At 43.2% G+C, this 57671-nt stretch carries 53 protein-coding genes and 4 tRNA genes (1 of these 57 running past the window's edge); 46 read left to right on the top strand and 11 right to left on the bottom strand.

The features are described 5' to 3' along the window. On the bottom strand, nucleotides 1–442 hold the beginning of the coding sequence (gene ygfZ, locus GQR89_RS15370) for a tRNA-modifying protein YgfZ (RefSeq protein ID WP_158770850.1). Its footprint begins 518 nt before the window's first position; 442 of the gene's 960 nt are visible here — the first part of the coding sequence; it begins with the start codon at nucleotides 440–442; its stop codon lies beyond the left edge, outside the window. 168 nt (nucleotides 443–610) lie between these two features. On the opposite strand from ygfZ, the gene GQR89_RS15365 reads away from it, so the two are divergent. Genes GQR89_RS15365 through GQR89_RS15355 form a run of 3 tightly spaced genes read left to right on the top strand, consistent with a single transcriptional unit; the run spans nucleotide 611 to nucleotide 2351 of the window. After that, entirely contained in the window at nucleotides 611–862 is a 252-nt protein-coding gene (locus tag GQR89_RS15365) for a succinate dehydrogenase assembly factor 2 (protein WP_158770849.1), read from the top strand. Beyond that, the gene (locus GQR89_RS21570; RefSeq protein WP_370460951.1) at nucleotides 849–1325 is read left to right on the top strand and encodes a protein YgfX; all 477 of its coding nucleotides are present in this window, start codon (nucleotides 849–851) and stop codon (nucleotides 1323–1325) included. Before GQR89_RS15365 ends, GQR89_RS21570 begins: the two co-directional genes overlap by 14 nt. Before the next feature lie 60 nt (nucleotides 1326–1385). After that, nucleotides 1386–2351: a MaoC/PaaZ C-terminal domain-containing protein gene (locus GQR89_RS15355; RefSeq protein ID WP_158770848.1), complete on the top strand. Its 966-nt coding sequence runs from the start codon at nucleotides 1386–1388 to the stop codon at nucleotides 2349–2351. Here the strand turns inward: GQR89_RS15355 and nadB are convergent. Beyond that, nucleotides 2344–3948 carry an L-aspartate oxidase gene (gene nadB, locus GQR89_RS15350; RefSeq protein ID WP_158770847.1) on the bottom strand — a complete coding sequence of 535 codons (1605 nt, stop codon included), beginning with the start codon at nucleotides 3946–3948 and terminating at the stop codon, nucleotides 2344–2346. The two genes, GQR89_RS15355 and nadB, sit on opposite strands and share 8 nt — an antisense overlap. 227 nt (nucleotides 3949–4175) lie before the next feature. On the opposite strand from nadB, the gene rpoE reads away from it, so the two are divergent. The 10 genes from rpoE (at nucleotide 4176) to GQR89_RS15300 (ending at nucleotide 13032) form a co-directional block, all read left to right on the top strand. Next, the gene (gene rpoE / locus GQR89_RS15345; protein WP_158770846.1) at nucleotides 4176–4754 is read left to right on the top strand and encodes an RNA polymerase sigma factor RpoE; all 579 of its coding nucleotides are present in this window, start codon (nucleotides 4176–4178) and stop codon (nucleotides 4752–4754) included. 126 nt (nucleotides 4755–4880) lie between these two features. Next, on the top strand, nucleotides 4881–5483 hold the full coding sequence (locus tag GQR89_RS15340; protein WP_158770845.1) for a sigma-E factor negative regulatory protein: 603 nt from the start codon (nucleotides 4881–4883) through the stop codon (nucleotides 5481–5483). Next, on the top strand, nucleotides 5437–6561 hold the full coding sequence (locus GQR89_RS15335) for a MucB/RseB C-terminal domain-containing protein (RefSeq protein WP_233268982.1): 1125 nt from the start codon (nucleotides 5437–5439) through the stop codon (nucleotides 6559–6561). Before GQR89_RS15340 ends, GQR89_RS15335 begins: the two co-directional genes overlap by 47 nt. 1 nt (nucleotide 6562) lies before the next feature. Then, complete coding sequence (locus tag GQR89_RS15330; RefSeq protein ID WP_158770844.1) at nucleotides 6563–7060, top strand: SoxR reducing system RseC family protein; 498 nt, start codon at nucleotides 6563–6565, stop codon at nucleotides 7058–7060. A 189-nt stretch (nucleotides 7061–7249) separates the two neighbouring features. Continuing rightward, nucleotides 7250–9046 (top strand): translation elongation factor 4, encoded by a 1797-nt coding sequence (gene lepA, locus GQR89_RS15325; RefSeq protein WP_158770843.1) that lies wholly within the window; start codon nucleotides 7250–7252, stop codon nucleotides 9044–9046. Continuing rightward, the gene (gene lepB / locus GQR89_RS15320) at nucleotides 9047–9952 is read left to right on the top strand and encodes a signal peptidase I (RefSeq protein WP_158770842.1); all 906 of its coding nucleotides are present in this window, start codon (nucleotides 9047–9049) and stop codon (nucleotides 9950–9952) included. Beyond that, a complete protein-coding gene (rnc, locus tag GQR89_RS15315) occupies nucleotides 9953–10636 on the top strand; it encodes a ribonuclease III (protein ID WP_158770841.1) in 684 nt (227 codons plus the stop codon). Further along, on the top strand, nucleotides 10629–11531 hold the full coding sequence (gene era, locus GQR89_RS15310; protein WP_158770840.1) for a GTPase Era: 903 nt from the start codon (nucleotides 10629–10631) through the stop codon (nucleotides 11529–11531). Before rnc ends, era begins: the two co-directional genes overlap by 8 nt. Nucleotides 11532–11595: 64 nt before the next feature. Next, on the top strand, nucleotides 11596–12237 hold the full coding sequence (gene pdxH, locus GQR89_RS15305) for a pyridoxamine 5'-phosphate oxidase (RefSeq protein ID WP_158770839.1): 642 nt from the start codon (nucleotides 11596–11598) through the stop codon (nucleotides 12235–12237). Between the two features lie 12 nt (nucleotides 12238–12249). After that, complete coding sequence (locus tag GQR89_RS15300) at nucleotides 12250–13032, top strand: TatD family hydrolase (RefSeq protein ID WP_158770838.1); 783 nt, start codon at nucleotides 12250–12252, stop codon at nucleotides 13030–13032. Here GQR89_RS15300 and GQR89_RS15295 read toward each other — a convergent pair. Next, complete coding sequence (locus GQR89_RS15295; RefSeq protein ID WP_233268981.1) at nucleotides 13029–13673, bottom strand: AhpA/YtjB family protein; 645 nt, start codon at nucleotides 13671–13673, stop codon at nucleotides 13029–13031. The genes GQR89_RS15300 and GQR89_RS15295 overlap by 4 nt on opposite strands. Before the next feature lie 231 nt (nucleotides 13674–13904). Here GQR89_RS15295 and GQR89_RS15290 point away from each other — a divergent pair, with 231 nt between their 5' ends. The 4 genes from GQR89_RS15290 to GQR89_RS15275 are packed head-to-tail and all read left to right on the top strand — an operon-like array spanning nucleotide 13905 to nucleotide 18482. Further along, the gene (locus tag GQR89_RS15290; protein WP_158770836.1) at nucleotides 13905–14825 is read left to right on the top strand and encodes an ABC transporter ATP-binding protein; all 921 of its coding nucleotides are present in this window, start codon (nucleotides 13905–13907) and stop codon (nucleotides 14823–14825) included. 2 nt (nucleotides 14826–14827) lie between these two features. Next, the gene (locus GQR89_RS15285; protein WP_158770835.1) at nucleotides 14828–15562 is read left to right on the top strand and encodes an ABC transporter permease; all 735 of its coding nucleotides are present in this window, start codon (nucleotides 14828–14830) and stop codon (nucleotides 15560–15562) included. A gap of 2 nt (nucleotides 15563–15564) precedes the next feature. Continuing rightward, entirely contained in the window at nucleotides 15565–17445 is a 1881-nt protein-coding gene (locus GQR89_RS15280; RefSeq protein ID WP_158770834.1) for a Gldg family protein, read from the top strand. Continuing rightward, a complete protein-coding gene (locus tag GQR89_RS15275; RefSeq protein WP_158770833.1) occupies nucleotides 17442–18482 on the top strand; it encodes a DUF4340 domain-containing protein in 1041 nt (346 codons plus the stop codon). The genes GQR89_RS15280 and GQR89_RS15275 overlap by 4 nt, the downstream gene beginning before the upstream one ends. A 6-nt stretch (nucleotides 18483–18488) precedes the next feature. Here the strand turns inward: GQR89_RS15275 and GQR89_RS15270 are convergent, their stop codons facing one another. Together GQR89_RS15270 and folD are read right to left on the bottom strand one after the other, a co-directional pair. Next, a complete protein-coding gene (locus tag GQR89_RS15270; RefSeq protein ID WP_199271334.1) occupies nucleotides 18489–19058 on the bottom strand; it encodes a DUF1415 domain-containing protein in 570 nt (189 codons plus the stop codon). Nucleotides 19059–19074: 16 nt separating this feature from the next. Then, nucleotides 19075–19932, bottom strand: a complete 858-nt coding sequence (gene folD / locus GQR89_RS15265) for a bifunctional methylenetetrahydrofolate dehydrogenase/methenyltetrahydrofolate cyclohydrolase FolD (RefSeq protein WP_158770832.1) — start codon at nucleotides 19930–19932, stop codon at nucleotides 19075–19077. Nucleotides 19933–20099: 167 nt separating this feature from the next. Here folD and GQR89_RS15260 point away from each other — a divergent pair, with 167 nt between their 5' ends. The 20 genes from GQR89_RS15260 (at nucleotide 20100) to der (ending at nucleotide 40459) form a co-directional block, all read left to right on the top strand. Further along, a complete protein-coding gene (locus GQR89_RS15260; RefSeq protein ID WP_158770831.1) occupies nucleotides 20100–20729 on the top strand; it encodes a hypothetical protein in 630 nt (209 codons plus the stop codon). A 246-nt stretch (nucleotides 20730–20975) separates the two neighbouring features. Beyond that, nucleotides 20976–21052 (top strand) — tRNA-Pro (locus GQR89_RS15255). A gap of 28 nt (nucleotides 21053–21080) precedes the next feature. Then, nucleotides 21081–21157: transfer RNA gene (locus GQR89_RS15250), tRNA-Arg, on the top strand. Between the two features lie 28 nt (nucleotides 21158–21185). Then, nucleotides 21186–21261, top strand: a tRNA-His gene (locus GQR89_RS15245). Between the two features lie 3 nt (nucleotides 21262–21264). Next, nucleotides 21265–21349: transfer RNA gene (locus GQR89_RS15240), tRNA-Leu, on the top strand. 290 nt (nucleotides 21350–21639) lie between these two features. Beyond that, nucleotides 21640–22950, top strand: a complete 1311-nt coding sequence (gene tig, locus GQR89_RS15235) for a trigger factor (protein WP_158770830.1) — start codon at nucleotides 21640–21642, stop codon at nucleotides 22948–22950. A gap of 86 nt (nucleotides 22951–23036) precedes the next feature. Next, nucleotides 23037–23675 carry an ATP-dependent Clp endopeptidase proteolytic subunit ClpP gene (gene clpP / locus GQR89_RS15230; RefSeq protein ID WP_158770829.1) on the top strand — a complete coding sequence of 213 codons (639 nt, stop codon included), beginning with the start codon at nucleotides 23037–23039 and terminating at the stop codon, nucleotides 23673–23675. An 87-nt stretch (nucleotides 23676–23762) separates the two neighbouring features. Continuing rightward, nucleotides 23763–25040: an ATP-dependent protease ATP-binding subunit ClpX gene (gene clpX, locus GQR89_RS15225; protein WP_158770828.1), complete on the top strand. Its 1278-nt coding sequence runs from the start codon at nucleotides 23763–23765 to the stop codon at nucleotides 25038–25040. Nucleotides 25041–25281: 241 nt separating this feature from the next. Beyond that, nucleotides 25282–27648 carry an endopeptidase La gene (gene lon, locus GQR89_RS15220; RefSeq protein WP_158770827.1) on the top strand — a complete coding sequence of 789 codons (2367 nt, stop codon included), beginning with the start codon at nucleotides 25282–25284 and terminating at the stop codon, nucleotides 27646–27648. Between the two features lie 238 nt (nucleotides 27649–27886). After that, nucleotides 27887–28159, top strand: a complete 273-nt coding sequence (gene hupB / locus GQR89_RS15215; protein ID WP_006993116.1) for a nucleoid-associated protein HU-beta — start codon at nucleotides 27887–27889, stop codon at nucleotides 28157–28159. Between the two features lie 153 nt (nucleotides 28160–28312). After that, nucleotides 28313–30196, top strand: a complete 1884-nt coding sequence (locus GQR89_RS15210; protein ID WP_158770826.1) for a SurA N-terminal domain-containing protein — start codon at nucleotides 28313–28315, stop codon at nucleotides 30194–30196. Nucleotides 30197–30638: 442 nt separating this feature from the next. Next, nucleotides 30639–31070, top strand: a complete 432-nt coding sequence (ndk, locus tag GQR89_RS15205) for a nucleoside-diphosphate kinase (protein ID WP_158770825.1) — start codon at nucleotides 30639–30641, stop codon at nucleotides 31068–31070. Between the two features lie 131 nt (nucleotides 31071–31201). Continuing rightward, nucleotides 31202–32344 carry a bifunctional tRNA (adenosine(37)-C2)-methyltransferase TrmG/ribosomal RNA large subunit methyltransferase RlmN gene (locus GQR89_RS15200; protein WP_158770824.1) on the top strand — a complete coding sequence of 381 codons (1143 nt, stop codon included), beginning with the start codon at nucleotides 31202–31204 and terminating at the stop codon, nucleotides 32342–32344. A 20-nt stretch (nucleotides 32345–32364) separates the two neighbouring features. Beyond that, nucleotides 32365–33357: a type IV pilus biogenesis/stability protein PilW gene (pilW, locus tag GQR89_RS15195; RefSeq protein ID WP_158772282.1), complete on the top strand. Its 993-nt coding sequence runs from the start codon at nucleotides 32365–32367 to the stop codon at nucleotides 33355–33357. Between the two features lie 33 nt (nucleotides 33358–33390). Further along, complete coding sequence (locus tag GQR89_RS15190) at nucleotides 33391–34401, top strand: RodZ domain-containing protein (protein ID WP_158770823.1); 1011 nt, start codon at nucleotides 33391–33393, stop codon at nucleotides 34399–34401. A 78-nt stretch (nucleotides 34402–34479) separates the two neighbouring features. Further along, nucleotides 34480–35598: a flavodoxin-dependent (E)-4-hydroxy-3-methylbut-2-enyl-diphosphate synthase gene (gene ispG / locus GQR89_RS15185; RefSeq protein ID WP_158770822.1), complete on the top strand. Its 1119-nt coding sequence runs from the start codon at nucleotides 34480–34482 to the stop codon at nucleotides 35596–35598. A 113-nt stretch (nucleotides 35599–35711) separates the two neighbouring features. Then, nucleotides 35712–36992 carry a histidine--tRNA ligase gene (gene hisS / locus GQR89_RS15180; RefSeq protein ID WP_158770821.1) on the top strand — a complete coding sequence of 427 codons (1281 nt, stop codon included), beginning with the start codon at nucleotides 35712–35714 and terminating at the stop codon, nucleotides 36990–36992. A 68-nt stretch (nucleotides 36993–37060) separates the two neighbouring features. Continuing rightward, the gene (locus GQR89_RS15175; protein ID WP_158770820.1) at nucleotides 37061–37684 is read left to right on the top strand and encodes a tetratricopeptide repeat protein; all 624 of its coding nucleotides are present in this window, start codon (nucleotides 37061–37063) and stop codon (nucleotides 37682–37684) included. A 10-nt stretch (nucleotides 37685–37694) separates the two neighbouring features. After that, entirely contained in the window at nucleotides 37695–38924 is a 1230-nt protein-coding gene (bamB, locus tag GQR89_RS15170; RefSeq protein WP_158770819.1) for an outer membrane protein assembly factor BamB, read from the top strand. 86 nt (nucleotides 38925–39010) lie between these two features. Continuing rightward, nucleotides 39011–40459: a ribosome biogenesis GTPase Der gene (der, locus tag GQR89_RS15165; protein ID WP_158770818.1), complete on the top strand. Its 1449-nt coding sequence runs from the start codon at nucleotides 39011–39013 to the stop codon at nucleotides 40457–40459. Between the two features lie 114 nt (nucleotides 40460–40573). Here der and xseA read toward each other — a convergent pair whose 3' ends face one another. After that, the gene (xseA, locus tag GQR89_RS15160; protein WP_158770817.1) at nucleotides 40574–41908 is read right to left on the bottom strand and encodes an exodeoxyribonuclease VII large subunit; all 1335 of its coding nucleotides are present in this window, start codon (nucleotides 41906–41908) and stop codon (nucleotides 40574–40576) included. A gap of 103 nt (nucleotides 41909–42011) precedes the next feature. On the opposite strand from xseA, the gene guaB reads away from it, so the two are divergent. Further along, entirely contained in the window at nucleotides 42012–43481 is a 1470-nt protein-coding gene (guaB, locus tag GQR89_RS15155) for an IMP dehydrogenase (RefSeq protein WP_158770816.1), read from the top strand. Between the two features lie 78 nt (nucleotides 43482–43559). Further along, on the top strand, nucleotides 43560–45137 hold the full coding sequence (gene guaA / locus GQR89_RS15150; RefSeq protein WP_158770815.1) for a glutamine-hydrolyzing GMP synthase: 1578 nt from the start codon (nucleotides 43560–43562) through the stop codon (nucleotides 45135–45137). A gap of 367 nt (nucleotides 45138–45504) precedes the next feature. Here the strand turns inward: guaA and GQR89_RS15145 are convergent, their stop codons facing one another. The 3 genes from GQR89_RS15145 to GQR89_RS15135 are packed head-to-tail and all read right to left on the bottom strand — an operon-like array spanning nucleotide 45505 to nucleotide 48440. After that, nucleotides 45505–46695 carry an MFS transporter gene (locus GQR89_RS15145; RefSeq protein ID WP_158770814.1) on the bottom strand — a complete coding sequence of 397 codons (1191 nt, stop codon included), beginning with the start codon at nucleotides 46693–46695 and terminating at the stop codon, nucleotides 45505–45507. Continuing rightward, the gene (locus tag GQR89_RS15140) at nucleotides 46692–47936 is read right to left on the bottom strand and encodes an FAD-dependent oxidoreductase (RefSeq protein WP_158770813.1); all 1245 of its coding nucleotides are present in this window, start codon (nucleotides 47934–47936) and stop codon (nucleotides 46692–46694) included. The genes GQR89_RS15145 and GQR89_RS15140 overlap by 4 nt, the downstream gene beginning before the upstream one ends. A 57-nt stretch (nucleotides 47937–47993) precedes the next feature. Next, nucleotides 47994–48440 carry a MarR family winged helix-turn-helix transcriptional regulator gene (locus tag GQR89_RS15135; protein WP_158770812.1) on the bottom strand — a complete coding sequence of 149 codons (447 nt, stop codon included), beginning with the start codon at nucleotides 48438–48440 and terminating at the stop codon, nucleotides 47994–47996. 556 nt (nucleotides 48441–48996) lie between these two features. Here GQR89_RS15135 and GQR89_RS15130 point away from each other — a divergent pair. The 6 genes from GQR89_RS15130 (at nucleotide 48997) to GQR89_RS15105 (ending at nucleotide 56146) form a co-directional block, all read left to right on the top strand. Then, nucleotides 48997–50034, top strand: a complete 1038-nt coding sequence (locus GQR89_RS15130; RefSeq protein WP_158770811.1) for an efflux RND transporter periplasmic adaptor subunit — start codon at nucleotides 48997–48999, stop codon at nucleotides 50032–50034. Further along, a complete protein-coding gene (locus tag GQR89_RS15125; protein ID WP_158770810.1) occupies nucleotides 50031–51779 on the top strand; it encodes an ATP-binding cassette domain-containing protein in 1749 nt (582 codons plus the stop codon). The genes GQR89_RS15130 and GQR89_RS15125 overlap by 4 nt, the downstream gene beginning before the upstream one ends. Further along, nucleotides 51776–52900 carry an ABC transporter permease gene (locus GQR89_RS15120; protein WP_199271333.1) on the top strand — a complete coding sequence of 375 codons (1125 nt, stop codon included), beginning with the start codon at nucleotides 51776–51778 and terminating at the stop codon, nucleotides 52898–52900. Before GQR89_RS15125 ends, GQR89_RS15120 begins: the two co-directional genes overlap by 4 nt. 3 nt (nucleotides 52901–52903) lie before the next feature. Next, entirely contained in the window at nucleotides 52904–54016 is a 1113-nt protein-coding gene (locus GQR89_RS15115) for an ABC transporter permease (RefSeq protein WP_158770809.1), read from the top strand. Between the two features lie 328 nt (nucleotides 54017–54344). Beyond that, on the top strand, nucleotides 54345–54878 hold the full coding sequence (locus GQR89_RS15110) for a YaeQ family protein (protein WP_158772280.1): 534 nt from the start codon (nucleotides 54345–54347) through the stop codon (nucleotides 54876–54878). Between the two features lie 137 nt (nucleotides 54879–55015). Then, nucleotides 55016–56146 (top strand): 1-acyl-sn-glycerol-3-phosphate acyltransferase, encoded by a 1131-nt coding sequence (locus tag GQR89_RS15105; protein ID WP_158770808.1) that lies wholly within the window; start codon nucleotides 55016–55018, stop codon nucleotides 56144–56146. 116 nt (nucleotides 56147–56262) lie between these two features. Here GQR89_RS15105 and GQR89_RS15100 read toward each other — a convergent pair whose 3' ends face one another. Then, nucleotides 56263–56496, bottom strand: coding sequence for a hypothetical protein (locus GQR89_RS15100; protein ID WP_158770807.1), 234 nt, complete (start codon nucleotides 56494–56496; stop codon nucleotides 56263–56265). Between the two features lie 208 nt (nucleotides 56497–56704). Between GQR89_RS15100 and tadA the strand changes: the two genes are divergently transcribed. Beyond that, entirely contained in the window at nucleotides 56705–57193 is a 489-nt protein-coding gene (gene tadA, locus GQR89_RS15095; RefSeq protein WP_158770806.1) for a tRNA adenosine(34) deaminase TadA, read from the top strand. On the opposite strand, the gene GQR89_RS21370 is transcribed toward tadA, so the two are convergent. Then, nucleotides 57190–57342 (bottom strand): hypothetical protein, encoded by a 153-nt coding sequence (locus GQR89_RS21370; protein WP_199271332.1) that lies wholly within the window; start codon nucleotides 57340–57342, stop codon nucleotides 57190–57192. The genes tadA and GQR89_RS21370 overlap by 4 nt on opposite strands. Between the last annotated feature and the right edge of the window lie 329 nt (nucleotides 57343–57671).

The following is a 57671-nucleotide window of genomic DNA, read 5'->3' as shown; positions in this document are numbered from 1 at the left end:
TGACCACGCCGTTCTCATTACTAAAAGTTTGCTGCTGTTCAAATGGAACATCAGCAAACAACTCACTGATAATGGTTTCTAACTGAGGTCCTCTACCACCAAAACATGCCCATTGCTGGGTGTCTTGTGAAAAATCCACCTTGGCAAACACTCCGTACTTTTTAAGCTCAGGTAGTGATGTAGCAGCACTTTCTTTATGACTGATTAACAATACTGAATCATTGTGCTCTAAGGCGTAAAATATATTCCACGCTTTACCCTTAAAATCACAGTGGCAGCCTAGAAGAGCTTCATGAGCTGTGAGCTTGGACATATCAGCAGTCACTTGGCCTTGTAAGTACTTAATGCGTTCTTCACCGCTTACGTTCAAGACATTTAAGTCATCTAATCGGCAAATAAAGTCAGCGGGGATATCATCCGCAAAATCGATAGGATCTATCACAGGTTATCATCTCTTTTACAAAGCTTAATTGTTCAATAATATGTGGCTTAACTATTAATAAGCAAGGGTAATTATTGATAAAACAATCGTACGATGTCCACTATGGATAAGGTGTCTAGTGATAAATTTATGGTAAACTGATAAAGAATTTTCATAATAGGATAATCCATGTTTACCAAACAAAGATATGCGCGCTTGAAATGGGCTTGTCGGCGCGGAATGTTAGAATTAGATGTTATCTTTATGCCGTTCGTTGACGAAGGCTTTAATGACTTATCTGAAGCAGATAAAGTAATTTTTGAGAGTCTGTTAACATCTGATGATCCAGACTTATATGCTTGGTTAATGGGGCATCAGCCTTGTCATAATGCTGATTACAAGCGCTTAATCGATCATATTCTTAGTCGTGTCAAAGTATAGAATTGAAATAAAACCTTCGCGATTACAGACCAAATTGTTCTGCGTCGTATATGGCTTCATGGTTGCCAGCGTTTTTGTGTGGCAGCCAAACGTTTTAACCTATCAAAAACTCTGGCAAGGTATTACGGTCTTCTTAATCACGATTTACTTTCTCAGACGATGGCGAGACCGAGAAAGTAGAGATATTATTGTGCAGGTTAGTTATTTAGGTGAATGGAATTATCTTGATCAGAGACTCGACGCTAATTGGTGGATCGGTGAACAATCCAAAATGCTAGGTGGCTTGTTATTGATCCAGCTTATCCCTTTTTTACAGCGCCATCAGCAAAAAGCTGACTTATCGGCGCATTGGTGCTGGGTATTTCGAGATCGAGTGAGCGAACAAGATTATCGTCGTTTATGCCGTTGTATTTTGGCGAGTCAGCAACGACAAGAAAAATTAGAAACGCATGCTAAATTATAAATATCGGGTCAGAAAGTACATATTGCTCATTACACTAAATTGGCACTGCGATAGCTTTTTATGACGTTATTGACCAAGCTGCCAAGCGCAGGACGTTTACTGATGCAAGCAGCGTTTAAACGAGAAAATCGGCCTCTTATTGACGCTAACATCGCAACTCTTCCAGCAACGATATTAAAATACGCTGCGCCTAGTATTGAAAAAAAGCAATTCAATAAATTTCATCAAGTAACGAATTGGCAAGGGCACGCTTTACATCCCTGTTACTTGCATGTAATGAGTTTTCCTTTACATCTAATGTTAATGCTGCAAAAAAAATTCCCTTTTTCCCTATTAGGACTCGTACACATTGCCAACGAAATTACGCAATATAGACCTATATATGCTGATGAAGCGTGTGTTTTCAGTTGTTACTTTAGGGATATAACGCCTCACTCTAAAGGGATTGTGTTTTCAATCATTACCGAGATCAGGATCAACGGTGAGCTGTGTTGGTCGTCTGAGAGTGCTAATTTATATCGCAGCGCTGCATATTCGCCTGCTCAAGACAGCACGGGTGACACACAAAAGCGAAGCGTAACGAATAATCAAGAGCATAAAGGGCTCGATTCACAACATGATCCATTGCAGCAGCGGGGGCGTGACAACAGACAGACTTGGAAATTAGGCAGAGATTTAGGACGACGGTATGCCCGGGCATCTGGAGATTACAATCCAATCCATTTAGCAAAATTGAGTGCACAATTATTTGGTTTTAAACAAGCTATTGCCCATGGTATGTGGTCAAAATCCCGTTGCATTTCTGCGCTTGAGCAACTGACACCAGAGCCATTTAAAAAAGGCTTCACAACAAACGTACAATTTATTAAACCGATATTACTACCCAATAAACTGTGTTTTTCCGCATCGTGGAATGAAAATCTGGCGATTGAAAAGATAAAGGTAGATGCACATCACGTTAAATTCTCTCTTGATAGCGAAAAGGGTAACACTCCCCATCTAAATGGGGAGTTGATGGCTATTTAGTGATTTTTCCAGGAATAACTGATGGACTAGGGTTCTCGAGCAAGTCGGGATAATCCAAATTATAATGCAGGCCTCTACTCTCTTTACGTTGCTGGGCGCACTTAACGATTAGTTCTGCTACGGTTAGCAAGTTACGCAGTTCCAAAAGATTGTTACTGACTTTAAAATACGAATAGTACTCATCAACTTCTTGCTTTAATAATTCAATACGGTGCTGAGCCCGGGCCAAGCGCTTGTTGGTACGCACAATACCGACGTAATCCCACATGAAAAGACGTAACTCATGCCAGTTATGTTGAATTATGACTTCTTCATCTGAATCGCCAACTTGAGATTCATCCCAAGGCTGAATATCTTCAATTGAATCTTTTTCAGTAATACGCTGAATAATATTTTCAGCTGCTGAATGAGCGAAAACTATACATTCAAGCAGCGAGTTGCTGGCCATCCTATTTGCGCCATGTAGACCGGTGTAAGCTACTTCGCCTAAGGCATATAGGTTGTCTAGGTCGGTCTTTGCGTTAAGATCAGTGACTACACCACCACAGCTGTAGTGCGCTGCGGGTACAACTGGGATGGGTTGACGAGTAATGTCTATTCCTAAAGCACGACATTTACGATAGATATTGGGAAAATGCTTTTTAATGAAGTCAGCTGGTTTGTGGCTGATGTCTAAATACATACAGTCGGCACCTAGGCGTTTCATCTCGAAGTCGATGGCGCGAGCGACAATGTCTCTGGGGGCTAAATCACCACGCTCATCAAATTTTTGCATAAAAGGGGTGCCATCGGCATGGCACAAAAATGCTCCTTCACCTCGTAGCGCTTCGCTTATAAGGAAATTACGTGCTTCAGGGTGAAACAAACATGTTGGATGAAATTGGTTAAATTCCATATTTGCCACGCTGCAACCTGCTCGCCACGCCATTGCGATACCATCGCCACTGGATACATCGGGATTTGAAGTGTATTGATAGACCTTACTCGCGCCACCGGTCGCTAAAGCCGTAAATTTGCTACGTATAACTTCAACATGTTCGTGTTTACGATTCCAAACATAGGCACCTAGTAATTGATTAGGGGAATCTTTACTTTTAATCAGGTCGACGGCGTTATAGCGCTCGAAAATGTGAATATTTGGATGCTGCTTTACCGCTTCAATAAGTGTTACCTGAACGGCTTCGCCAGTCGCATCGGCTGCGTGCAGTATGCGCCTGTGACTATGACCACCTTCTCTGGTTAAGTGATAGCGCTGCTCACCGCCAGCACTATCGGCCATTTGATCGAACGGCATACCGAAGTCTATAAGCCATTGCATGCAGGCTTTAGCGCGAGAAGCTGTAAAGTGTACAACTTGCTCATCACATAAACCTGCGCCGGCCATAAGCGTATCTTTAACGTGTGATTCGATAGAGTCGTCTTCATCAAAAACGGCCGCTATACCACCTTGCGCGTAACGGGTTGACCCTTCGGCTAAACTACTTTTACTTAGTACGATAATCTGGCAGTGCTCGGCGAGTTTCAATGCTAGGCTAAGGCCCGCAGCGCCGCTGCCTATAATTAGTACGTCACAACGATGTTCAACAGTGGAGTGCATAGGGTAAACTACACCAATAATGCTAATAGAGTGCAGCAATACTAATTAATGTTGTAAGAAATACAATGATATTAATGGCAAGATGCACCGCTTAGCGATATTTAGGGAAAATATTTCGAATTTATTTTGAAAATAATTCTTACAAAACGAACTTATTGCAAATGGCATGGTCAATTATAGTGCTTGCATGAGCCAGAATAGTATTTGTATCAGGAGTATTGGCTCGAATGAGCGAGCAGTTAACAGATCAGCAAATTGTTGAAAAAGTGCAACGCGGAGATAAAGACGCATTTGGATTGTTGGTAGTTAAGTACCAACACAAAGTGGCTTATTTAGTATCACGATATGTGAAGAACTCCGGTGACGTTGCTGACGTAGCACAAGAAGCATTTATTAAAGCTTACCGTGCATTACCTAATTTTAGGGGCGATAGTGCGTTTTATACATGGTTATACCGTATAGCCGTAAATAGCGCTAAAAATTATTTAGTCTCGCAAGGCAGAAAGCCCCCAGCGAGCGATGTAGATGCAGAAGATGCGGATTTTTATGATGGCAGTGATGCCCTTAAAGAAAATAATTCGCCAGAAAAGAATTTAATGTCGGTTCAAATGGAAAAACTACTGTTTGATACGATGGATAAGTTACCCGAAGATTTACGTATGGCAATCAGCCTACGAGAGTTAGAAGGGTTAAGTTACGAAGAAATTGCCAACGTGATGGATTGTCCAGTTGGGACTGTTCGTTCACGTATATTCAGAGCTCGAGAAGCATTGGATAAGGTCATTCAGCCTTTGTTGCAACGCTAGCGAAGGTTATAGCGGTGACGCATCGTCAAAATTTGAACGATGACGTTGCAGTTACCACAGTAATTTGAGATAGATTTTTATTTCAAGTGACAGTTTATTTAAGCGTATATTCAGGAAGCTTGTTATATGACGCAAAAAATTGAAAATTTATCTGCTCTAGTTGATGGTGAGTTGCATGATGAACAACTACTAGATGCTATAAAGAGTGATGCTGAGCTAGCTGACAAGTGGCAGAGTTATCACTTAATTCGTGATGGTCTTCGCAAAGAGATGGCACCGCAAATCAATTTCGATATTGCTGCAAACGTCGCAGCTGCATTGGAGTCTGAGCCCGCTATTCTCGCTCCGAAAAAATCATGGCGTGATCTACCATTGATTGGTTCTGTGGTACCCTTTGCTAAGCAAGGCGGACAAATGGCTGTTGCTGCTTCGGTAGCAGTAGCGATGATTATTGGTGTGCAGCAATTTAATCAACCTGAAGTTGAGCAACCGTTTAATTCAGCTCCAGCGTTGTTAGGTATACAAGGTGGGTTATCACCCGTTAGCTTAGAGCAAACGCGTACATTACCAAGAGCTGATGCATCTGAACAACGTAGAGTCATTAACGCTTACTTAAACGACCATAAGCAGCAGTTACGTTTTAAAGCCGCACCGGATAAAGATGAATCTGAAGTAGAGTTATATGAGACTGAACAGTCAAGCAACGTTGAAAACATTCCGCAAAGATAGATCCTCAAAATTCATTAGGCAGATTTCGCTTGTCTGCCTAACGTTTTTATCCTTCAGTAGTATTGGGCAATCTGATGATAGTGCCCAAGCTAATATTAATGTCCAAGCTGATATTAATATCCAAAAGAATATTTCTGTTAATACACCGCCGGATTCATATACCCAGCAGATTAAAGCATTTCCCTCCGATAGTGCTCACGGTTGGCTTGAAAAAATGGCTTATGCACACCGTAATTTAAATTACAGTATTTCATTTGTGTTACTCAAACCTGGCGTGGACTCTCAGCCATACCTATGGCGTCATGGTGTCAGTGTGCAGGGTGTTAAAATGGAGCAGCTTAATTTGCTTAATGGGCCAGGTAGAGAAGTGGTGCGTATTGGCAATAAAGTCAGCTACTTTGAACCGAACGTTCCTCCCTATAGTTTGCAATCGAACGTTATTAATGGCCCTTTCCCCAGCGAGTTTTTTCAACAGCCTGATGAAATCAAGGCCAGTTATGATTTTGTCATGGTAGGCCGCAGCCGCGTATCAGGTAGAGCGGCACAACAAATTCGCATTGTTAGTAAAGACAAATCACGGTTTGGCATGAATGTTTGGCTTGATCAAGAAACAGGTTTAATGCTCAAAATGAATCTTGTGGATTTGAATGGGCAATTACTCGAACAAATACAAGTTACTGCGTGTCATGTGACAGAACAACCTGACGATTTTTTTGAAAAAATAGAACCTGCTATGCTTCCTGAAGTACTAGAGCTCAGGCCTCAAGTAGACACTAAACCCATATGGGATATCGCATATATGCCAGTGGGCATGATTGAGGTTAAACGTGATATCCATCGTCTGCCGATTACAGGTTTATCGGTTGAATATGTGATGCTAAGTGATGGTTTAGTTGATGTATCTATCTATATGCGAGAAAGCCAAAACGACGGTATTAATCAAGATATCCTTTTACGTCATGAGTCAGACACATTGTTAACCCTAAATCAGGGTAAACTTAACGTTACTGTGGTGGGTAAGCTTCCTCCAGAAACAGCTAATCATATTGCAAATTCAATTCACTTAGCGACACCTTAGTATGATTGAAGAAGTAGGAACGGTTGTTGAAGTTCGAAATAACCAAGGCCAGCAGTATATAAAAATTGCGACGCAAGTGAAGTCTACTTGTGGCAGTTGTCACGCTAAAGATAATTGCGGTACGGGTGTTATCGCTCGCGCGCTGGCAAATAAACGAGATGCGTTATGGTTACCTTGCCACGAAAGTGTATCGATTGGTCAGGACGTAAAGTTAGGCATTCCTGAAGCCATGCTATTGAGCGCGTCATTACTTGTTTATATGTTGCCTCTTTTATCCATGATAACAGCGGCCGTGGTGAGTTCCTTATTACTCGCTAATTTTTCGATCCATAGCGAAGGTTGGGTCATATTGTGTTCACTCTTGGCGGCGGTAGCTAGCTTTTTAGGCGTAAAACGTTATATCGCTCAGCATAGTAAAAGTCGATTCGAGCCCCACCTATTAGCCGTTTTACCTACCTTGAAAACCCAAGTAGATTGTATTGATGTGACGAACATCTAGGCTTAAATCATATTTCGTGCATTAATTATGCATATCTTCGGAGTTCTTTATCGCAAATTGGCTGATAAAATTGTAAAATCCGCGTCTAATTAATTTAATTTGTTCCCCTAATTTCCTTGAGCACATATCTGCTGCTTGCAAAATTACGCTTAGGGCAGGCAAAACGTACTAGGTACATTTCAAAAGTCTATGCAACACAAGCACATACGTAACTTCTCAATTATCGCCCACATTGACCACGGTAAATCGACACTTTCAGATCGATTAATCCAACACTGTGGTGGTTTAACAGAGCGAGAAATGTCAGCTCAGGTTCTTGATTCAATGGATATTGAACGCGAGCGAGGCATTACTATTAAAGCGCAGAGCGTAACGCTCAATTATAAAGCGAAAGATGGTGAAACCTATCAACTTAACTTTATCGATACGCCTGGGCATGTCGACTTTTCTTACGAAGTATCTCGCTCATTAGCCGCTTGCGAAGGCGCACTTTTGGTAGTTGATGCGGGTCAAGGCGTTGAAGCTCAAACCTTAGCAAATTGCTACACCGCCATCGATTTAAATATGGAAGTGGTGCCGATTTTGAATAAAATCGATTTACCTCAAGCTGAACCCGATCGTGTGGCTGAAGAAATCGAAGATATAGTTGGCATTGACGCCCTAGACGCAGTGCGCTGTTCGGCGAAAACCGGTGTGGGTATCGAAGATGTACTTGAAGTGATTGTACGTCAAATTCCGCCACCTGAAGGGGATATTGATGCGCCACTAAAAGCCCTGATTGTTGATTCTTGGTTTGATAACTATCAAGGTGTTGTGTCGTTGGTTCGTATTGTTCAAGGTGAATTGCGTAAAAACGACAAAATTAAAATCATGTCGACAGGTGTAATTCATCAAGCTGACAAAGTGGGTATATTTACCCCTAAAGCAACAGACACGGGTCGTTTACGTGCTGGTGAAGTAGGTTTTATTGTTGCCGGTATTAAGGAAATTCATGGTGCCCCAGTAGGTGATACTATTACGCTTGCACGCAACCCTGCAGACGTTGCTCTGCCAGGCTTTAAGAAAGTTAAACCGCAGGTTTACGCGGGGCTTTTCCCTATTAGTTCTGATGACTACGAAGATTTTCGCGATGCGCTAGCTAAACTTAGTTTAAATGATGCGTCGTTGTTTTATGAACCTGAAAGTTCTTCAGCACTCGGTTTTGGTTTCCGAATCGGATTCTTAGGCATGTTGCATATGGAAATCATTCAAGAACGTTTAGAGCGCGAATACGACTTAGATCTGATTACTACAGCGCCTACCGTGGTATACGAAGTTATCACCACTGACGGAGAAACCTTGTATGTAGATAACCCATCTAAATTACCTGCGGTAAATGCAATTGAAGAAATTCATGAACCTATCGTAGAAGCGCATATTCTTGTGCCGCAAGAATATTTAGGCAGTGTTATTACCTTATGTGTCGACAAACGCGGTGTGCAGACCAGTATGACTTACCACGGTAAGCAAGTTGCGGTGACCTATGAATTGCCTATGGCTGAAGTGGTTATGGACTTTTTCGATAGATTGAAGTCAACAAGCCGTGGTTTCGCATCACTTGATTACAATTTCAAACACTTCCAAACAGCAGAAATGTCTAGACTAGATATTCTGATCAACGGTGAACGTGTGGATGCACTGGCGATGATTACCCACAAGGATAACGCACAATCTCGTGGTCGAGAGTTAGTAGAAAAGTTACGGGAGTTAATTCCTCGGCAAATGTTTGATATCGCTATACAAGCTGCTATCGGTAACCAAATAGTGGCCCGAAGCACGATTAAACAATTGCGTAAAAACGTTATTGCAAAATGTTATGGCGGTGATGTAAGCCGTAAGAAGAAGCTTCTTCAGAAGCAAAAAGATGGTAAGAAGCGCATGAAGTCAGTCGGTAACGTTGAGCTTCCTCAAGAGGCGTTCCTTGCATTACTCAAGGTAGGTAAGTAAATGGCAAACTATTTTTCATTGTTCTTAGTTGTTCTGACAGTAGCATCAGGGCTTATTTGGTTAGCTGACTCGTTAATGTTTGCTCCAAAACGAAAAGAGCGCACTGTGATTGCCGAAGATGGCTCTAATGTAACAGGCGACCCTCAAGAGCAAACATTGCCATGGTTAGTGGATACTGCACAGCAAATATTTCCGGTTATCGCGTTTGTTTTGGTATTGCGCTCATTCTTGTACGAACCTTTTCAAATTCCTTCAGGCTCAATGATGCCTACTCTTTTGGTTGGGGATTTTATCTTAGTTGAAAAGTATGCGTATGGTGTGAAAGACCCTGTTTTTAGAAGCAAATTTTGGGATACCGGTGTGCCTGAACGTGGCGATGTCGCTGTTTTTAAATATCCTAAAAATCCTAGCCAAGATTATATTAAACGCGTTATTGGTTTACCGGGTGACACCGTTATATATCGTAATAAGCAGTTATTTATTAAGCCTGCGTGTGATACCAGTCAAAACTGTCCATCTATTGAGCCGGTAGAACTTAACTTTGTTGATCGCGGCGAAGCGTACCAAAACTTCGTTCCTCTTGAAAAGTATCAAGAGAAACTAGGGGAGGTCACCCATAACATATTCCGCCTACCGAATAATTTAAATCGTACGCAAGATTACTATCAACAGCCGGGTACCCAAGCTGACGAGTGGATCGTGCCTGAAGGTCAATATTTTATGATGGGCGATAACCGAGATAATAGTTTAGACGGTCGTTTTTGGGGCTTTGTACCTGATGATAACCTAGTCGGTAAGGCTGTCGCTATTTGGATCAGCTTTGAATTTGACCGTGTTCCCAGTAGCTGGATACCAGGCTGGATCCCAACTGATGTCAGGTTTAATCGAGTCGGTAGCATAATTTAGATGCAGTTGATTGATCCATACAAACCTTTATATACCAAACTTGGTTACACCTTTGCCGATCCGCAGAACTTAACGGTTGCGCTTACGCACAGAAGTGTCGGTTCGAACCATAATGAGCGTCTCGAATTTTTGGGGGATGCTGTACTCGGTTTAGTTATTGCAAAAGCACTTTTTGAACGATTCCCAAAACAGCCGGAAGGCAATTTAACGCGTATGCGTTCAAGCTTGGTTAAAGGCGATACCCTTGCTGAAGTGGCAAGAGAGTTTGCATTAGGCGATTTATTGTTACTCGGACCCGGTGAGCTCAAAAGTGGTGGTCATCGACGGGATTCGATTCTTGCTGATGCCGTTGAAGCTATTATCGGCGCAATTTATCAGGAAGTCGGAATGCAGGGCTGTGAACCACTTATTTTAGCTTGGTTTGCGAAACGTATTAATGCGCTTAATCCTGATGAGACACCCAAAGACCATAAAACGCGTCTTCAAGAATATTTACAAGGTCGACAACTTCCCTTACCGGATTATGAAGTGACCGACATTAGCGGCAAGTCCCACGATCAGACATTCACTGTGCAATGCACAGTTGCAGGGCTTAATAAGCCTGTTGTCGGCCGTGGAAAAAGTAGACGCCGGGCTGAACAGCTCACGGCAAAGCAAGCACTCGAGAATTTAAAAAATGTCTGATATCACTTATTGTGGAATGATTGCCATAGTTGGCCGTCCAAATGTAGGGAAATCCACCCTACTCAATGCTCTACTTGGGCAAAAAGTGAGTATCACCTCGCGTAAACCACAAACCACCCGTCATCGCATTATGGGTATCGACACCCACGAAAATCGTCAAGCCGTATACGTTGATACTCCAGGTTTACACATTGAAGAAAAGCGCGCGATTAACCGTTTTATGAACCGTGCCGCTTCTAGCTCGATTGCCGATGTGGGCTTGGTTCTATTTGTTGTTGAAGGGACCCGTTGGACCGATGATGACCAAATGGTATTAACGAAAATTAAGCAGAGTAATGTGGACTGCTGGTTGATTGTGAATAAGTCAGACAATGTAAAAGATAAAGAAATCTTGTTGCCACATTTAAAGTGGCTAGGTGAGCAACATGCATTTAATAAAATAATGCCTATCTCAGCAAAAAATGGCAAGAACGTTACCCAGTTACGCGATATGGTGAATGAAGTCTTACCTGAAAGTGAGTTCTACTTCCCAGAAGATTATATTACCGATCGTTCTAGCCGTTTTATGGCAGCTGAAATTATTCGCGAAAAGCTAATGCGTTTCACCGGTGATGAGTTGCCGTATTCAGTGACCGTCGAAATTGAACAGTTTATGTTGGCTGACAACGGTGTATATCGGATTAATGGCTTAATTTTAGTGGAACGCGATAGCCAAAAAAGTATGGTGATAGGCAAAGGTGGACAACGCCTGAAGACTATTGGTGCTGAAGCGCGAAAAGATATGGAACATTTGTTTGATACAAAAGTTTTTTTAGAGTTGTGGGTTAAAGTCAAATCGGGCTGGGCTGACGATGAACGTGCATTACGCAGTTTAGGATACGGCCAAGACAGCTAATTTTAGCCGTACTTGCTCGCGTCGTCATATTGATTAATCGTTATCTGTTTTGAAGGAGTAAATTATGCAGCCTTTGAGTCAAATCCGGCGCGAGTACAGCCAAGGTCATCTTACTGAAGATTCCTTATTGAAAGACCCTTTTGCACAGTTTTCTATTTGGATGAACGACGCTGTTGAAGCGGGCTTACCTGATCCTACCGCTATGGTTGTCGCGACAGTTGATAGCCGCGGACATCCATCTCAGCGTATCGTACTTTTAAAAGGGGTAGTTGATAATTGCTTCGTTTTTTATACCAACTTTGGTAGTCGTAAGGGACGTGAATTAGCTGAAAATCCAAATATATCGTTGCATTTCCCTTGGCATCCTCTTGAACGACAAGTTCTGGTGCGAGGATGTGCATCATTAGTGAGCAGAGAGGACGTGCAGCGCTATTTTTCATCTAGGCCATTGTCAAGCCAATTAGCGGCTTGGACGTCTAAGCAGAGCAAACCTATAGAAAGTCGTGATGCCTTATTGGCGCGATTTGAAGCAACAAAAATGAAATTTACGGATAATGAAATCCCCGCGCCAGAGTTTTGGGGAGGCTTTAAAGTCGAACCGCAAAATATTGAGTTTTGGCAAGGAGGCGAGCATCGCTTACATGATCGTTTTGCTTTTAGTCGTAATGAAAGCGAAGGTTGGTCCATTCAACGTTTAATGCCTTAGCTGCTCTACACCGTGATTGATAGCCATTGTCACTTAGATTTTAGCGTTTTTGATGATGATCGAGCGCAGGTGCTAGCTAAGTGTGATGAGCTTGGGGTAAAGCATATTGTACTCCCCGGTACCCAAGCCCATACTTGGAAAAATTTAATTGCATTATGTGGCCAATATAACCAGCTAAAATTTGCCTTAGGTATTCACCCTTATTTTCTTCTAGACTTCGATAACGCCGATCTTCGTTTACTCGATGACAACCTAAGTGACCAAAAAGGTGTCGCTGTCGCGGTAGGAGAAATTGGCTTGGATTACAGCCTATCGACCAGTGCTGATCTTCAAGAGCATGTTTTTCGCGAGCAACTACGAATTGCTCAAAAGCATCAACTCCCAGTGATTGTTCATCATCGACGCTCTCACAATGCGTTAATCCGCATCTTAAAACAGCTCAAATTTAGCAACGCAGGTATTGTTCATGCTTTCTCCGGCAGTTTATATGAAGCCCAGACCTATATTGGATTAGGTTTTAAGTTAGGGGTTGGCGGTACGATTACTTATCCTCGCGCACAAAAAACACGCAAAGTGCTAAGCCAAGTGCCACTTTCTAGTCTAGTGCTGGAAACTGATGCCCCAGACATGCCAATTAACAATAAGCAAGATGAGCGTAATAGCCCAAGTTATTTGCCGTTAATTTTGCATGAGCTGCAGTCGCTACGCCCTGAATGTGCCAGTGAAATACAACAGGCCTGTTGGCGCAACACGTTAGATATTTTACCGAATATATTAAATACTAGGGCGCGTTAACGTGTGGTCGGTTCAGTTTTTTGAGCGTTTATTGGTTTATCACGGGAGTGTACGTAGTGGCGATAACGCACTTTATAGAAAATTCTAGTCAACAGTAATGCGGCTAAAGCAGCCAATAATCCCAATACTTGGGTTTGTTTACGTAGTTGAGCTTGATAAGCGCTGTGCAGCGCCATCACACTTTTCTCATTGAGTAATAGGCGCACATAGCCGTATATTTGTTTATCAACTCGAATATCTTGCACAAACACCAGCGGAACTGAATACTGATCGTTATGATATTGTTCGACAATAGTATCCAAACTGCCTTGTTGATCTAATTGTTGACCGTACTGATCATAAACGGCTGCTCCTTCAACATGGGGATCGTTAAGCATTATATCGAGTACTTGGGTAATACGTTGTTCATCTTTATCTATTATGGGTTGCGCAAGGATTTTACTGGCAATTAAGCTAAGACTATTGCCCAATTGGGTACTTTGCTTGTTTCGCCAATTCTGTGCTGTATCGTTATCCACAAACCAAAGGTTCACAAATAACAACACCATCACAATAACGATAATGAGGTTTAAAATGCGTTTAAATATTGAGTAGCGACTATGTATATGTAAGTCGACTGTATGTAATAGGGATTTTGCCATGCTCATAGCGCAAGACAATAAGGTAACAGGGCAGTTTTGCCAAGAAATTTCGCTCAGCTATAAGCAAAAAGCGCATGTTCTGGCAAAATAGTCTCATACCTTAATTGATGTAAGTAAGGTTATGCTCATATATACATCACTGATTGCTATTTCACTTGCGCGAAGGCGTTGAAACCGACCCTATAACGCTATATCTTTAGCACGCGATCTTTTCGTCATAATAGGAACACTATGATATCTGTTAAAAACCTGTCGAAATTGTTTGGCCATTTCACAGCTGTCGAAGATTTAAGCTTCGATATCAAGCCGGGCGACATTGTCGGTTTTTTAGGCCCAAATGGTGCTGGTAAATCTACCACGATGAAAATGCTAACCGGGTTTTTACAGCCCACGAGTGGCACGATTGATATTTTCGATTTATCAATGGCACGTCATGCTAAAACTATTCAGCAACGCATAGGTTATTTACCTGAAGGCGCTCCAGCTTATGGTGATATGACGACCTATCAATTTCTTAAATTCATCGCTGAAGTTAGAGGGTTCAAAGGTAAAGAAAAAGAGCGCCGCATAACCGAAGTAGTAGAGAAAATCGAACTTCAGGAAGTGATGAATCGACCTATCGAGAACTTATCGAAGGGATTTAAACGACGTGTTGGTCTTGCGCAAGCTTTGCTCCATGATCCTGATATCTTGATCCTAGATGAGCCAACCGATGGCTTAGATCCTAATCAAAAACATCAAGTACGTGAGTTGATAACACAGTTAGCAAAAGACAAAATAGTTATCATTTCTACGCATATATTGGAAGAAGTCACTGCTGTATGTAATCGAGTTATGATTATAGCTAAAGGTAAATTATTATTTAATGATACCCCTTTAAGCTTGCAGAAGCGCTCTCGATACTATCAGGCTGTTACCATTCATCTTAGCTATCTTGCTGATATTTCAGGTTTAGCCGAGTTAGAAGGCGTTGCTGAAATGGAAGTGGAGCAAAAAACAGGGCACGTTACCTTATTTCCAGAGCCCGGAAGACACATATTGCATGAAGTGACTGCCCATGTGCAGCGTGCAAAATTACCAGTAGATACTTTGTTTATTGAACAAGGGCGTCTAGACCAAGTCTTCAGAGAATTAACAACAGAGGTAGCATAGCTGTGGCACACATTTTTATCTTGTTTAAGCGTGAGTTTGCAGGTTATTTCGCCTCACCTGTGGCATACGTATTTATCGGTATTTTTCTTGTTCTTTCCGCGGTATTCGCATTTTTTATCGGAGGATTTTTCGAACGAGGGCAGGCAGACCTGCTGGCATTTTTCAATTTTCATCCGTGGCTGTATTTATTCTTGGTCCCTGCGATTGCAATGCGCAGCTGGGCTGAGGAACGAAAAAGCGGCAACATTGAATTATTAATGACACTTCCCGTTAGTACATGGCAAGCGACGTTAGGAAAATTTTTTGCTGCATGGGGCGTATTAGGTTTAGCGCTGTTGTTGACGTTTCCCATTTGGCTGACAGTGAATTATCTGGGCAAGCCAGATAATGGAATTATTGTTGCTGCGTATTTAGGTAGTTGGTTGATGGCCGGTGCGTTTCTCGCAATTGGGATGTGTATGTCGGCGTTATCAAAGAATCAAATTATCGCGTTCATTCTTGCGATTGTAGTGTGCTTTCTGTTCGTGGTCAGTGGCAGCTCAATCGTTCTTGATTCATTCAAAGGGTGGGCTCCGTCATTATTACTCGATACCGTGGCATCGTTTAGTTTTCTAACGCATTTTGAAGCTATGGCCAAAGGCGTAATAGCGTTAAATGACGTCGGTTATTTCGTTTTAGTTACTATGGCTTGGTTATATGCGGGATTACTTATTATTGAACAAAAGAAGGCTGATTAACCATGAGTAATAGATTAACGACCTGGTTAAGTATGCTATTCATTGGCATATTATTTTGTGCATTAGTCCTACTTAATAATCAACTGCTTAGCAATTATCGTGTCGATTTAACGGAGGATAATGTGTATTCGCTGTCCGAGGGTAGCCAGCAGATATTGACTGAAATTGATGAACCACTGAATTTGTACTTTTTCTTTTCTGATAAAGCATCGAAGAATATGATCACCTTGCGTAATTACGCAATGCGCGTTCAAAGTCTGCTTGAAGAGTACGCTAGCCGTTCTAACGGCAAAATTAAATTGCATATTTTAGACCCCGAAGCCTTTTCAGAAAAAGAAGACAGGGCGGACCAATTTGGTTTAACAGCAGCTAACATTGGCGCCGCTGGTGAAGCAGTTTACTTAGGGCTCGGCGCGACTAATGCGTTAGATGATCAGCAAGTTATTGCTTTTTTCGATCCACAACAAGAGCGCTTTTTAGAGTATGAAATCAGTAAACTGATTTACCAACTAGTTAACCCTAAACAAGTAAAAGTAACTTTGCTCACTGATTTACCGGTAGCGGGTGGACAGAACCCAATGACTGGAGGCTTTGATCAACCTTGGACTTTCTATACGCAATTACAGCAACTTTATGTGGTTGAGAAAATTGGTAGCGATGCCTCTGAATTACCTAAAGGTACGGACGTATTAATTGTTGCGCATCCTAAAAACCTAAGTGATGAATTATTATACGCAATTGACCAATACACTATGGATGGCGGTCGGGCACTTATTTTTATTGACCCTCACAATGAGTCAGATCAAATGAGTATGTTAACGGGGGCATCAACGGGCGCTAATAGCTCAAATTTAATGCGCTTGTTTGACACTTGGGGTGTGAATTTTAACGAGCAACAAGTGTTGTTAGATGCGTTTGCTGGATTAGACGTACGAACACAAACGGGCGATGTTACGCGGCATTTTGGTTTTGTTGGTTTCGGTGCTAATGAATTAAATGATAAAGATGTGACGACCTCCAGTTTGGACTTGATTAATGGCGCCTCTTTTGGTGTATTTAATAAGGAAGGCAATTCTTCATTAAGCTGGTCTACTTTATTGCACTCCACGAAAAACTCTGACCTTATCGATAGCGCACTGTATGCACAAACACGTGACCCACAAGTATTGAGTCAGGAATATAAAAGCGACAACAAAGAATATATTTTAGCCACTAGATTGACCGGCAGCGTCAAGTCAGCTTTTGAGTATGCGCCAGAAGGAATTGACGAGCAGGGGCACTTAAGACAGACACGAGATTTTAATGTGATCCTAGTGGGTGACACCGATTTACTATCAGATCGATTCTGGGTACAACAATCATCGTTTTTTGGCGAGACAATTACGACACCATTTGCGAATAATGGCGATTTTGTAACGAATGTTGTTGAAAACCTTGCTGGTAGCAATGCACTAATCAGCATCCGCAGTAGAGGAACCTTTGCTCGTCCATTTGACAAGGTCGACCAGTTAAAGCTCGTTGCAGAGCAAAAATTTCGAGAGCAAGAAAAAATATTACAACAACAACTTGATGAAACTGAATCGCAGTTGGCACAACTACAAGAGCAACAAGGCGAAGGCGGCGCGCTGGTTATCTCTGCTCAACAACAAGAAGCAATTGATGATTTTATGGAGCAAAAAATTCAAATCCGTAAATCCTTACGAGATGTTCGCCATCAACTTGATAAAGATATAGAGAAACTGGGTAACCTTGTTAAATTTGGCAATATTGTTGTAGCGCCTTTGATTTTGGTTTTATTCCTAATGTTAGGCCGACGCTTACTACGTAGCCGCTATAAGCCGAATAGGCATACACCCGTTAACGCCAAGGAGGGACAATCATGAGTCGTGCACTACTAATACTGGTGTTAGCAGCAATACTGGCCTGTGGAGCAGGATATTGGCTATTGCAGGAAGGGGGGCCTTCACAAGAGGAATCACAACTTGCGTTACCCTTGTTGGCTGAGCATGCGACAGATGTTGACCGAATAACGTTAAGTAATGCTAACGGCGTTCTGCTTAACGCTCAGCGAGAGAATGATCGTTGGCAAACAGATGTCTACTCAGACAGTGGCGAACTGGTAGGGCGTTTTCCTGTGGACCACGAAAAATTAGCTTCTTTGCTTCAAGCTCTCGCGCAAGCCGAATTGGTAGAGCCTAAAACGAGAAAAGACAGCAACTACCATCACTTAGGTTTGCAGGATATCTCAGCTAACGATAGTTTGGCGACGTTAGTAACATTAGCGAGCAAAGGCCAATCTTGGCAAGTTTTGGTAGGGAATAACTCTACAATTGGCAATGATCGGTATCTGCGGGTTCCTAGTCAAGCACAAGCATGGTTAAGCGATCGTGCGATTAACCTGCCACTGACGAATAGCGAGTGGTTACAACAACCCATTTTACCGTTTGATGAATCTGATTTCTCCAGTATTACCCGAGTAGATGGTACGTCTTGGCAAATATTTAGAGCGAGCGCGGGCGAATCCTTTGTTCTCAAAGACCAGCTTCAAACACAAGCGCTTAAATACGGTGGCGTGTTGGATGCGATTGCACTGAATTTGGCGGGGATCCATTTTGAACAGTTATTACCAATGACGTTTCTCGACTGGGAAAATTTGACCCCTATGGTGACACTTGACGTCAATACCGCTTATGGCCATACATTTCGCGTCGAAATTGCGCAGCAGCAAGATAGCGCCTTTTTACGTATCGCCAATGCAACACCCACTGATTATTGGGCCGATTGGATTTATCAAATCCCAAAATTTAATGGTGAGCAGCTTAATAAAAATATTGAAGATTTCTTAGCAATTGAAGCACAAAAAGAAGCAAAAAAACCAATTCCATCATACCCAATTGACGAAGGTGAATCTCCTCAATAGCGAGGATTAAATATCGGTTTTTTGGGCACTTAATTTGCGCATGGTACGTAGCCAATAAGCTTGGCCTAATTGCTGGGCCTTGGCGATATTGCGCTGTGGAATATTTTCAGGGTCGGGATAGGTACGAAGCACTCTGTCTAGGCTGCTTTCCCGTAATATATGCAAAATTGGCAATGGCGATCTGTTTGTGTAATTAGACAGATCGTCATGTGATTCGCCTTCAAAGCAATAATCAGGATGAAAACTAGCTAACTGAAATTTGCCACCGTAACCGCCTCTATCGATCAACGCTTGTGCCATTGCAACTAAATCAAGATATTCATCAAAATCACTAAAGCCAAGGCTAAATATAAGTAAGCTGGTTTCAATTTTATTATTTTGCTCCAAATTCTGTAATTCAATTAAAAACTGATTGGTCGCTTCATCTAAGGTTATGCTCTCGCAAATACGATAGGCGATACTGTCTCGCTCGAATTCGCGTTTTGCAAAAGGGCAAAAGTTATGTCCGATGATAATGTCACTCAACCAAGTGCGTATGGATTGAATGACATCATTATGGCTAGGAGGGGTTTTCACAATAAATTAGCAAGCCTTAACTGGAGTGGTACTTGACGTAAGCTTCTAAGGTGTTCTCAATAAGGCTTGCTACCGTCATAGGGCCTACGCCTCCTGGAACAGGTGTTATCCAGCCGGCGCGCTGCTCTGCCGTTACATAATCTACATCACCTACTAATTTACCGTCTGTTTGACGGTTAATGCCTACATCGATCACAATCGCACCAGGTTTGATCCATTCTCCTGGGATAAACGCCGATATTCCAACCGCCACAACAAGCAGGTCTGCTCGTCTTACATGAGACTCTAAATCTTTGGTGAACTTATGGCAGCTAGTAACGGTACAACCGGCCAGTAGTAATTCCATAAACATTGGACGGCCAACAATATTCGAAGCACCGACTATAACCGCATCTAAGCCTTTAATAGGTCGTTTGGTCGATTCTATTAATGTCATGATGCCTTTCGGTGTACAAGGGCGTAGTGCAGGGATCCGTTGTGCTAAACGACCGATATTATATGGATGGAAACCATCAACATCTTTATGAGGCAAAATACGCTCTAATACCTGTTCACTGTCTAAACCTGCGGGCAAAGGTAATTGCACCAGAATACCGTCAATTGTTTGATCGGCATTAAGCTTATCAATTAGTTCCAGTAAGCTTCGCTCTGAAGTTGTGGAGGGCAAGTCATAAGATTTTGATACAAACCCTACTTCTTCACACGCTTTGCGTTTGTTGGCCACATAAACGTGCGAAGCTGCGTCACTACCTACCAAAATTACCGCTAAGCCAGGGGGGCGTTTGCCCGAGGAAACAATAGATTCAACGTGTGACGCAACGTGCTGACGCACCTGTTGGGCGATTAATTTACCATCGATTTTTTGAGCAGGCATATAAAAAATTAACTGAAAGAATAGGGAAGGGTATTGTCACATATCGCGCTAGATTCAACAATCCACCCCAGGCTTATTTGTAAATAGTATCGAATGTACTTGCCCTGACGATGCAACTAAACAAATATACGCCTATATAGTTTGTATCAATTGTTAAGGTGTATCGTTTGGAATTATCTCCTGTTGAAATATTTGGCTATTGTGCGTCAGCAGTAATCGCCTATTCGTTAACGCGTAGCTCGATCGTTAGATTACGTTGGTTTAATTTAGCTGGGGCTTCGTCTTTTTGTTTGTACGGCATTATTATACAAGCCTATCCCGTAGCCATATTAAATGGTTTTATTACCCTGACGAATTTGTTTTTCCTACGTAGATTGCTTTTTGATGTGGAGCGACAGTTTTCTGTCTTGGCAGTGAGTCGTCCATCAAATTACGTGGATTTCTTTTTGGAGTACCATCAACAAGAGATTAAACATTTGTTTCCCCGTTTTATGAAAGTGTCGGCAGATATCAAGCGCGAATATTTCTTTTTAACCGAGCGCACGGAAGTCGTCGGCATGTTATCTGGTTATCCGCAGACAAACGGTGACTTTTTGGTTGATTTTGATTTTGTTATTCCTGCCTACCGTGATTGTCATCTTGGTCAATATATAATTGGCAAGGGGCAACAACTATCTAAACAGTTTGGTTTTCAAAATATAATTGCGCTTGCGGACAGTTATGAGCACGAACATTATCTTCACACTATCGGATTTAGCCCCAAAAAGAATGGTCGCTGGACTTTCGATGGCGAATAATCACCTCATTCAGTTATTTTTCGGTCATGATTCGTAAAACGATTACAGTATGCGCGAAGGTATTTGTTTGAGGATTATTAAATTAAATGTATGTTTTGTGCACATTTTGTTGTTTTCCTATTCAAATTGCTAAAAAAAACAGCAGTCAGTCATTTTCTTTTAAAAAAGTGTTTGACGGCAGAAATACATCTGTTTACTATGCGCTCCCCGTTGAGAGACAGAGAATAACTCTTCGGGTTGTTAAGTCGGTGAGTAGCGCAGCTTGGTAGCGCACTTGGTTTGGGTCCAAGGGGTCGCAGGTTCGAATCCTGTCTCACCGACCATTTCTCTAGATTGTAAAAGATTCGTAGGGCGCCCGTAGCTCAGCTGGATAGAGCACCCGCCTTCTAAGCGGGTGGTCGCAGGTTCGAGTCCTGCCGGGCGCACCATGTGAACCTGGCAACAATTATCGCTTTGGTGGGCGTAGCTCAGTTGGTAGAGTCCCGGATTGTGATTCCGGTTGTCGTGGGTTCGAGCCCCATCGTCCACCCCACTTGCGGAAGTGGTGAAATTGGTATACACGCTGGATTTAGGTTCCAGTGCCTCACGGCGTGAGAGTTCAAGTCTCTCCTTCCGCACCATCTCTTTGTTCCATCCCCTAGTAATATCTTATTTTATACCCTTTCATTAGTAATGCCCCGAGTTCGTTTAAACCAAACTATTTCGTATTTCAGCTCGACTTAAAGTCGCTGTATAGCTATACTGCTGCGTCTTTTTTATCCGGCTAGACGTGATAGGCGAGCGAACAAAAGAGTTTAACTCGCGAATAGAGCGGGGTGGATTAAGTTTACCTTAATCGTATCCCACAGATAAAAAAACCCATCAAACATTTTTATAAATGCGCAGTCGAGCGCAAAGTTGAGGTAGAAGAATGCAAGTTTCCGTTGAGACGACTCAAGGTTTAGAACGCCGTCTTACCATCACTGTGCCTGCTGAATCGATTGATTCAGAGGTTAAGTCTCGCTTACAACAGTTAGGTAAGACCCAACGTATTAATGGTTTCCGTCCGGGCAAAGTTCCAGTTAGCGTAATTAAGAAACGTTATGGTCAAGCCGTGCGTCAAGAAATTGCTGGCGAAGCTATGCAGCGCAACTTCTATGAAGCTATTGTGCAAGAAAAAATTACCCCAGCAGGTATGCCTAACTTCGAAATGAAAACTGACGTTGACGGACAAGATTTAGAGTTCGTGGCGGCGTTTGAAGTGTATCCTGAAGTTGAAGTAAAAGATGTTGAAAAAATTGAAGTAGAGAAGCCAGTGGTAGAAATTACCGATGCTGATCTTGAAACTATGATGGAAACATTACGTAAACAGCATGCTACGTGGAAAGAAGTTAAACGGAAATCGAAGAAAGATGACCGTGTAACTGTTGATTTCGTAGGCACTATCGACGGTGAAGAGTTTGAAGGCGGAAAAGCTGAAAACTTCGAACTAGAGATGGGTAAAGACCGCATGATCCCAGGGTTTGAAAAGCCAATCGTTGGCGCAAAAGCCGGTGATGAAGTGGTTGCTGATGTAACGTTCCCAGAAGATTATCATGCTGAAGCCCTTAAGGGTAAGGCTGCTCAATTCAAAATCACCGTGAATAAAGTAGAAGGTCTAGACCTTCCTAAAGTTGACGAAGAGTTTGCTAAATTATTCGGTGTTGACGATGGCAATGTTGAGTCACTTCAAGCTGAAGTACGTAAGAACATGCAACGTGAGCTTGAGCAAACGTTGAAAGCTAATGTGAAAGAGCAAGTGATCGAAGGTTTGTTAGCAAACAACGTAATTGACTTGCCTAAAGCGTTAGTCGATCAAGAAATCAATGCCCTGCGCGAGCAAGCAAAGCAACGTTTTAGCCAGCAACAAGGTGGCAATGTTGATAATCTTCCTGAGTTACCAGCTGACTTGTTCCTAGAGAATGCTCGTAAGCGTGTTTCTATTGGTTTGTTGCTTGGTGAAGTTATTAAGACTGAAGCGTTAAAAGTTGATACCGCTAAAGTTGATGCATTGATCGAAACAGCCGCGTCTGCGTATGAAGATCCTCAAGAAGTTATTGAGTACTACAAAACTAATGACGAGTTAATGCAGCAAATGCAGAACGTCGCGTTAGAAGAGCAAGCTGTTGAAGTACTTCTAAGCAAAGCAAATGTGAAAGAAGTAAACAAAGCTTTTGATGAGATCATGAATAAACAGGCGTAAATTGCCTTTTGTTAATTGACTTATCTAGTCTGCAACTGCTTAAATGCTCGGTAAATACCGAGCATTTTTATTTGTGAAGAAAATATATGATGAATACACCGTTTGATCCTACAAATGCATTAGTACCTATGGTGGTTGAACAAACTGCTAAAGGTGAGCGCTCTTATGATATTTATTCTCGCTTACTGAAAGAGAACGTCATTTTCATGGTTGGCCAAGTTGAAGACCACATGGCTAACCTTATTGTTGCCCAGATGTTATTTTTAGAAGCTGAGAATCCAGAAAAGGATATTTTCCTTTACATCAATTCTCCTGGCGGCTCTGTAACAGCTGGCATGGCTATTTATGATACCATGAACTTTATTAAACCTGACGTTAGCACTGTGTGCATTGGCCAGGCCGCAAGTATGGGCGCATTTTTGTTGTCTGGCGGGACTAAAGGTAAACGTTACTGTCTACCTAATGCACGCGTCATGATTCACCAGCCATTGGGCGGGTTTCAAGGACAAGCGTCAGATTTTGAAATACATGCAAAAGAAATTCTGTCTATTAAAGAGAAGATGAATCGTTTAATGGCGGCTCACACCGGACAAGATTACGAAAAAGTGTCACGAGACACTGACAGAGACAATTTCTTGGGTGCTCAAGATTCCGTAGACTATGGTTTAGTTGATCAAGTATTAACGAGCCGTCCAGACGCTAGCAATAGCGCTACGAAGAAGTAACCAGTTATTGTTGATTTTGTTTAGTGCGTTTATGCATCGAATTGGCATTAAAGCGCACTAAGTCAACCAAAAGAGAAGAGATAATAGATGAGTGATAAGCAAAGCGGAGATGGTGATAACAAGCTACTTTATTGTTCTTTTTGTGGAAAAAGCCAGCATGAAGTAAGAAAGCTTATTGCCGGTCCATCAGTTTTTGTATGCGATGAATGCGTCGAATTATGTAATGACATTATTCGCGAAGAAATTAAAGAAATCGCACCTAAACAGAAACAAGATGAACTTCCCACGCCGAAAGAAATTCACAGTCATCTCGATGATTATGTCATTGGTCAAGAACACGCAAAAAAGGTGCTATCGGTAGCGGTATATAACCACTACAAGCGCCTACGTAATGGTGACGTTCATGATGGCGTGGAACTTGGCAAAAGTAACATCTTGCTTATGGGTCCTACTGGTAGTGGTAAAACCCTGCTGGCAGAAACCTTGGCGCGTTTACTCGATGTTCCGTTTACCATGGCTGATGCTACGACGCTTACCGAAGCGGGTTATGTAGGAGAAGATGTCGAGAATATCATTCAAAAGCTATTGCAGAAATGCGATTACGATGTCGAAAAAGCACAGCGCGGTATCGTTTACATAGATGAGATTGATAAAATTTCTCGTAAGTCAGACAACCCTTCTATTACCCGTGACGTTTCTGGTGAAGGTGTTCAACAAGCACTGCTTAAACTGATTGAAGGTACGGTTGCATCTGTTCCCCCTCAGGGCGGTCGTAAGCATCCTCAACAAGAATTTTTGCAGGTCGATACATCTAAAATTCTATTTATTTGTGGCGGTGCGTTTGCAGGACTTGATAAAGTCATTGATCAACGTGCGCATACAGGAACCGGTATCGGTTTTGGTACGGCGATTAAAGATGTCAACAATAAAGCCAAAGAAGGTGATTTGTTGAAGATGGTCGAGCCTGAAGATTTGGTTAAATATGGTTTGATTCCTGAGTTTATTGGGCGTTTACCTGTTCTGACTAGCTTAGAAGAGTTGAGTGAAGACGCGCTGATTCAAATTTTGCGTGAACCGAAGAACTCCTTAACAAAGCAATATGCTGCATTGTTTGCTCTTGAAGGTACAGAATTGGAATTCAGAGAAGACGCACTGCAAGCTATTGCTAAAAAAGCGATGTCTCGTAAGACAGGAGCACGTGGACTGCGCTCAATCGTAGAAGCTGTCTTGCTCGATACTATGTACGAGCTGCCGTCGATGTCTAATGTCAGTAAAGTGGTGGTTGATGAAACGGTTATCCGTGGAGAGTCAAAACCTATATTGATATACGATAGCGCGGCGGACAAAAAGTCCATCTCGGAATAGAACATTATTGAAAATTAAAAAGGCTCTTAGGAGCCTTTTTTTATATCTCGCTTTTGATTCTAACTTTCAATTGAGCATAAAGTTTAGATTGTAGGGGGATATAGGCTTCTTTAGCGATCAATTTTGTGTTTTATTAAAGGTTTCAAGGGATTGTTTACGTTTTTCGTTTGAACTTTTTGTGCAAAGCCCCATATACAATTTCATTGCGCCATTTTTCCTTTTTTATTACACGAGACACAATATGACCAAAGAGAATGTTGATTACACAGAAATGCCTGTCTTGGCATTACGTGATGTGGTGGTTTATCCACACATGGTTATTCCCTTATTTGTAGGTCGCGAAAAGTCGATACGTTGTTTAGAAGCAGCGATGGACAAAGACAAACAGATTTTTTTAGTAGCCCAAAAAGATGCCAGCACAGATGAGCCGCAGCCTGACGATATATTCACCGTAGGGACCATAGCGACTATATTGCAGTTATTAAAGTTGCCTGATGGCACGGTAAAAGTATTGGTAGAAGGGAATCAGCGCGCGCAGATTGCAGATTTTGTCAGTACCGATGATTTCTTCATCGCTAATATCGCCATCAAGGAAGACCTTGAGGTAGACGAGAGCGAACAAGAAGTGATTATTCGCTCGGCTATTTCGCAGTTTGAAGGTTACGTCAAATTAAATAAAAAAATTCCTCCAGAGGTGCTTACCTCGTTGAGCGGTATCGAACAAGCCGCTCGACTAGCTGATACCATGGCAGCGCACATGCCTCTAAAATTAGCTGAAAAGCAGAAAGTATTGGAGATGGATCAAGTTAACGATCGTCTTGAATACTTAATGGCGCTCATGGAAAGCGAAATCGATTTGCTTCAGGTGGAAAAGAAGATCCGCACCCGAGTCAAGAAGCAGATGGAAAAGAGCCAGCGTGAGTATTATTTGAATGAGCAAATGAAGGCTATTCAAAAAGAGCTTGGTGAGCTAGATGAAGCGCCTGACGAATTTGAAGCATTAAGTAAAAAAATTGAAGACGCTAAGATGCCTGAAGAAGCTAAGAAAAAAGCAACGACAGAGCTAAGCAAATTGAAAATGATGTCTCCCATGTCAGCTGAAGCGACTGTGGTACGCAGTTATATTGATTGGTTGACCAATGTACCTTGGACTAAGCGCAGTGCCGTTAAGAAAGATCTGGCTGCAGCGGATAAGTTACTTGATACAGAACATTTTGGTTTAGAGAAAGTTAAAGAACGTATCATTGAGTATTTAGCGGTTCAGCAGCGCGTGAAAAAGCTTAAAGGGCCTATTTTGTGTTTAGTGGGTCCTCCAGGAGTTGGTAAAACCTCTCTTGGACAGTCTATTGCTAAAGCAACAGGCCGTAAGTATGTGCGCATGGCGTTGGGCGGGGTTCGTGATGAAGCTGAAATTCGCGGGCACAGACGAACCTACATTGGTTCTATGCCTGGCAAGTTGATTCAAAAAATGGCTAAAGTTGGCGTGAAAAACCCGTTATTTTTGCTTGATGAAATCGACAAGATGTCATCTGATATGCGCGGAGACCCGTCATCAGCGTTACTGGAAGTATTGGATCCTGAACAGAACGGTACTTTTAGTGATCATTACTTAGAAGTTGATTACGACCTTTCTGATGTCATGTTTGTGGCAACGTCTAATAGTATGGATATTCCAGGCCCTTTGTTGGACCGAATGGAAGTGATTCGTTTATCTGGTTATACAGAAGATGAAAAACTGAATATAGCCATGCGTCATTTACTTGATAAGCAAATCGCACGCAATGGCCTTAAAGCTAAAGAATTAGTTATCGAAGAATCAGCGATTATGGGTATCATTCGTCATTATACCCGAGAGGCTGGCGTACGGAATTTAGAGCGTGAAATTTCTAAAATTTGTCGTAAAGCCGTTAAAAATATTCTGCTAAATAAAGATACAAAGTGCGTGACGGTTAACCAAGACAACTTAGCCGACTATCTTGGTGTACAACGTTTTGATTATGGAAAAGCGGAAAATAATAATCAGATAGGCCAAGTCACAGGTTTGGCTTGGACTCAAGTAGGTGGTGAATTATTGACCATTGAAACGACATCGGTAGTAGGCAAAGGTAAAATGACATTCACTGGTTCACTGGGTGACGTTATGCAAGAGTCGATTCAAACAGCCATGACGGTCGTGCGTAGTCGTGCAGAAAAATTACGCATTAATAGTGATTTCCATGAAAAACGTGACATCCATGTTCACGTACCTGAAGGGGCAACTCCAAAGGACGGACCAAGTGCCGGTATCGCCATGTGCACAGCGCTTGTATCAACACTTACCGGTAATCCCGTTCGCTGTGATGTCGCGATGACAGGCGAAATTACGTTGCGTGGTGAAGTATTGGCGATCGGTGGATTAAAAGAGAAATTATTGGCTGCTCACCGTGGGGGAATAAAAACCGTTATCATTCCAAAAGAGAACGAACGCGATTTACAAGAGATCCCAGATAATGTAAAACAAGACCTATCTATCCACCCAGTCAGGTGGATAGACGAAGTTTTAGAGTTGGCATTGCAAGAAAATCCCGAGCGTTTTAGCCTTGAAAAGCCAAGCAAGGGTAAAAAATAGCCACTTAGGGCTAGTTTTTTCGTTTTTTTTGGAAATAAGGGCTTCAATCAACAAAAAGTTGTGGTAGCCTTTGTTCCAGTTTCGCTTTAGGCCTTGTCACAAAAGGGATTGCGGCGATATCTACAAAGTTAAAAATTTGTGAATTTATGCTTGAAGTTCAAATTTAAGCTTGGTATAACATTTTCCGCATTCTTGTTTGCGGATAATTAATATAATAACAATTGAAGGGGATCATATTGTGAATAAGTCTCAACTTATCGACCAAATCGCTGCAAGTGCAGATATTTCTAAAGCAGCTTCAGGACGTGCACTAGATGCATTGACTGACGCAATCACTGCAGCACTTAAAGAAGGTGATCAAGTTGCTCTTGTAGGTTTCGGTACATTCTCTGTACGTGAGCGTGCAGCTCGTAGTGGTCGTAATCCACAGACTGGTGAAACAATCCAAATTTCTGCTGCTAAAGTTCCGTCGTTCAAAGCCGGTAAAGCGCTTAAAGACGCTTGTAACTAAGCAAAGTTTTTCAGTTAAAAAGGCGATGATTTATCATCGCCTTTTGTTTATCTGCTGTTAATTAATGATTACGTTTAATATATAATCCTGCCTCCTTAATATTTAGTAAAATTCAGCTTATCTCAAGCAACTCACTTGGAGTTAAAAACGAACATGTTGGAAAGAATCAGAGAGGGAACCCAAGGCAAGTGGGCCATGGCTATCCTAGGGTTGGTGATTTTAAGTTTTATGTTTGCCGGTGTAGGCAGTTATATCAACTCATCTGCCGAAACTGCGGCAGCTAAAGTCAACGACGACACCATTTCACAAGCGGATCTAGAACGCGCTTATCAAAATGAACGCGGGCGAATGGAATCTCAATACGGCGACGCATTCGCTGCATTGACAGCCGATAGCGCTTATTTGCAACAATTCAGACAAGGCGTATTAGATCGGTTGATCGGTGACAAATTGCTTGAGCAAGCAGCTATTGATTTAGGTCTTCGTGTTAGCGATGCGCAAATCAAGCAAGCTATCGTCGCTATGCCAGAATTTCAATTTGATGGAAAGTTCGATAACGAAAGATATACTGCAGTATTGCGTCAAGCGGGATTTCAACCAAACGAATTCCGTGATTATATGCGCGTAGATATGACTCGCCGTCAACTTTCAAACGCATTATTGGGATCTGAATTTACCCTGGTTGCTGAATCGAAGCAGGCATACAAACTGCAAGAGCAAACGCGTGACGCTCGCTATTTGACAATACCAGCACAGCCGTTTGGTGACGAAATTACGGTATCTCCAGAAGATATCGAAAATTATTACCAAGCTAATATTACGCAGTTTGATACTCAGCAGAAAGTCAGTCTTGCCTACGTTGAGCTGTCGATAGACGATTTATTGTCAGATATCGTGGTTTCTGATGATGAAGCTGAGCAATACTACGAGCAGAATATCCAAGATTTCAGAACACAAGAAGAGCGCCGAGCATCGCATATCCTGGTTGAATTTGCGGATGATGAGCAAAAAGCTGCTGAATCAGCCCAAGATATCTTAGAAAAAGTTAACGATGGTGGCGATTTTGCTGAATTAGCAAAAGAATATTCAAGTGATACATTTAGTGCCGAGAACGGTGGCGACCTTGACTGGTTTAGTCTTGGAATGATGGATCCCGCTTTCGAAGATGCTGCATTTGGTTTGGCTAACGTTGGCGATATATCAGCTGTTGTTAAAAGTGAATTTGGTTTTCATATTATCAAACTAACCGATATCAAACCTGAGCAAACGAGTCCTTATGCTGACGTGAAAGAAGACGTACTTGCTAAAATAAAAACAGAGAAGGCGGAAGAAGACTTTTATACTAAGCAACAACGCATGGCCGAAGTCGCATTTGAAGCCCCCGATAGCTTAGATGAAGTTGCCGGTATTGCCGACATAGACGTGCAAACCACGGTTTTATTTAGTCAAGATAGCGTTCCACAAGACGTTAATTATCCGGACGTTGTTGCTCAGGCATTTTCTGATGAGTTAATTAACGATCAAGTGAACAGCGATGTTATTGAGTTGGGTGACAATCACATCATGTTTGTCCGTGTGGCCGATTACGAAGCTCAGCGCACCAAAGCGCTTGATGAAGTCACTGCTCAGATTACTGATCTTTTATTAGCCGAGAAAGCGCAACAAGCGGCTAAAACTTGGGCAGACACACTGTTAGCTGATGTGCGCTCTGAGCAAGATATTAGCGAGAAGCTAAAATCGAAAGGCATTGAATGGCAAGAACAAGATGCGATAGCCAGAAACGGTTCGTCCGTGGCACCGAGCATCGTTGAAGCATTATTTAAACTGACTAGCAATAAAGAGGCTAACGCTCAAGTTGTCGGGTTGTTTAATGGTGACGTAGGGCTTGTACAGTTAATTAAGGTTAATGAAGGCGCTGATATTCCAAGTAGTGATGTAGCAACATTGCAAAATAGATTATCTACTATGCGTGCTCAATTCACATATGGTGAGTTTATTAACGCCCTTCGTGATCAAGCTGACGTCGAAATTTACTAGGCTTGTTAGTTGGAAATAAAAAAAGGAGCTGAAGCTCCTTTTTTTATTTGTTATCACAATTTCAGGTGGCGGTCAGCCATAGCATTAGAGTATAAAATAGTGCAATGATGGCAGAAAATGCCAAAATATAGATAAAACCTTGTTTCCCTTGGCTGATGCTAAACCCCCGTAGCCTGAGATAGGTAAACCATAGTAAACATAAAATTAACGGTAATAGAAAAAGTAGTCTTAACACCGTCTCTCCTTATTGTTTTTTCTTGATAGGGCATCATAACTAGTTTGTAGCGTCTAATAAACGCCAATTTTCTCTGTTCATCAATGATGTAGACATACGTTTTCTGACCGCGCTATATTAATTTTCCGATTTGTTGGGCTTTTGCCGAGGAAACGCATATAATCCGCGCGAATTTTTAATCATCTATTTTGTTATCGGAGACCAATCATGGCCTTAGAACGTACTTTTTCAATTATTAAACCTGACGCAGTTGCAAAAAATGTAATCGGCGCAATTTACAACCGTTTCGAAAGCGCAGGTCTACGTATCGTTGCTTCTAAAATGCTTCACCTTAGCAAAGAACAAGCAGAAGGTTTCTATGCTGAGCATAGCGAACGTCCTTTCTTCGGTGCTTTAGTTGAATTTATGACATCTGGTCCAGTTATGGTTCAGGTTTTAGAAGGCGAAAACGCTGTTCTTAAAAATCGTGAAATCATGGGCGCAACTAACCCAGCTGACGCGCTTGCTGGTACTTTACGTGCTGACTATGCTGCATCAATTGACGAAAATGCATGTCACGGTTCAGATGCACCTGAATCAGCTGCACGTGAAATTGCATACTTCTTCTCTGACGAAGAAATTTGCCCACGTACACGTTAATTTTTTAACGTTTGTATTTAAGGGAGCTTAGGCTCCCTTTTGCGATCTAAATGCTATAGCTACGCCAACAAAATGGCAGTTGTAGCGTAAAAAATGTACACTAGTTTCTTTTAAATGAGGTATCCCGTTCCATGTCAGAAGTGATGTCAGCAAAACCGACTAAAATCAATTTACTTAACTTCAACCGTGCAGGTTTAAGAGAGTATTTTAGTTCGATTGGCGAAAAGCCATTTCGTGCCGACCAAATGATGAAATGGATTTATCAATTAGGGATCTCTGATTTTGATCAAATGACTAATTTGAACAAGGCATTGCGTGAAAAGCTTACTGCGCAGTGTGAGATAAAAGCACCTGAAATCGCTTATCAACAGGATGCATCTGACGGAACAATTAAATTTGCCCTTCGTTTAGAAGGCGGTCAAGAAGTTGAAACCGTATGGATACCCGATGGTGACCGCGCAACACTGTGCGTTTCATCTCAAGTGGGCTGTGCATTAGAATGCACTTTTTGTTCTACTGCGCAACAGGGGTTTAATCGTAATCTCAGTGTATCTGAAATAATTGGGCAGGTATGGCGTGTCGCCACCACTATCGGTTTGTCAAACGACAGTGCTAAACGGCCGATCAGCAATGTGGTGATGATGGGCATGGGTGAACCATTATTGAATCTTAAAAATGTGGTGCCGGCGATGGATCTTATGCTTGATGATCTGGCATTTGGGTTATCAAAACGCCGGGTAACATTAAGCACGTCAGGTGTGGTGCCAGCCCTTGATATGTTAGGCGACCAGATTGATGTAGCATTAGCTATTTCATTACACGCGCCAGACGATGAGCTACGCGATGTACTTGTGCCAGTCAATAAGAAGTATCCCATTCAAGAGTTTTTAGCGAGCGTGCGCCGATATCTTGCTAAATCTCATGCTAACCAAGGTAAAGTAACCGTTGAATACGTAATGTTAAACGGCGTTAACGATAGTACCGATCAAGCGCATGCGCTGGCCAAAGTACTTGCTGATACGCCGTGTAAGATTAACCTTATTCCTTTTAATCCTTATCCAGGCTCGCCTTACACGCGTTCGAGTAATTCAAGAATTGATCGTTTTGCGAAAGTGCTTTCTAGCTATGGCTTAATGGTCGTAGTGCGTAAAACCCGTGGTGATGACATAGACGCCGCATGTGGCCAATTAGTTGGCGACGTAGTGGATAGAACGAAACGTTTGTTGAAAAAACAGATGAAGGGAGAAGAAATTTCGGTGAAAGTGGAGCATTGAGTATTAACCGCTTTATTCATATGAAAATTTTCCGCTTATTAAGCTTATTTATAGTGCTTGGTCTTTGTGCTTGCGTCAGTCAAGGCAATTATTCAAGTCCAGATGATTTTGATAAGCAACGAGCTGCTAAAACACGATTGTCCTTGGGATTAACCTATTTAAAGAATGGTAATTATAGCCAAGCGAAGTTCAATCTTGATAAAGCACTCGAGTTTGCTCCTCAACTTGCAGATGTTCATTACGGTATGGCGTACTATTATCAGAAAGTAGAAGAGTACGATTCTGCATCTCAGGCCTATCTCAAGGCCATAAAAATAGCTCCAGAAAATGCTGACATCGCTAATAGCTATGGTGCATTTCTTTGTGAAAGAGGTGAGTATGAGCAAGCTAAGGTTTATTTTTTCAAAGCGTTAAATAGTGATGTATATAACTCATCTGCTGAAACCTACGAGAATTTGGCGCTGTGTAGTCAAAGTCAAAATGCGCTTGACAAGGCAATTGGTTTTTTGCAAGACGCCTTGAATCATCAGCCAGGAAGAGCAAAGAGTCTATTTCTGTTGACACAGTTACAGTTGCAAGCTCATCGTTTTGGAGCGGCTCGTGACAGTCTACGACGTTATGAGCGAGTTGCCTCAGTATCAGCAGACAGTTTATGGCTAGCTGTACAAATAGAGCAGGAAGCTGGGGCACCTAAGCGCGCGACGGATTATGCTAATATGTTGGTCAGCTTGTACCCTGATTTTCAGCCTGCGTATGATTATTTAAATGGTGGTGGCATTGTTGGCGATGCGTTTGAACCAACGAGAGAATTACCTCCGGTACAGCCCGAACCCAAAGTATCAAAAAAAGAATTAGCACCGAATCAATATCATGTTGTTACAGCGAAAGAGAATCTTTATCGCCTTTCACTGCAATATAACGTTAATATGAGTCAACTCATGGAATGGAACAATATTTCTGATCCAGCATCGATATATATCGGGCAAAAATTAATTGTTGTTGAACCCAAATAATCGTCCCAATAAATTAAGAGTAGCGTTAGTTAAATGAGTGAAGAAGTGCAACAAGTAGAAGAAACTCAGGTTAATGGCCCAGGCCCGGTGTTAAAAGCTGCGCGCTTAGAAAAAGGCTTCTCCGTCGAGTATATTGCCAGTCAAATCCACTTGAAGTCTGGCTTAATCACAGCCTTGGAAGAAGATAAGTACGACCCGAGTATTTCAATGACCTTTATTAAAGGTTATCTCAAATTATATGCGCGCCAGGTTGGTGTATCTGAAGCTCAGGTGCTTAATGGTCTCGATAATTTGAATATGCATAAGAAAGAGCCTGCGAAACTTCAGAGCTTCTCTCGTCGTGTCGCACATCAAGCGAATGACGACAAACTCATGATGGTGACTTACCTCATATTAGCGGTCGTAGTGGCTTTGGTTGTGGTGTGGTGGTTTCAACAAAGCGATAACGATAAAGTTGATACGCTTGAAGCCCCAACTGTTCAAACCAGCCCTTTAGATTCGAATAACGTGAATAACACGCCTGCGCAAAATCAAGACCTTATTTCTGATACGACGGGCGAAAATCTAGCGAACGAAACAGCAAAAGGTTCTGCAAGTAACACGTTGCAAACTTCCCTTGAAAACACTAGTGAACTCGATACTCAAGAAAGTGTAAATGGCAGTGCGGCTAAGGTCGATTCCATTGCACAGAGCAAAACACTGGCAGATAATGCTCAAAATGTTGAAAGTATCATTACTGAGCAGACTGAAGTTCAAACGACGGAAACGACAGATATTGAAAATATCGACCAAGAAGGCCTAGTTGAAATCGTCTTTCAGTTTGCTGATGATTGCTGGATAAGTATTGTGGATGCGACAGGTGAAACAATCGCTGTAGGTGTCAAAGTGTCAGGCCGAGTTATGAATGTATCCGGTAAGCCGCCCTTCGAAGTTATTTTAGGCGCTCCCAGTGAGGTCAGTATTCGTTATGCTGGTGAGGATATCGATATGTCTTTCCTGACACCTAATAGCACAGCAAAATTCACCTTACCTTTGTCATTATAATCCGTTTAATTACTCGACGATAAACCGTTACGATTTATCACCGAGTAAATACGTTATCAAATTGAGTTAGGAAACAGCATGTTTGCAGAGTCACCGATAAAACGCAGAGTATCAACTAGAATCAATGTGGGTAAGGTTCCTATTGGTGGCGGGGCACCCATAGCAGTGCAGTCGATGACCAATACTCCGACCACTGACGTGGATGCGACTGTTGCGCAAATTAAACGTATTGTCGCCGTAGGCGGTGAGATTGTTCGTGTGTCAGTACCGACTATGGATGCAGCAGAAGCGTTTAAACTCATCAAGCAACAAGTTGATGTGCCGTTAATTGCCGATATTCATTTTGATTACCGTATTGCCTTAAAAGTGGCTGAGTATGGTGTAGATTGCCTGCGTATTAATCCAGGTAACATCGGCAGCATGGACCGTGTCCGTTCGGTAGTCGATTGCGCGCGTGATTATGGTATTCCTATACGTATTGGCGTAAATGGTGGTTCACTAGAAAAAGACATACAAGAAAAGTATGGTGAGCCTACCCCAGAAGCACTAGTTGAATCCGCGATGCGTCATGTGGATATTTTGGATAAGTTGAATTTTGATCAATTTAAAGTCAGCGTAAAAGCCTCTGATGTATTTTTAGCCGTAGGCGCTTATCGAGCCTTAGCGCAGAAGATTGATCAACCTCTGCATTTGGGGATTACTGAAGCCGGTGGTTTTAGAGCCGGTGCGGTAAAAAGTGCTGTGGGCTTAGGTATGTTGCTTGCTGAAGGTATCGGCGACACCATTCGTATTTCATTGGCCGCTGATCCTGTTGAAGAGATAAAAGTAGGCTTTGATATTTTAAAGTCTCTACGTATCCGATCTCGTGGCATCAATTTTATTGCCTGTCCAAGTTGTTCGCGTCAAGAATTCGATGTAATCAGTACCGTCAATGCATTAGAGACGCGTTTAGAGGACTTGTTAACCCCGATGGACGTTTCTATTATAGGCTGTGTTGTAAACGGACCTGGAGAAGCTGAAGTATCAGATTTAGGCTTAACGGGGGCGCGAAACATGAGCGGCTACTATGTTGATGGTAAGCGTCAGAAAGAACGTTTATCGAACGACGATTTAGTTGACCAACTAGAAAAGCGCATAAGAGCGAAAGCTGCACTGCTCGATAGCAGCAAGAAAATAGACGTAAAAAACCTTGGTTAAAGACTGACTTAAGTAAAAAAGCGCGATTAAGCCGCGTCTTCATTTACGTTTACCGACATCGCCCCTATAATACGGGGCTTTTTAATATTATCTAGTCAAAGAGAATTTCTTTAGTGTCTAAACAAATACAGGCAATACGAGGCATGAATGATTGCCTTCCTGAACAGTCGGGCTTATGGCAGTGGGCTGAAAAAGCAATCCGTGAAGTCGTTGCCAGTTACGGTTATCAAGAGATCCGCACACCCATTGTTGAAAGTACTGATCTTTTCAAACGTTCTATTGGCGAAGTGACCGATATAGTTGAAAAGGAAATGTACACGTTTGCTGATCGCAACGACGAAAGTTTAACCTTGCGTCCAGAAGGTACCGCTAGTGTGGTACGTGCGGGCAACGAACATGGCTTACTTTACCATCAACAGCAGCGCCTATGGTATTTAGGACCGATGTTTCGTTATGAGCGTCCGCAAAAAGGGCGCTATCGTCAGTTTCATCAGTTCGGTGTTGAAGTATTCGGTCTAGCCGGTCCAGATATTGACGCTGAAGTGATTGCACTTAGTGGACGTTTATGGAAAAAGTTTGGAATTGCCGATCAGGTCACGCTAGAGCTTAATTCATTGGGCTCAAACGAAGCGCGTGAAACGTACCGCCAAGCGTTAGTCGAGTACCTTGTGCTAAGAAAAGATCAATTGGACGAAGACTGCCTTCGCCGTTTGGAAAGTAACCCGCTTCGGGTATTAGATAGTAAGAACCCTCAGGTTCAAGCTGCTATTAGTGATGCTCCAAGTTTAATTGATTACTTAGATGCTGAATCTAAAGAACATTTTCAATCATTGTGTGAACGTTTAGACGCCTTAGGTATCCAATACCGAGTTAATCCTCGATTGGTACGTGGGTTAGATTATTATAATCGTACTGTTTTCGAATGGGTAACGGAAAGTTTAGGTGCCCAAGGAACGGTTTGTGCTGGCGGTCGATACGACGGACTCGTAGAACAGTTGGGAGGTAAGCCCACACAAGGAGTCGGTTTTGCTATCGGTATGGAACGCCTCGTACTGATGCTTCAGGCATGCGGCGCTGAAGAATTCGTTGCCGACCCAGTTGACGTTTATGTCACTGCTATGGGTGACGGAGTTGAACTTTATGCACTTCAGATTGCAGAAAGTTTGCGTGACGTCATGCCATCCCTTAGAGTACAAACCCATTTTGGTGGCGGTAACTTTAAGAAACAAATGAAGCGTGCAGATAAAAGTGCTGCCCGTGTTGCTTTGGTGCTAGGGGAGACCGAACAACAAGAAGAGTTAGTAAGCATTAAGTTTTTACGTGAAGATAAACCGCAAATTCAGGTTGCTCGCTCAGCGTTAGAATCGACATTAACCGAGCTCTTTTCACTTTAATCCGTGTTTGAACAGATAAATAGTCACTGCTTGATATAAAGCCAGTGCTGCAGTCAGAGGAAGTTGCGATGGAACATTACGAAACAGAAGAACAACAAGTTGAAGCGATAAAACGATTTTGGAAAGAGAACGGCACAGCGATTATTGTCGGCGCGGTACTCGGTTTAGGTGGCTTGTGGGGTTGGCGTTATTATAACGATGAACAAATTGCCTCTAAAGAACAAGCATCAGCAGCCTTTGAAGTGCAGACCGCATCTTTGCTAGCAAAAGATGCAAGCTTTGGTGAAGCAAAGCAGTACATTGATCAAAATAGTGATAGTGGTTATGCCCTATTAATGGCTTTCCAACTTGCTCAGCAAGCGATTGATCGTAAAGACTTAAACGAAGCAGAAAAGCAATTATCTTTTGCGGCTAACAATAGCGATAGTGAAGCAGTCAATGGGCTTGCTAATCTACGTTTAGCTCGTGTGCAATTAGCACTAGAGCAACCAGAGAAAGCGCTTGCCAGTATTGAGAAAGTGACTGCGATTGCATTTAGTGCGCAGCAGCAAGAAATTAAAGGTGATATTTACGTTAAGCAAGAAATGTTTGATAAAGCACGTAGCGCTTATAGCGCAGCACTTGCAGCTAATAGTGCTAATAATATTGTAAAAATGAAGCTCGATAACTTGGCACTTGCGGCCAATGGGTAAGGATCGAAACGTGAAGAAAGCATTACTGCCGTTGCTACTTGTCAGCACCTTTGGTTTATCAGCCTGTAGCACTATTTCAGGTTGGTTTACCGATGACGAAGAATTAGAAATTCGCATTCTTAAACCTATTGATGCTGAATTTACGCCCACCACTGTTTGGGATACCGAATTAGGTGATGGTATTGACCGTTATTTCTCTCGCTTAAAACCTGCGGTTGCTTACGACATGGTATTTGCTGCTAATCGTCAAGGGAAAGTGGCCGCCTATAGTAAAGAAACTGGCAAAGAAATCTGGCATAAAAATTATGCAGTCTTTAACCACGAAGGGTTTACTTCAAGCATCACTAACTTATGGTCAAGTGGCGTTTCTGCTAAAATAGCAGGTGGTTTAGCGGTTGCTTACGAAACACTGTTTTTTGGCACAGAGAACGGTGATGTTACTGCCCTTGATGTTCACACAGGTGAACAAAAGTGGTCAGTAAAAGTGAAAGGTGAAGTACTTGCATCGCCCGCAATTGACGAGGGCATAGTGGTTATAAATACCGGCTCCGGTTTAATGTTCGGCCTAGATGCGGAATCAGGTGAGCAAGTTTGGTCTTATGAGTCTGATGTTCCTCCATTATCCCTACGTGGTATTGCGGCACCTGTTGCAGCAAATGGCGGAGCGATTGTTGGTACTGCGTCTGGTAAATTAGCCGTCAATATTTTAGGAACAGGCCAAACAGCTTGGGAGCAACCTATCGGTTCTGCAACGGGAGCAACTGAGCTCGACCGCATCGTAGATATCGATAGCAAACCATTGGTTTCAGGTGGCGTCATTTATGTGATTTCTTTCGATGGCAGTTTAGCATCGGTTGAACTTAGAAGTGGTCGTATTATTTGGAAACGTGAATACAAATCATATCGTCGTTTAACCCAAGCGGGGAATACTTTGTTTGTTGTTGATGCAAACAGCAATGTGTATGCGCTTGATGCACGAAATGGTATCGAGCTATGGAGTCAAGGTGCTTTGAAGCAGCGTTTATTAACGGCTGCTGAACCTGTCGGGGACTACCTAGTAGCAGGTGACAAGTGGGGTTTCTTGCATTTTTTCAACCAAACTGACGGAAAGATAGTCGCTCGGGTTGATGTGGGTGGCGATGACGAAGATGAGAGTATTTATAGTGCGCCAGTGGTTGATGGTAAGATGCTGTATACTCAGACTCGCGATGGTAAGTTAGTGGCGATCCAAGTTCCCTAACAGACCTTTAGTTGGCTCACGCCACTATTATATTATTACCGGCTCAGGCTTCTCCTGAGCCGTTTGCGTTTTAAGGATTGTGAAATATGTTACCCGTTGTTGCCTTAGTTGGCCGCCCTAATGTGGGTAAATCCACGTTGTTTAATCGCCTAACGCGTACTCGAGATGCGTTAGTTGCGGATTTCCCTGGATTAACTCGTGACCGTAAATACGGTCAGGCTAATTATGAAGGACTACAGTTTATTGTGGTCGATACTGGTGGCATCAGTGGCGACGAACAAGGTATCGATGTAGCAATGGCTCAGCAGTCACTGATGGCGATTGATGAAGCCGATGTTGTCATGTTTTTAGTTGACGCTCGGGCCGGCTTGACGGCCGCTGATCAAGGTATTGCTGAGCATTTACGTAAACAGAATAAATCAGTTTATGTTGTAGCCAATAAAGTTGACGGAATCGATGGTGACAGTGAAAGCGCTGATTTCTTTGCTTTAGGTTTAGGTGATGTTAGCCAAATTGCCGCAGCCCATGGTCGAGGTGTAACGCAATTATTGACATTGACCTTGATGCCTCTCTCCGAACAGTTTCCGGATATGCAAGTGCCAGAAGATGATGGCGTTGTTGAAGAGATTGACGCTGAAAAACAACTTGAAAAATTGCTCGCATCGCCCATCAAACTTGCCATCGTGGGCAAGCCCAACGTTGGTAAATCCACGCTGACTAATCGTATTCTAGGTGAAGAGCGGGTCGTGGTGTACGACGAGCCCGGAACAACCCGAGATAGTATTTTTATTCCTATGGAGCGTGACGGTAGGGAATACGTACTTATTGATACTGCCGGAGTGCGCAGGCGCCGAAACATATCCGAAGCCGTTGAAAAATTTTCGATCGTTAAAACGTTACAGGCTGTTGAAGAAGCGAATGTTGTATTATTGGTGATCGATGCGCAAGAAGGCGTGACTGATCAAGATCTTAGTTTATTAGGATTCGTGCTTAATTCTGGTCGTTCACTTGTTGTTGCGGTAAATAAGTGGGATGGTTTAGCCAAAGACGTGAAAGAAGAAATCAAGCGTGAATTAGACAGACGTTTAGGTTTTATAGATTTTGCCCGTTTGCATTTTATATCAGCTTTGCACGGTACTAACGTCGGGCATTTGTTTGAGTCGGTACAAGAGGCTTATAACAGTGCGACCAAGCGTATTAATACTTCAATGCTAACGCGTATTATGGACATGGCCCAAGCTGACCATCAGCCGCCAGTTGTGCGTGGCCGCCGAGTTAAAATGAAATATGCACATGCGGGTGGTTACAACCCACCCATCATTGTGATTCACGGTAATCAGGTGAAAGACCTGCCGGATTCCTATAAACGTTATATGATGAATTACTTCCGTAAGTCATTGAAAGTGATGGGCACGCCGATCAAAATTGAGTTTCGCGAAGGGGCCAATCCTTTCGAGAGTAATAAAAATATCATGAACGATTCTCAACGCCGTAAACGTAAATTATTAATGCGTATGCACAAGAACAATAAATAGTCAGGGAATTCGGCATCCAAGACCAATCCACTGGAAATGAAAAAGCCCTTTAATCATGTTGTGATTAAAGGGCTTTTTGTTTACTTCGCTTTACAGTTTTACGTCTTTCTCAGGCTAAATGACCGTGCTGTTGGTCTCACCGTCAGCAAAGCGATTGGTAATGACATCGCCTTTGGTCAGCTCAGACTGGCTTTTGATGACCTCTTTACCTTTAAATGTGATGCTGTAACCGCGCGCCAGAGTTGCCAATGGGCTGACTGTATCGAGCAAATGACTGCTGTTTGCTAGCTGTTGTTGGCGTTGCTCGAAAGTCCTCAGCCATGCTTTTGTTAAACGCTCAGACAACAAACTGTGTTTGCCTTGCTGCTCTTTCAATACGTTAACGGGTGAGAATTGCTGTAATTTACTGATTCGGCTCTCACTGCTTTGCTTCGCACGCATAAGTTGCGTTGCCATACTATGAGAAATCGCAGTGAGTTGACTATCAACCCGTTGCATATGCTGGCGTAACTGATTACGAGGGTGGTAGCCATTGAGTTCTTGTGTGAGCGATTGTTGTTGATACTGCAGCTCTTTAAGCAGTGTGCGCGTACTTTTGAACAATCTATCGCGTTTGGCTCCTAAGGCGCTGAGCATTTCAATTTGGGATTGGCTTACCAGCTCAGCGGCAGCTGAAGGGGTTGGCGCGCGCAAGTCGGCAACAAAATCAGCTATGGTGATGTCTACCTCATGACCTACAGCACTGACGATGGGGAGATCACTGTGGTATATAGCCCAAGCGACGTTCTCTTCATTAAAGCACCATAAGTCTTCTAGCGAGCCGCCGCCTCGGCCGACTATCAATACATCGACCTCCCTGCGATGGTTAGCTAGCGCTATCGCACGGCATATTTGTTTGCTCGCAGTTACACCTTGCACCTGAGTTGGATAAATGACTACTTCAAGGGCTGGATTGCGACGTTGCAACACCGTTAAAATATCGTGCAGTGCTGCGCCAGTTGCCGACGTCACAATGCCGATGCGGTTAATTGTGTTGGGTAGTGATTGTTTTATGTCACTTGCAAACAAGCCTTGTGCCAATAAGTTACGCTTTAGTTCTTCAAATTGACGTTTAAGTTGGCCTTCGCCTTCAGGTTCAAGGTGCTCGACGATAAGTTGATAGTCACCTCTTGGCTCATAAATACTTAAATTTGCCCGAACTAAAACTTTATCTCCTTCTTTTGGGCGCGTGATAACTTTTCGATTAGCCCCTTTGAACATGGCACTTTTTATTTGCGCCTTATTATCTTTGAGTGTGAAATACCAATGACCTGAGCTAGCAGCCACGAAATTTGATATTTCAGCACTGAGCCAAACTTGGCCAATTTCTGATTCCAATATCGAGCGAGCCAAGTGATTGAGCTTACTTACGGTGAAGATATTTCGGTTTGCGGGTGACGCACTAAACATAAGGCACAAAATCTTAAATAAATAACAGGAATGGAGTTTACCTGATAAGGTAAAGCGGCTACAATTGCGCCGCAATAAAAACCCATTTTAAAGGTGTTGTTGCATGTTGCGGATCGCAAAAGAAGCTCTTACGTTTGATGACGTGTTGTTAGTGCCTGGGCACTCAACCGTTCTTCCCCATACCGCTAATTTGATTACCAAATTAACCCGCGGTGTTACCTTAAATATCCCACTTGTTTCTGCTGCTATGGACACAGTATCTGAAGCACGCCTTGCTATTGCGCTGGCGCAAGAAGGGGGTATCGGTTTTATTCATAAAAATATGCCTCCTGAAGCGCAAGCTGATCATGTTCGTATGGTGAAAAAATACGAAAGTGGCGTGGTATCAGATCCGGTAACCGTTTCACCTAATGCAACGATTGGCGAAATTAATGCCTTGAGTAAGCATCATGGTTTTTCTGGTTTTCCAGTTGTAGATAAAGACAATGCGCTAGTGGGCATCGTTACTGGCCGTGATTTGCGTTTTGAAAAGCGTTTTGATCAACCTATTTCCTCAGTGATGACGCGCAAAGAAGATTTAGTTACGGTTAAAGAAGGTGCTCATTCCGAACAAGTACTGGAATTGATGCACGAACACCGCATCGAAAAAATCCTCGTCGTCGACGATGCATTCAGATTAACTGGTTTGATCACCGTCAAAGATTTCAAAAAAGCCGAAAGCAAACCTAATGCTTGCAAAGATGAGTTAGGACGCTTACGTGTAGGTGCTGCGGTAAGTGTTGGCGCTGGAACTGACGAACGTATCCAATTGCTGGTAGAAGCGGGCGTAGACGTATTATTGATTGATACCTCACATGGCCACTCTCAAGGTGTTATTGACAGAGTGAAAAAAGTACGAGCTGATTTCCCTGATGTGCAATTAATTGCCGGTAATGTTGCCACAGGCGAAGGCGCTAAGGCGCTAGCTGATGCAGGTGTCGATGCTGTTAAAGTAGGGATCGGCCCTGGTTCTATTTGTACTACGCGTATCGTCACCGGTTGTGGTGTGCCACAGATTACCGCTGTTTCAGATGCCGTTGAAGCATTAGAGGGTACCGGCATACCTGTGATAGCGGATGGTGGCATTCGATTCTCAGGTGATATTGCTAAAGCGATAGCAGCCGGCGCAAGTTGCGTCATGGTTGGCAGCTTATTAGCCGGTACGGAAGAAGCACCTGGAGAAGTTGAGTTATATCAAGGTCGTTACTACAAATCTTATCGTGGCATGGGCTCTCTTGGTGCAATGGACCAAAACAATGGTTCGTCAGACCGCTATTTCCAAGATAGTAATGACGCAGAGAAATTGGTTCCTGAAGGAATTGAAGGTCGCGTTGCTTATAAAGGGCCTATATCTACTATTATTCACCAGCAAATGGGCGGTTTACGCTCGGCTATGGGGTTGACTGGTTCTGCCACCATTGATGATCTTCGCACTAAAGCGATGTTCGTGAAGGTAACCGCCGCAGGCATGGGCGAGTCTCATGTGCATGACGTGAGTATCACCAAAGAAGCGCCAAACTACCGCTTAGGATAAAGATCTACATCGACTATTGGGCTGGTTATTAACCAGCCTTTTTTTATCGCCATTGCGCTTTTAAATACGAGTACCAAGATGACAACAAACATTCATGAACAACGCATACTAATTCTCGATTTCGGTTCTCAATATACTCAACTTATTGCACGACGCGTGCGGGAGATAGGAGTCTATTGTGAGTTATGGGCATGGGATGTTACCGAAGCGCAAATTCGTGAATTTAATCCTAATGGCATTATATTATCAGGTGGTCCTGAATCTGTTCACGCCAAAGACTCTCCCAGGGCGCCGCAATACGTATTTGATGCAGGTGTGCCCGTGTTTGGCATTTGTTATGGTATGCAAACCATGGCTGAGCAGCTGGGCGGAGAAGTATTAGGTTCAGATATGCGTGAATTTGGTTATGCCCAAGTAGAAGTTGTCGAAAAGATGGCATTACTGGATAACATTGAAGATCACGTTAGTCCCAATGGCAATGCCTTGCTTGATGTATGGATGAGTCATGGTGATAAAGTGTCTGCTGTGCCTGAAGGTTTCATTACGGCAGCCAAAACAGATAGTTGTCCGTTTGCTGCCATCGTGAACCACGAAAAACAATTCTACGGTGTGCAGTTTCACCCGGAAGTGACCCACACCCGCCAAGGTCATCGCATGTTGTCACATTTTGTACTCGATATTTGCAAATGTGACAAATTATGGACCCCTGATGCGATAATTGAAGACGCAATCGCACGCATGAAAAAGCAAATCGGTGACGATGAGGTTATTTTAGGCCTGTCAGGCGGCGTTGATTCCTCAGTCGTTGCTATGTTGTTGCACCGTGCGATTGGTAAACAACTAACGTGCGTATTTGTGGATAACGGTTTACTTCGTCTGAATGAAGGTCAGCAAGTGATGGATATGTTTGGTGACCACTTTGGCCTCAATATTATAAAAATTGAAGCAGAAGAGCGGTTCCTGTCTGCACTTGCAGGTACGGATGAGCCTGAAGCCAAACGTAAAATTATTGGTCGCGTGTTTGTTGAAGTCTTTGATGAAGAATCCAAGAAACTTAAAAATGCAAAATGGTTAGCTCAAGGCACCATTTACCCTGATGTCATTGAATCTGCTGGCTCAGCAACAGGTAAAGCCCATGTGATTAAATCGCATCACAATGTGGGTGGCTTACCGGCAGATATGTTGATGGGCTTAGTTGAACCACTTCGAGAGTTGTTTAAAGACGAAGTGCGCAAGATTGGACTCGAGTTAGGTTTGCCGTACGACATGCTATACCGCCATCCTTTTCCAGGACCAGGTCTCGGTGTACGTGTGTTAGGTGAAGTTAAAAAAGAATATTGTGACTTACTGCGCAGGGCTGATGCGATCTTTATCGAAGAGCTGCATAGCCACGATTTGTATAACAAAGTCAGTCAAGCATTTACAGTATTTTTGCCTGTTAAATCGGTAGGCGTGATGGGCGATGCGCGCAAATACGATTGGGTTGTATCATTGCGAGCCGTTGAAACAATCGACTTTATGACGGCGCACTGGGCACATTTACCGTACGAGTTTCTAGGGAAAGTATCAAACCGCATCATTAATGAAATCGATGGTATTTCTCGCGTTGTTTACGATATTTCAGGTAAGCCTCCAGCGACAATTGAATGGGAGTAAGGGGCAGTAGTTGCCTCGATAATGAGCGTTCGAAGCTTTTTTGTTTAGATGGCGGGCAGCACAAATACACTTTTGATAATATGTAAATCATCCTGCTCTCAGCGGCGACTATGTCGGTCGCCGCTGAGAGAGGTCATATTCATTACTGATATCATTGTGCAGTGTAAAGTAGGTTACCGAAAGTTAGCCTATCAACTTGTTGAAACATAACATTGAGGTATGCCTTGCAGTGCCGCGCCATATCGAAAAATACCAACTTCTTGTCGTCAATCTTATTAATTCAAACTGCCTTTATCATGTGAATATCCTGCGGGTTAACGATCTTGCGCGTAAAAAACGCAATTCCTAAAATTCCTCGTTCCCATGGCTAACGTATCCGCTTCACGTTGACTGCGACGCCAAACAGTACAGGCACAAGAATAGCTATGGCCAACATCAAGTTTATTGCACCATCAGGCGTTTCTGAATGTGCCCAGTAGATGGCAATGAGCCATGGCGCAACTGCGCGAGCAAGTGACATGGGAATCAACATAATGCCATTGATCTTGCCATAGTTATGGTGCGATAGCAGTTCTGGAACAGCCATGCCGCGTACGATAGTAAATATACCGTTTGCTGCGCCATAAAGAATACACACGATCGCAAGCGTGAAAACTGAGGGTGGCGCTTTAAGTATCACGATGGCAAGTGGAAACGTCATACCGGCGAGTAAGCCCAGACGGACTATCGTTATCTCCTTAAATAAAAGTATCAGCATGCGCGCAGCAACCTGAGCGGGCCCAATGAGCGCAATGGCTAATACCACAGATTGCGTGTCCCAAGTCAGCGCAATAAGCAGAGGATAGATGTGGTACGTAAAGCCAGAAAAAAGTGCCATATAAGCGCAGAAAGATGCAGTGAGGAGATAAAATCTAGGACTACATAAAATTGGTCGAATCCGGCTTTTATCCGAGCTTGATATTTGGTGTGTTTTTTCACTTGTTAAATTCACAGGTCGAATTGCCCATAAATAAAGTGGGGCGGCGATGACTGTATTGATGACTGCTAATCCTAGAAGTGCACCGCGCCATCCCAAGCTATCTAACATAAATTGAAGCAGTGGCACAAACAAGGTGCTGGAGAAACCAGCCCACAACGTGATCGCCGTGATGGCTGAACGTGATTGCAGCACTCCCAACTGGCGTACTGTGACTGCAAAAGCAGGTTCGTAGGATAACGCTGCTTGAAGCATGCCTAATGTTATTATCACAGCATAAAGCGCAGGCATGGTTTCAATGTACGACCAGGCTACCAAGGCGAGCGATGCTGCAATGGTCGCTCCTCCCATAAGTTTGCGTCCATGGCCGTGGTCAATCATTGCGCCTATGGGGTAAGCAGCTAGTACGGCCGCTAAAAGACCGAGTGTTGCGGCACCGTAGATATCACCACGGCTCCATCCCATATCATTGACCATCGTTTCCGCAATTAATGGAAAGCTATAATACAGGGTTCCCCATGATACTAATTGACTTAGACCTAGCGCTGCAACAAAGCCTCGCTTGGTCGGTAAAACTTTCATCCTCGGCAAAGTGATATTGTTGGTGCGGCGGATGGATGCATATCAGCGGACATTTCACTTGTGGCAAGTGCATTCACCACCGATTGAACTTGTATATAGCCAGTTTTCAGCAAAAAGGTCGGTGCACGTCCGTAGCTCTTGATCCCGACGATATAAAGATCTAGCTCAGGGTGGGATAGTTCTACGTAGCCGTGCTCAGGAACCGAACCGCAGCTATGCAAATTAGGATCGATCAATGGCGCCAGACGCGTAGGGCTTTGCGTTGCGGGATCAAGAGATATTCGTAATTCTGCAAGGAGACTAAGATTAGGGCGAAAGCCGGTCGCAGCTATAATTCGATCCACAGGCGGTAATTTGCGTGAACCACTTTGCACAATCAGTCTGCCATTTTCACGATTGATTTCCTCGATTTCAAGTTCGCTAAAGACTTCTATTCTTCCTTGATCTAATAAATCCTGAATGCGAACTTCTAAACGTCTGCGCTCTTGCAGTTCATCGTTTGCTGGTGAGCGGACGACATTGGCCACACAGGCATTTCGAACGCCCCAAAGAACACGCATGTCCTTGTACTGATCTGCAAGCAAAATCAAATCCTGTAAGGCGTTGAATGCCGAATGGCCACCACCAACGACTAACACGGACTTGTTAGCGTATTGCTTGCGCCCATAACTGAGAATGTTAGGAACACCATATGTGATCGAATCTGCAGCAGCATTTTCGCCCAAAGCTGGTATACCATGAGTTCCAAGCCAGTTGGGAGTTTGGTATGTCCCCGATGCGTCAATGACGGCCTGCGCTTTAACGTCACGATCACCATTGGGACCGGTAACCCGCAGTACAAATGGGACCCTGTTTCGACCGTCTGTACGTAGCACATCATGGTTGAGGCGACTGACAGATATAACCTGAGTATTCAGGTTCAGGTGAGGAGCAATTTCACAATGGGATGCTAGGGGTGTGACATATTGTTCAAGCAACTCCTTTCCTGTGGGAAATTCATTGCCAGCAGGTTTATTCCAGCCTTTTTGTTTTAGTAATGCAACGGCTGCGGGATCCATATTGTAAGCCCAAGGGGAAAACATACGCACATGCCCCCAGCGGGCCAAGTTGCTACCTGCCATATCGCCAGCTTCGAACAGGATAGGGGTATAGCCTTGTGCAAGTAAATGAACCGCAGCGCTAAGGCCTATGGGACCAGCACCAATGACCGCGACAGGTAAGTTGGTTGATTCTTCGAACATAAATATTTTCTCCATTGATAATGTTGTTACTAACAACTAATAGGTTAAAAAAGCGCGCTAAGAGCCTAAACGGTCCCGCGCTGCAGTCGTTAATTGCCTAATGAGTGCCAACGCTCCATCGACAACTTCTGGCGCAACATTTTTGATCATTAGTGCTTCTTCTGAGATCAAATCTTGATGAATCTTTTGATGCAATGCTTCACCTGTCGGTGTCAGCGAGAGTTGGACCGCACGTTGGTCTGATGGGTCCAATGCCTTGAGCACATATTTTTTTCGCAGTAATGAGTCCACCACACGACTTGTGGTGCTTTTGTCCAGATACATCTCGTCCGCTAATGCTTGAAGCCTCAAAGGGCCTCGTTTTACTAGGGTTTCAAGGGCATAACACTGTGCAACGGACACATCGTGGCAGCAAATATAGTCTCGATCACGAAACTGGTGAACACGAATGAGTTGGTTGACGGCTTCATATAACTCTTCTGCGCGTTCTAGGCTATGAGACATAGCATTAAAACCTTGTGTAAGTATGTTGTTAGTAACAACTATAATTGTAAATATCTTACCTGGCAATAGCAGATAGGTTGTTAATTCTCATTTGTTAACCGTGAGAATTGGAAGAATTTGATTCGTAAGACGGCTTTTCTAGTGGTTATTTTATGCAAATTAAGCTCAAAGGTAGCAGATTTATTTTTGGCTAATATTTTATCAAAAACGTAACGATATTCTTTAAACACATGATTACATAAATTCGTTAATTAACGAATTATGGGGTACTCGATTTGCAGAAACTACAATTCTGTATAAGGCATATGATGGCAGGTCTAATCGGCAGTAACTGCGGCTGGCGGGCCTGATAAAGCCCATACTACAACGTTTATATAACTAGTTTATTCAGCTATTCCGGCGTGCTTATTGATTCTCATCAATTGGATGGATGTTAAAAACCAAGTCTCACGGGTGAAAATGTTACATTCGTTTTGATAGCAAAACACTTTTGTACTGGCTATTTGGGAAGTATCTAAGAGCTTGGGTAAAACCTACGCAATAAGGAATTGTGAAGATGAGCAGAAGAAAAATCATAATAGCCATCGTGGCACTGATATTAGTCGCTGTCATCGCGTTGTTATGGTGGCGAGCTGACCTTGAGGACAGTAATGACACGAAATTGCAACTTTACGGCAATGTGGATATCCGTGAAGCGCTTCTGGCCTTTAATAGCAGTGAGCATATTGCTGAAATTCATGTGCAGGAAGGTGATCGCGTTACTAAGGGCCAGCTGTTGGCCCAACTTCATACCGAATTACTCGACGCACAACTGGCCGAAGTTGAAGCGAATTTACTCGCTCAACAACAAACTGTGGCTAAACTAGAGGCAGGCAGTCGGTCTGAAGAAATTAGTCAGGGCAAGGCCGAACTGAAGGCCGCTAGTGCTAAGGTGAAGTCAACCAGAGACAGTTATAAACGCATTGTACGGTTGCTCGAAAAGAACTTGGCATCAGCGGAAGATGTGGAAAATGCCCAATCTCTGGCCGATGTGGCGGAGGCTCAAATGGAGGTATCTATGCATGCACTGGCGTTGTTGCAGGCAGGTCCTCGCAAAGAAGATATTGCAGTGGCTCGAGCAGAATTGGCCGCGCGCGAGGCTGGATTGGCGTTGGCTCAGCAATATTTGGAAAATACCAATCTATATGCGCCTGCAGACGGTGTCATTCGTAACCGAATTTTAGAGCCTGGTGATATGGCATTTCCAACAACGCCTGTGCTGACGCTTGCTTTTATCAATCCTATTTGGGTGCGAGCCTATTTGTCGGAAACGATGTTAGGGCAGGTGCATTTGGGTGCGAAGGCGCTTATCTATACCGACAGTTACCCCAATAAAACCTACGAAGGTTGGGTTGGTTATATTTCTTCCTCCGCTGAATTTACACCGAAAAGTGTCCAGACCGAAGAGTTGCGTACACGCTTAGTTTACTCGGTTAGGATTTATGCTTGTAACGCGCAGGGAGAACTGCGTTTGGGTATGCCAGCTTCGGTCACCATTGAGCCCAATCAAAAGCTAGACACAACCCCCACCAATCACTGTGGAGCAGAGCAGTGAGTGCTGCCGCCCTTAAATTCTCAGCTGTGAGTAAAACATTCACAAGTGAAAGGCGGCAGTTATCGGCGCTGGACGAGATCAGTTTCAATATTCAGCCCGGTCGGGTGACGGGGTTAATCGGTCCGGATGGTGCGGGCAAGACTACATTGATACGTCTTGCCGCCGGATTACTACTGCCAGATGCGGGGGAAATTCAAGTATCAGGTATCGATGCGATTGCCGAGCCGCTGACAGTTCAGTCCAGCATAAGTTATATGCCGCAGCGATTTGGCCTTTATGAAGATCTTAGTGTGCAGGAAAACCTCGACCTCTATGCTGACCTGCAAGGACTGCCAAGAATAGAGCGGCTTGGCCGTTATGCACAGCTGATGCAAATGACAGGTCTTGGGCCATTCGCTAGGCGTTTGGCAGGGCAACTTTCCGGTGGTATGAAACAGAAATTAGGCCTAGCCTGCACGTTAGTACGCTCACCGCAATTGTTGTTGCTTGATGAGCCTACTGTTGGTGTTGACCCTGTGTCGCGCCGTGAGCTTTGGCAAATAATTTATCGTCAGGTGCAGGACGCGGGCATGACGGTACTGTTAAGCACTGCTTATCTGGATGAAGCAGAACGCTGTGATGAAGTATTACTGCTTCATCAGGGCAAGCTACTTGATCAGGGAGAGCCAGCGAAATTCAGTCACTCAGTGGAGGGGCGTACCTTTTTGGTCACTGCTAAGGATTTAGGTCATCGTCGGTTGCAGGAAATGTTGAGCCGAGCGCCCGGCGTACTGGATGCCCTGATCGAGGGAGAAGCGGTGCGTCTGGTCATGGAAACAATCCAGCAACCCAGGGCTGAAGTATTGCTACCGGGGCAAAAAGATATTCACATCTCAACGGTATCGCCACGTTTTGAAGATGCCTTTATCGCCCGCCTGAAAATTCGCCAGACTAACCCCGTAACGGAATTTTCGTCACAATTAAAAATAGATCCTGAAAAGAATGACGAAGTGATCTCGGTTAAGAAACTACAACGTCGTTTCGATGACTTTATAGCGGTAAATAATGTCAGTTTTAGCGTGCGGCGCGGGGAAATATTTGGTTTGTTAGGAGCCAATGGCGCAGGAAAATCCACTACCTTTCGTATGCTTTGCGGGTTGTTGCCTGCTAGCAGTGGTGAACTGGCCGTCGCCGGTTATGATCTGCGCCGTGCGGCTGCCACGGCACGTGGGCGCATTGGTTATATGGCGCAGAAGTTCTCACTGTATAGCAATCTATCAGTGGTGCAGAATCTGCGTTTTTTTTCTAGTGCTTATGGTTTAAAGGGGAAACAACAAAAGTTGCGTCTGGATTGGGCGTTGACTACTTTCGCACTCAAGCCATTTGAAGATGCGAATGCGGGGGATTTACCACTAGGCTATAAACAGCGTCTTTCGTTTGCCGCGGCGTTAATGCACGAACCGGAAATTCTTTTTCTCGACGAACCCACTTCGGGGGTTGACCCGCTCGCACGAAGGGAATTTTGGGCGCGCACCAACGCGTTGGCCGAGGCTGGGGTAACAGTGTTGGTCACTACTCATTTTATGGAAGAAGCCAATTACTGTGATCGGCTCGTTATTATGGCGGACGGCGAAGTGTTGGCCGCAGGCACACCGCTGGCAATGAAGTCGGGTGCGCGTACGGAAGATAATCCTGATCCGACGATGGAAGACGCCTTTATACAGTTAATCGAACAGCGTCAACAAAAGTCGCAGGCGGCTCCTTGAGCTCGTTAGTTCATATGCGCCTCTGGGGATTGATCCGCAAGGAGAGTCTGCAGATTTTGCGTGATCCATCCAGTATCGCCATTGCCTTTGTAATGCCGGTAGTATTGCTGTTTTTGTTTGGCTATGGCGTATCGCTAGATGCGAACCACATACCAGTGGGCATTGTCATCGAACAACCAGATAGAGAAACACAGTCATTGGTGGGGGCTTTTGAGCGTTCCGAATTTTTTAGTCCACAGTACTTTAGTGTTATTCAAACAGCACAGCAGGCACTAAATGAACACCAGATTGACGGCATTGTGTGGCTGCGTAGTAATTTTTCCGCGCAGCTCTTATCTAATAACGAAGCGCCCATCGGCGTTATCGTCAATGGGGTAGATTCTAATCAAGCTAATATCACCCAGAGGTATATTGAGGGAACGTGGCTTGCCTGGCTTAGCCATTATGCTGAGAGTCGAGGCCAATCATTGATTATGCCAGTGAGCTTAGAGCCGCGAGTGTGGTTCAATACGGCTTTGTCTAGCCGCCTATTTTTGGTGCCAGGTTTGATTGCCATCGTTATGACATTAATTGGCTCCCTGCTCACAGCCATGGTTGTGGCGCGAGAATGGGAACGAGGCACAATGGAAGCTATGATGGTCACACCGCTGAGGCGTAGCGAGATACTCGCGGGTAAGCTGATCCCTTACTTTGTGCTGGGTATGGGAGGTATGTTGTTCAGTGTAGCGATTGCTGTTTGGCAGTTTCATGTGCCACTACATGGTTCCTTCTGGTTGTTGATGATGAGCTCGGCGTTATTCATGCTGGTGGCACTGGCTATAGGCTTGTTAATTTCCATTGTCTCAAAAAATCAGTTTGTAGCAGGACTGCTGGCTATAATAGTCACGTTTTTGCCCGCCTTTATCTTGTCTGGCTTTCTGTTTGATATTCATTCTATGCCTGGCTGGATACAGTTCATCACCTATTTAGTGCCAGCGCGTTACTTTGTCGCTATTTTGCAAACCCTGTTTCTTGCGGGTGATGTGTGGTCGGTGGTGCTGCCTAATATCGGCGCATTGCTTATCATGTCATTGTTCTATTTTTCACTGGTGTGGCGTAAGTTCCATAAGCGGTTGGAGTAGGCTATGTATTGCAGACTAATCTTGGCGCTAGCCATCAAAGAGTTTCTGGCTCTGTTACGTGATAAACGTAGCAGATTTGTGATTATTGGTCCGCCGATTATACAGCTACTGGTGTTCGGCTTTGCTGCTTCCTACGACCTCAATAATGTGCCAGTGGCAATCTATAATGAGGATCTTGGCGGCGCGTCGAGAGAACTCGTGAGTCATATTGAGGGATCTCCTAATTTTGAGGTCGTCGCTTACATTGCGCATGATAGTGAGGTTGCACCGCTAATCGACAATAGAGACGTACTGCTCGTATTGCATATTGGCCAGCATTTTAGTAGCGGACTTTTGCAAGGCACAAGTGCACCACTACAGGTAATACTAGATGGCCGAAATTCCAACACTGCCATGATGGCCATGAATTACGTGAATAGAATAGTGTTGGATTATAACCTTAACTGGTTGGCATCACAGGGTAAAAGTGGTTCCGTAGCGACCTTACAAACACGGGCTTGGTATAACGAAAATTTACAGTCAAACTGGTTTATTGTGCCCGGTATTGTTGGTCTACTGACGCTGCTGGTGACCCTTTTAGTGACTGCACTTTCAGTGGCTCGGGAGCGTGAGGCGGGCACCTTCGACCAATTGTTGGTGACTCCGTTACGTCCAATGCAAATTCTGATCGGTAAAGCCATTCCCGGTATGGTCATTGGCATACTTGAGGCCACGCTGATAATTCTGGTTATGGTGACTTTATTTGATATTCCTTTACGCGGCAGTCTCGGTGCGCTGTATCTGGGTATTCTCTTGTTCCTGCTTTCTGCTGTGGGTGTTGGATTGATGATCTCTGCTATATCCGTTACGCAACAGCAAGCGGTGTTGGGGGCTTTTCTGTTTATGGTGCCTGCGATTGTTCTATCTGGGTTCGCCACTCCCATCGCCAATATGCCACAATTTGTGCAGTGGCTCACTTATCTTGATCCATTGCGTTATTTTTTGGTGATAGTAAGAGGCGTCACATTGGAAGGGAGTAGTTATTCATTGCTGCTCCATCAGTATTGGCCAATGGCTATCATCGGTATTATGACACTGTCTCTGGCCGGTTGGCTGTTTCGGAATCGGATGTACTAAAGACTGTGCATCGGTGTCTCTGATTCATGGTGCTGATAACGAATTAGCATATATGTATTCAACGTAGTAGAGCAATGACTGTAGGAAAGATCTGTAAGCCTTGCGGGTAAAAGACGTTAATAAAAGAATTCTAATTTAACTTGTTTGGTCATACTGGTAATTGAAGTAACATAACTGAATAATGATTCTGACATAGGTGTTGACTCATAGTATTCCCACAAAGCCCTTATAGTTAAAGGGCTTTTGCAGCCTGTTTCTATAGCGTATGAATAACCTGATGTTTATTGGTTTTTTATCTCTTCTTTTTATTTTACCTAGAGTGTGTGTTATGGCGATTAAGCCAACTATCTATAAATTTAAAATTTCTTTGTCTGATCTTAACCGTGATTATTACACCGCACTTAATCTAACAGTTGCTCAGCATCCGTCTGAAACACTGGAGCGCATGATGACCCGAGTTTTGGCTTACTGTTTAAATGCCGATGAATTACTGAGCTTTACTAAGGGGCTTAGCTCTGTGGAAGAACCTGATATCTGGTTACGTAGCTTAGACGACCAGTTACAATTGTGGATTGATGTGGGTGAACCAGCACAAGACAGGATCAAAAAAGCCAGTCGCATGGCAAAAGCCACCAAAGTATATAGTTTTAATAGTAAATCAGACACTTGGTGGCGACAAAGTCAGGCTGCATTTGCCACATTACCCGTGCAGGTGTTTCAATTTGCTTGGAATGATATTCAGGCATTAGCTAAATTAGTTTCACGTACGAGCGATATGTCATTTACGATAACGGGGGATTCAACTTACATTACAGCTGAAGGAGGCGAAGTGGAATTAATTTGCCGCGAACTACAAGCGTAAACTGTGGTCTGTTGTAAGAGTGGTATACAGGTACGAGCAGTGTCATTACTGATATTTATAACTAAATTAGGTTTGCTGATTAACCTGTTCACAGGCAAAATGCTGGCCCGATTATTTTCCGTAAGTAGTTTTTCTTCATGAATGCAAAGTTTGACTCAATTCGTCCATTTAACGATTGTGATTTGCCGCAAGTATTAGGGCGGCTGATTCAAAATCGTCAACTTATGGACAGCTTAGTCGCTTTTCGTTTCTCTACTTGGCCGAGGTTTTGTTATCCATTCCTACGTGGCGTGACTAGGCTCTATTTATCTAGGCAGCGTGGTAGGATAAAGAGCTTGCGGGACTTTCAAGTATTAGTTGAGCCTTATATGGAACGCATGATAGAGCAAACTACTGATAGTTTCACCGTGTCGGGACTTGATAAGTTAGATTTAAGCCAGCCATGCATGTTCGTTAGTAATCATAGAGATATTGCTCTTGATCCGGCTTTTGTGAATTGGTCGTTGCATCTCAGTGGTCAAGACACGGTGCGTATCGCTGTAGGAGATAATCTACTCAAGCAAGATTGGGTAGCGGATCTCATTCGCTTAAATAAGTGTTTTATTGTGCACCGTAGTGCTAAAGACCGACGTGAAAAATTAGCCGATGCAAAACTGCTCAGTGAATATATTTTTCATACTTTAAAAAATGACGCTCAACATATCTGGATTGCACAAAGAGAGGGTAGAGCTAAAGATGGCATTGACGCAACAAACCCTGCGATTGTTTCGATGCTCAGTTTAAATAAGCCCAAAGAGCAGCCATTCAGCGATTATATTCGTAGCCTGCGTATCGTCCCAGTATCTATCTCTTACGAGTTTGACCCCTGCGATTTGAGTAAGGCAAAAGAACTGTATACCACTGAGGTAGAAGGTAGTTACGACAAGGCTGATAGCGAAGATATTCGTAGCATAGTCGATGGTATGGTGGGTTATAAAGGACGTGTACACGTATCATTTGGGCAAATATTAGATAGTGAATTTGAAAATGCTAAAGGGGTAGCAGAACAAATTGATGGGCAAATTAAGCATAATTATCGTCGTTTCCCAAGTGCCGATGCCGCCTTGCAAATGTTAGAAGGTAAAGAAAGCGTAAAAGATGACCTCTTCAGTCAACAGCAAATAGATGCAGCCAAGACACATCTGGCTTCTCGACTATGTGATGAATCACCAGAAATAAAGAAAAAGGTATTGTCGATGTATGCGGTTCCCATCATGATTGCGAAATAATCAGCTTTTTTCCCATTTATTCATTTAGCTAACCGTTAATTTTAATTACCTTTTTTGACAATTCCTCCGCTTTAAAAGAGGGCTAAACGCCCTTTAATAATTTAATGATATTTAAGCTATGCGACTTTATCTTTCTTGAGATCATCAAACTGACGATGTAGATCATACTTCTCATCAGTGACGATTTTCTCTAAGGTTTCAATGCGCGCTTTCAAATCGGCGACCTGTTGTGCGAGTTCCGCGTCCTGCTGCAGTGTAACTTTGTTCTTTTTCTTGGCTTTTGACCCATTGGTTAACTCTACAATAGCCCAGCAGATGATAGCAACGATAGCAACGGCAGTGATGTTCATATGTCTATTCCTCAAATCGATGTGTTAAAATAATATTGTTATTTATGTATGATTAAGCAATCCACTGACCAAAATTTAAACTCCATTATAATCAGAGTGTTAGCATGATTTATGGTTTGTTATATTAGGCCAACTTGGTTAATTTGACGAATTTATTAATGAATTTCGCCAATTTAGCTGTCCATTTACAACCTGATTAAAGAGTAAGATGAGTTTACAACAAGATCAACTTTGGATGCGTCATGCATTGAGTTTGGCAAATCAAGCTGCCCAAGGAGGCGAAATTCCTGTGGGCGCGGTACTCGTCAAAGATCAGCAAATCGTGGGTGAAGGTTGGAATCAATCTATCATGCTCAATGATCCGTCTGCTCATGCGGAGATGCAGGCTATTCGTCAGGCAGGCAGTACGATAAAAAATTATCGATTAATTGATACTACGCTTTATGTGACGTTAGAACCGTGCACTATGTGCGCAGGTTTACTGGTGCATAGCCGTATTCAACGCTTAGTTTTTGGTGCATATGATGCTAAAACGGGCGCCGCGGGTAGTATTATGGATGTTCTGAGGGATGAACGTTTAAATCATCAAGTCGACGTGTTGGGCGGAGTTTTGGGGGATGAATGTAGTGAAACGATCTCAGCATTCTTTCGTCAACGTAGGGCGCAAATAAAAGCCAGTAAGCGTGATAAAACTTAACTGGCTGTGGACCATTCGTCGGTTAATTCAGTCATTTGAAATTGCTGACGACGGTTCACTACTTTGCTGTGCACTCGTTTAAGTAATTGACGTCGACGGCTAGCGTTACATACGCGACTGCGATTGTTGATGGTGGCTCTTTTCTTCATATTATTTCCTTCTTATTCGTTGGGTAATTTTTTAATTTTGCTGATATTTACATCGCTTGGAACCTTATCTGAACTTTCATTAGTTCTACCTTGTTGATGAAAAATAGACATCAAGAAGTGTACTTATGTTCCCAAAAACATAATCTACCAATTTGATATGAATGAAAAATGACAGCAAGATGACGCTAAGATTACAAGTGCAAATTAAAGTTTACAGCAGATACTCTGTGGCGAGTAAACCGCGAATTGCACCGTGCTATGCTGATCTTATTAGAATCTACTTATTTTAAAACAAGCATACGGTCGCTCAATCATATTAGTGAGCGGTT

The sequence above is a fragment of the Paraglaciecola sp. L1A13 genome, assembly GCF_009796745.1.
Taxonomy (GTDB): domain Bacteria; phylum Pseudomonadota; class Gammaproteobacteria; order Enterobacterales; family Alteromonadaceae; genus Paraglaciecola.
Note: the sequence above shows the minus strand (reverse complement) of the source record. Positions and strands in the feature narration are given on the sequence as shown.

Bases quoted from the DNA above. Each gene is read 5' to 3' on its own strand.
- GQR89_RS15365 (WP_158770849.1), top strand. From the start codon at position 611: ATGTTTACCAAACAAAGATATGCGCGCTTGAAATGGGCTTGTCGGCGC.
- GQR89_RS15355 (WP_158770848.1), top strand. From the start codon at position 1,386: ATGACGTTATTGACCAAGCTGCCAAGCGCAGGACGTTTACTGATGCAA.
- nadB (WP_158770847.1), bottom strand. From the start codon at position 3,948: ATGCACTCCACTGTTGAACATCGTTGTGACGTACTAATTATAGGCAGC.
- rpoE (WP_158770846.1), top strand. From the start codon at position 4,176: ATGAGCGAGCAGTTAACAGATCAGCAAATTGTTGAAAAAGTGCAACGC.
- GQR89_RS15340 (WP_158770845.1), top strand. From the start codon at position 4,881: ATGACGCAAAAAATTGAAAATTTATCTGCTCTAGTTGATGGTGAGTTG.
- GQR89_RS15335 (WP_233268982.1), top strand. From the start codon at position 5,437: ATGAGACTGAACAGTCAAGCAACGTTGAAAACATTCCGCAAAGATAGA.
- GQR89_RS15330 (WP_158770844.1), top strand. From the start codon at position 6,563: ATGATTGAAGAAGTAGGAACGGTTGTTGAAGTTCGAAATAACCAAGGC.
- lepA (WP_158770843.1), top strand. From the start codon at position 7,250: ATGCAACACAAGCACATACGTAACTTCTCAATTATCGCCCACATTGAC.
- lepB (WP_158770842.1), top strand. From the start codon at position 9,047: ATGGCAAACTATTTTTCATTGTTCTTAGTTGTTCTGACAGTAGCATCA.
- rnc (WP_158770841.1), top strand. From the start codon at position 9,953: ATGCAGTTGATTGATCCATACAAACCTTTATATACCAAACTTGGTTAC.
- era (WP_158770840.1), top strand. From the start codon at position 10,629: ATGTCTGATATCACTTATTGTGGAATGATTGCCATAGTTGGCCGTCCA.
- pdxH (WP_158770839.1), top strand. From the start codon at position 11,596: ATGCAGCCTTTGAGTCAAATCCGGCGCGAGTACAGCCAAGGTCATCTT.
- GQR89_RS15295 (WP_233268981.1), bottom strand. From the start codon at position 13,673: ATGGCAAAATCCCTATTACATACAGTCGACTTACATATACATAGTCGC.
- GQR89_RS15290 (WP_158770836.1), top strand. From the start codon at position 13,905: ATGATATCTGTTAAAAACCTGTCGAAATTGTTTGGCCATTTCACAGCT.
- GQR89_RS15280 (WP_158770834.1), top strand. From the start codon at position 15,565: ATGAGTAATAGATTAACGACCTGGTTAAGTATGCTATTCATTGGCATA.
- GQR89_RS15275 (WP_158770833.1), top strand. From the start codon at position 17,442: ATGAGTCGTGCACTACTAATACTGGTGTTAGCAGCAATACTGGCCTGT.
- folD (WP_158770832.1), bottom strand. From the start codon at position 19,932: ATGCCTGCTCAAAAAATCGATGGTAAATTAATCGCCCAACAGGTGCGT.
- tig (WP_158770830.1), top strand. From the start codon at position 21,640: ATGCAAGTTTCCGTTGAGACGACTCAAGGTTTAGAACGCCGTCTTACC.
- clpP (WP_158770829.1), top strand. From the start codon at position 23,037: ATGATGAATACACCGTTTGATCCTACAAATGCATTAGTACCTATGGTG.
- clpX (WP_158770828.1), top strand. From the start codon at position 23,763: ATGAGTGATAAGCAAAGCGGAGATGGTGATAACAAGCTACTTTATTGT.
- lon (WP_158770827.1), top strand. From the start codon at position 25,282: ATGACCAAAGAGAATGTTGATTACACAGAAATGCCTGTCTTGGCATTA.
- GQR89_RS15210 (WP_158770826.1), top strand. From the start codon at position 28,313: ATGTTGGAAAGAATCAGAGAGGGAACCCAAGGCAAGTGGGCCATGGCT.
- ndk (WP_158770825.1), top strand. From the start codon at position 30,639: ATGGCCTTAGAACGTACTTTTTCAATTATTAAACCTGACGCAGTTGCA.
- GQR89_RS15200 (WP_158770824.1), top strand. From the start codon at position 31,202: ATGTCAGAAGTGATGTCAGCAAAACCGACTAAAATCAATTTACTTAAC.
- pilW (WP_158772282.1), top strand. From the start codon at position 32,365: ATGAAAATTTTCCGCTTATTAAGCTTATTTATAGTGCTTGGTCTTTGT.
- GQR89_RS15190 (WP_158770823.1), top strand. From the start codon at position 33,391: ATGAGTGAAGAAGTGCAACAAGTAGAAGAAACTCAGGTTAATGGCCCA.
- ispG (WP_158770822.1), top strand. From the start codon at position 34,480: ATGTTTGCAGAGTCACCGATAAAACGCAGAGTATCAACTAGAATCAAT.
- GQR89_RS15175 (WP_158770820.1), top strand. From the start codon at position 37,061: ATGGAACATTACGAAACAGAAGAACAACAAGTTGAAGCGATAAAACGA.
- der (WP_158770818.1), top strand. From the start codon at position 39,011: ATGTTACCCGTTGTTGCCTTAGTTGGCCGCCCTAATGTGGGTAAATCC.
- xseA (WP_158770817.1), bottom strand. From the start codon at position 41,908: ATGTTTAGTGCGTCACCCGCAAACCGAAATATCTTCACCGTAAGTAAG.
- guaB (WP_158770816.1), top strand. From the start codon at position 42,012: ATGTTGCGGATCGCAAAAGAAGCTCTTACGTTTGATGACGTGTTGTTA.
- guaA (WP_158770815.1), top strand. From the start codon at position 43,560: ATGACAACAAACATTCATGAACAACGCATACTAATTCTCGATTTCGGT.
- GQR89_RS15145 (WP_158770814.1), bottom strand. From the start codon at position 46,695: ATGAAAGTTTTACCGACCAAGCGAGGCTTTGTTGCAGCGCTAGGTCTA.
- GQR89_RS15140 (WP_158770813.1), bottom strand. From the start codon at position 47,936: ATGTTCGAAGAATCAACCAACTTACCTGTCGCGGTCATTGGTGCTGGT.
- GQR89_RS15135 (WP_158770812.1), bottom strand. From the start codon at position 48,440: ATGTCTCATAGCCTAGAACGCGCAGAAGAGTTATATGAAGCCGTCAAC.
- GQR89_RS15130 (WP_158770811.1), top strand. From the start codon at position 48,997: ATGAGCAGAAGAAAAATCATAATAGCCATCGTGGCACTGATATTAGTC.
- GQR89_RS15115 (WP_158770809.1), top strand. From the start codon at position 52,904: ATGTATTGCAGACTAATCTTGGCGCTAGCCATCAAAGAGTTTCTGGCT.
- GQR89_RS15110 (WP_158772280.1), top strand. From the start codon at position 54,345: ATGGCGATTAAGCCAACTATCTATAAATTTAAAATTTCTTTGTCTGAT.
- GQR89_RS15105 (WP_158770808.1), top strand. From the start codon at position 55,016: ATGAATGCAAAGTTTGACTCAATTCGTCCATTTAACGATTGTGATTTG.
- GQR89_RS15100 (WP_158770807.1), bottom strand. From the start codon at position 56,496: ATGAACATCACTGCCGTTGCTATCGTTGCTATCATCTGCTGGGCTATT.
- tadA (WP_158770806.1), top strand. From the start codon at position 56,705: ATGAGTTTACAACAAGATCAACTTTGGATGCGTCATGCATTGAGTTTG.
- GQR89_RS21370 (WP_199271332.1), bottom strand. From the start codon at position 57,342: ATGAAGAAAAGAGCCACCATCAACAATCGCAGTCGCGTATGTAACGCT.